The organism is Anaerococcus porci (assembly GCF_009696575.1).
Lineage (GTDB): Bacteria > Bacillota > Clostridia > Tissierellales > Peptoniphilaceae > Anaerococcus > Anaerococcus porci.
This window is the reverse complement of sequence record NZ_VULQ01000004.1, coordinates 115,344-172,010: the sequence shown is the minus strand read 5'-3', so window position 1 is coordinate 172,010 and position 56,667 is coordinate 115,344. Positions and strand designations below refer to the sequence as shown.

Here is a 56,667-nt window from a genome sequence, read left to right as displayed (position 1 = left end):
AGTGAAGGTAAACATCATCTAGTTGCTACAAATGCTGTTGCTAGAAAACTTTGTCATACTATTTACGCTGTTTTAACTAAAAACGAAGATTATCAAGTTCAAGCTTAATTTCAATACTTATTTTTAGCCTGAGTCTTTAGGTTTGTTTCTCATGCCTATTTTTAGTTTTTATTATGTTATTTTTATTCAATATCTTTTTCTAATTTTTTTCATTTTTACTCTTGACTTTTAATGGTTAGTCTTTTTTATTATTTTTCATTAACTTAGACTAGCACTTTAATGAAATCATCACTTTTTATTAAACCTCCCCTCAAAACCTTGGCAAATATCCCCTCCTTCGGCATTATACAGTATCCTGTCATCTTCTTAATTTCACAGCCATCATGGCATTTTTTACCTATTTGGGTAATCTCAAGTAGACACTCTCCGATTTCAAATTTTGTTCCTAATGGAAAATCATAAAGTTTAATTCCTTCTGTCGTTAAATTTTCTGCAAAATCTCCAGGCTTAAACTTAATATTTTCATTTTCCATCTTATTTATTGACTCTATAGCTAAAAGAGAGACCTGCCTGTGCCAATTTCCAGCATGAGCATCATCTTTAAGTCCAAAATTTTCTATAAAAACTCCTTTATCTTGGGGGATTTTTTTAACTCCCTTAGTCTTTGATATATTTATCGATATAATCTTTCCATCAGTCATGATCTGTAAAATCTCCTTTCAAAATATCAAGTCCGTGACCTAAAAATGGTCTTATGGCATCAATGGCTTCACTCACAGCCTTCGGAGAGCCTGGAAGATTAATAATTAAAGAATTCTTAGCTATTCCAGAAACCGCCCTTGAAAGAGCCCACATTGGTGTAATTTCCTTAGAATAAAACCTTATAGCTTCAGAAATTCCCGGAGTATTTTTCTCTATCAACTCTTTTGTGGCCTCTGGTGTATTATCTCTTTTTGAAAAACCAGTTCCTCCTGATGTAAGAATTAGGGGAATATTTTTGTCTACTAATTTTTTTAATTCATCTAATATTTTTTCTTTATCATCAGGAATAATATTAAAGTACTCCATTTTATAATCCTTATCCATTGAATCAAGAAGAGCATCTTTGCACTTATCCTTTTTTTCTCCACCACTTCTTGAGTCGGATAGAACAATAAAAGCATACTTATAAACCTTCTCTTTTGTAGTCACCAGACTTTCCTCCCTTTTTTGAAACTAAATATATATCCTCAATAACCATTGACTTATCAAGTGCCTTACACATATCATATACTGTCAAAAGTCCAGCAGAAACCCCTGTTAAAGCTTCCATCTCAACACCAGTTTTACCCTGACATTTAACTAAAACTTCACAGAATAAATTCTCACCTTCAAAGTAAAAGTCTACATTTATCCCATTTAATAACAGTGGATGAGCCATAGGTATTATTGAAGAAGTATTTTTTACAGCTTGGATTGCTGCTACTTGGGCAATAGCAAGAACATCTCCCTTTTTTATCTTTTCATCCTTTATAGCCTTTATAGTCTCATATTTTAATTTTATTGAACCTTTGGCAAGAGCTTCCCTTTGGCTGATTTCTTTTTGTGAAATATCAACCATTTGACCTCTTCCAGACTTATCTAGGTGTGTAAACATCTATCCTCCTATCCTATTCATTGATTCACTTATACTTCCTTCTTCCAAGTAATGTCTTAAAGGCTTTTTGTATAAGCTTATATCAATAAGCTCACTCAATTTCTCCCTATCATCTAGACCTTCTTTTAAATCTATTTTCACATCTGAATGAAGACATGGTCTTATAAATCCATCTGACGTTATTCTTAACCTGTTACATGTTGAACAGAACCTATGAGAAAGCGGATCTATAAAGCCTATCTTAAAGTCAGAGTCCTTCATTTTATACAAGCTTGTTGGAGAGTTTTTATCAGGATTTTCAATCCTTTTTAATTCATATTTTTTTACTATATCATCACTTGATAGAAAATTATCCCTAGCAAAATCTTGAGTTTTGCCTATAGGCATAAGTTCTATAAATCTTAATCCTAAGTCATTTTTCTTAGAAAACTCTATAAAATCTAAAACTTCATCCTCATTTATTCCCTTTATAAGAACGCAATTTATCTTAACTCCCATACCAAGTGACTTAGCTTTATATATTCCTCTGAGAACTTTTTTTAAGTCTCCATTTTTGCTAATCTTTTTATACTTTTCAAATTCAAGACTATCAAGAGATATATTAAACCTATCTAATCCATTATCCTTTAAAACTTGAACCTTTTCTTCTAAAAAAAAGCCATTACTGGTCATTGATAAGTCTTTAATTTCTTCAAATGAAGAAAGGTACTTTACCAAAGTTTCTATATTTTTACGAACTAGTGGTTCTCCACCTGTAAGCCTTACCTTTCTTATCCCCTTCTCTACAAACACTTCCACTATATTTCTTATATCCTCAAAAGATAAAATATCGCTGTGGTCTTTTTTATTTATTCCATCAGGCATACAATAAGCACACCTTAGGTTACATCTATCAGTAACAGATATCCTAAGATAATCTATTCTCCTATTAAACTTATCTAACAATTAATCACTACTTTCTTTTGTATATAATATATTACTATACCAAGTATAACATTTTTTTAAAAATTAAAAAAACATTTTCACAAAATAAAATAGACATTACAAACCAATCCTTCTAAAGTAGATAAATAATTAAATTAAAGTTTTTCCACCAAGATGCATTAATCTAAATTAGATTAAAATAATGCCTTGACCTTCAATCTTTTATCTTAATATTACTTATATATTGAAAACATCTACTGCTATAAAAGATTGTTTTAGTTTTTTAGATTCATACTATACACTAAATTCTGTTACATTTTAGTTAATCTTATTTTCTTCCTAGTTTTACAACTTTCTACTTCTCTTGGTTTGTGTATTTATTGTTAAGCTTTTCTTTTTAAAAATTTTTGTACTTATGTGCTTTTTATATATTCAATGGTATCAATATTTTCTTTAGCTTGTATTTTATATTATATTACCTATTAGCATATATCTTATGGCTTTACTTGCTCATGTTTATTAAGAAGGTATTCTTATCTTATGCTTTAAGATAAAAATAATCATCCCAATTTTAAGTAGTAACTACAAATTGTTATGGAATACAACCCTAATTTTTGCAATATTTTCAAATAATTTAATGTCCTTATCCTAAACAAAGTATTTACATTTTTTATATAGTTAGGCTCTTTTTTTCAAAAAAACACCTCCACTTAGTTAGCTAATTTTAGACTATCTACTTTGGAGGTATTATACTTCATTCTCATATTAAATTTTATCTATAAGCTTCATACCAAAATTCAGCAAGTCCGCGTCTTACAACATATCCTTCTCTTATCTCTTGAGATTCATATTGACCTTTTATTTTACCTGAAAGTAAGTCTTTACATAAGGACAAATAATCCTTAATTATAGATTTATCTTTAAATGGGCCATCATGTCCCATACAGATTTTATCAATATCATCATAGTAATTCATAAGATTTTCTAATGAGCTTCTCATAGTTTCGATTTCTTTTTTAGTTGATCCTTGCTCTTTTGATTTACAAGGTATTATTATCCCTTGATTAAGGGCATCTCCTGCATAAAGATACTTTGTAGAGCTACTTAAATATCCAACAGAGCCTTTAGTATGACCTGGTATTTCAATTGTAGTTAGTACTGTTGTCCCTAATTCAAACTTATCACCTTCACTCACATTTTTATATTTTAATTTATCAGGCATATTCTCATTAACATAAGATTTTAATTCTTCGATATCTCCTTTGGGAAATCTTACAGGCCCTCTTGTTTCAATAAACCATTTGATCATATCTGGATTACCAAAATGTTCATCTAAGAGTTCATCATCCCTTTCATTCATGTAAATATCATCAAAGTAATAGGCGTTTCCTGCATGATCTAGGTGACCATGGGTTAATAGCACTAATATATCTTTGTCAGTTATCTCTCTAATCTCTAATCTAGGATCACCAATTCCTGAGCCTGTATCAATTAAAGCTGATTTTTTATCTCCAACAATCAAATAATAATTGTCTAAGTTATAATCCCTGATACAGTATTCATTGTCTGCTAACTTAATTATCTCTTTCTTTAATTGAGTCATTTTATTTATCTTCTAACTCCTCTTCAAGTTCTTCTTCTCTAATTTTTGCCTTGTGTCCTACTTCTATACTTATTTTTTCCATATCTTTATCACTTAAATTATAAATTAGTGTAAATATTAAAAATATAAGTACACATCCAATTGCTGGTAAAATAGCTGAAAGATGTCTAATATTTTCTGCAACACCTGGTGCTTGCATAGCCTGTAAAAGAGGCTGAAATCCTACTGATGATAAAAGCAGTGTAATAAATGTAGTAGATAAACTAGCCACTAAAAATACTACAAATGTTACAATTGAATAAACCATTCCATCATTTCTTTCACCTGTTAGCCATACGTGATAGTCTACACCATCTGCTATAAGTGACCAAATTAGCAATGAATAAAACCCAGTAAAAAATGAAGCTATTCCTTGTATAATAACCCAAGCCATAGGACTTACTTTCACAAATGCGAGAAGACCATATAAAACAGCCCCAATTATCATCGGCCATGTTATTAAATTCTTTTTACCGAATTTTTTAAGTAAAGGTTTTAGTAAGGGCATACACATTATCATAGGAATCATTTGAGCAATTCCTGCATAAGCTAAGGTTTTAGTTTCACCAAAATAAACTTGAAACACATATTGATTTGTAATTCCTGTAGTTTGTATGAAAAATTTTACTATAATATAAGCTAAAATTATTGATATCATTGGTCTATTTTTTAAAAATGACAAGAATAATTTTTTATAGTTAACAGCTTGCTTTTTCTCACTAGATGTTGTTATAACAATTCTTTCTCTCGCCCATCTTGTTGTGAAAAATAAGCATATTATAGAAAAAACACCACCTATTATTGATAATATTAAGAATCCTTGTGCAGTAGCTTCATTCAAGTTGTTAAAAATTAATAAAGGGGCTACTGTTTGAACAATAACATTTGCACCAAGCGACCCTATAGATCTAAAGTTAGATAATTCTGCTCTTTGCTCTTGATTTTGAGATATAGAATTTAGCATAGTTCCATAAGGAATATTCCAAAACGAGGATATAACTCCCCACAAAAAATAAATTATCAAGCACCAAGCCACTTTGAGTCCATAAGGAAATCCTGAAACGTCTATAAATAACATTACTGTCATTATTGCCATTGGCACAGATACTTTTCTTATTATATTATTATATTTCCCATATTTTGTTCCAGCAGCTTTATCTGTAAACCTACCTATAAAAGGATCATTAAGTGAATCTAATGCCTTACAGACTGCTACTATTACTGCAAAGTGACCTGCTCTTATCCCTACAATCGATGTCATAAATAATAACAAATATGTATTAACTATTACTTGTAAAGTATTTCCACCTAAATCACCAAACATATATCCAAGTTTATCTCTTATAGAAAAACTTGAGGCGCTCTCGACATAATCAATATATTCTTTGTCTTTACTAATATTTTTCTCTTGCATACGTTCTCCTTGAAATTATTACGTAAACGATTACGTTAATTAATTTATACTATATATAAAAAAATAAGTCAAATATTTATCACATATTTGACTTAAAAATTATTCGGCATTCTATTTCTTTTTTAACCATTTGAAATTTTTCTTCATTTTTTTGATAACTGCTATTATTAATCAATGAGTTTATTGCTACTCTCACAGCTTCTTTACCTTCTAGTATTGGGTTATTATCAATAATACATTTACAAACCCCATCTTTAAGAAAACTTTCAGAAGCTTTATTTCTTCCAGCACAGATGAAAAATACCTTATCTTGATAATTTAGAAACTTAATAATATTTGCTAAGTAAATACTCGATCTAGCAGTGGTTGCAAAACAAGCATCTATGTTCACCGTTTTAAATATATCTCTTATTTTCTTTCCTAGCTTTTTCTCGAACTGGTCAAATCTATATAAATTGATATTTTTCTTATATGAACTTATATAATCAACAAATCCTTTACTGGTTTTATCTTCCCCAAAAAAAGTTTCATTCTTATTTTCAATCAGCAATATATTACTTATATTTTTATTGAAATAAGTCATCATTTCAACTGCAAGTCTTCCAATTTTTTCTGCCTGATCTGTAACAATTATATTTGCTTTAATATCATACTTTAACTTATGTAAAGCAATAATAGGGATATTCAAATCAAATAGATTATTAATATATGAAGATATTTTTTTATTCGAACCTACAATATAGATTATAGCAGCGTCTATTTTTACATCTTTTAGCTTTAACTCATTTAGTTTTTTAAGGTATTTTCTATCAACTTCCTCAAATGAAGAGCCACTATAATATAACTCATGAAAATTTATTTTAGCATCGTCAAATTCACTCTTGCCCTGTTGATATCCTTCCCACAATAAATCTGTATAATATTTTGAGTTTTTATCTTTAATTGGAAAAATAACTAATACATTAAATTCTTTTCTAATGGCTTTAGCATTAAAATTTACTTTATAATCAAGTTCATTTGCTAAAGCAATTACCCCTCTTCTTGTTTTTTCTCCTACACCTTCTTTATTATTTAAAGCTCTGGATACTGTTGCTGTACTGACATTTAATTTTTTTGCTATATCTGATATTCTTATATTTTTCATTTATAACCCCTACCCATCACATAACAATACCCAAAACCAAATAAATAATTTCACATATAATTACATGTTTGATAGGGTATTTTTTAACATTACTAGCAAAATCAATTGAAATTCTAATATTTATACTCCTATCCAAACTATACTTGATATTAGAATTATTGCTTCTATCTTAATTATTAGACACTTTAACAAATCTATTATTACAAATAGATTTTTATATATATATTATAATTAATATAGAAATCCTAAAAACATCTTCTCTTTGTGCTGAATTTATTGAAAAGAGATTATATCTTAGTTAATATTTTTTAGTTTTTACTTTCTACTTCTCTTAGTTTATATATTATTATTTATGAAATTTGATTTTTTTAAGCCTTTTGTACTTATATGATTTTTATATATCCTACGGTATCAATATTTCCTTTAGCTTGTATTTCTATATATATTATACCATCTATTAACATATCTCTTATGACTTAATTAGCTTATCCTAAACAAAGATTTGCAACTTTCACATGCCTAGGCTCTTTTTTCTAAAAAATCACCTCCAAGTATTTAGCTAATTTTAATTTGTTAGACTATCTACTTTTGAGATATTGTTAAATTATTATTGCTTAGTTTTAAAGCATTTCTAAAAATGCTTGGACTCTTGTATTTATTTGACCTATATCAGCTTGTGAAAAGTCTGTTTCTAAGGATATATATGGGATATTTTTTTCTTCTGTAATATATTTTCTAATGCTTGTTGTTTCTATTGCATAGGTATGGCATGATTGAAGTTCCATATCAAGAACTCCGTCAACCTTGTACTTATCTATTAGTTCACCCAAAAGCTTGTATCTATTTTCATTAGGGCTCATTACAGAACATCCTATATTAATATATCTTTTGGCAATTGCCTTTAATGGATTTCCTGTATTTTCTTCCACAAACCTGTCATAATTTTTCTCACCAGAACAATTTTCATAGCTTACAACAACTCCACCATTGTCTTCAACTGCTTTTATAACTTTTTCAGTTGCTCCACCTATTGGACAACCTGTAATAAGAATTCTTGGCTTTTTCTCACGAGTTTCATCATATTCTTCCATAACTTTATCAGCCAAACTCTCTAGCTCTTCTGGTAGGTTTTCCCTATCAAATCTAAATGTTGAGCCAAATAAAACCTTAAAATAATCATAACCTGACATAGGTGTTGGGTCATATGCCATTGTAGATGCAAGCTTTTTGAAAGCCTTTCTTATCCTGTTTTCAAGTTTTATTTGTTCTTCTAATCTTTCTTCTGTAATATTAGTTTCAAACTTTTCTTCTACAATATCTTTTACTCTGATAACTTCTTTTTCCCACAAGTCAAGAGAATCTTCTGATTGATTATGTGGAAGCTGCATAACATGAACTGCTTTAAACCTAGCCATCAATTCATACATCTTTTTCTTGCCATCACAGGTTGTCTCTCCTATTACTAAATCTGAAAAGTGAAAGAAGGGACATTTATCTGTTATAGCAAAACCATATGATGATTTTATAAGTGGACATAAGTTTTTAGGTAGTTCTTTTTCGGCTTCTGCTGTTGTTTCATCTGAGGTTGAACACAAGCTTACTGTAGCAGCACCTGCGGCTTGGGCGATTTCTCTTGGAAAATATGTACAATACATTCCCACAACTGGCTTTCCGTTGTCTTTTACTTTCTTAACAGCTAGGAAAGAATTTTTCCTCTGTTCTGCAAACTCTTCAAATACTTCTGGTAAATCTTTTACTAATTTCATCTTTTTTTCTTCTCCTTTGCAAGTAAACTTGCTCCAATAGCTCCTGCATAAATTCCATCTTCATGACCATAAACATTTTTTTCAGTCTTTTTTGAAAGAATTTCTATAAAATAATCAATCTTTGATAAGCCACCTGTAAGAATAATATCTTTTGGAAGCTCCATTTTTAGGCACATCTTGCTAACCTTATCTGCAACCGAATCTACAACTCCAGCCGCTATGTCTTCTTTTTTTCGACCTTCTCCTATGTAATTTATAATCTCTGATTCAGCAAATACTGTACATAAGGATGAGATTGGTAAGATTTTTCCATTTTTAGATAAGTTAAATAATTCATCTATAGATAGGCCAAGCCTATTTGCCATAATTTCTATAAATTTTCCAGTACCAGCAGAACACTTATCATTCATCAAAAAATCTTTAACCATACCTTTTTCTATAATTATTATTTTTGTATCTTGGCCTCCAACATCTATAAGACCTATATCATCTTGTTTAGAAAGAAATTTCCCACCTCTAGCATGACAGCTTATCTCCGTTACAGTAAAGTCAGCATAATCAACTGCAACTCTTCCATAACCTGTAGCAAGGACCCTTGTATCCTTACTTTTTAAGTCAATATTTTTTTTTAATAAATTTTTATATATAAGCTCACTAGTCTCCTTGCTAGACCAGCCTGTTGGTAAAGAAAATATAAAATTTTCATCTCCTTTTACACAAACCTTGGCAGCTGTTGAGCCTATATCTATACCTACGTAGTACAAGTACTAAACCTCCATAACTTTTATAATACTAAAAGAGAGTTCATTTTCTTCCATAATTTTTCTTATTTCTTCTTCATTATCAGTGAAGAACTTATAACAAAGACCACACCCTGCTCCAAGTTCATCAGGGATGGGTATAAGTTCTCCTTTTAAATCCTTCTCCTTGAAAAATTCTTCTGTTAAAATAGCTTCACTTGTAGTATCAAAACCTACAACAACATTCATAAATCCCCCTTTCATAAGTAAAGTATAACATATTACATTTTCCGTTTCAATAAAACGTTTTTCTTAACTTAATTTATCATATTATGTTATTATATATATTAAAGATGTAAAGAAGAGGGGATTATGAATAAAATTAAGACAGAATCAAAAATCGGAAAAATAAATAGGACTTTTATAAAGGATGAGGCTTATAATCTTCTTTCCCAAAAAATTATTAGGGGAGATTTAAGACCTTGTCAAAGACTTAGGGTAAAGGAACTTTCAGATGAACTTGGTATTTCAAGGACTCCTGTAAGAGAGGCTCTACTTCAACTTGAAAGTGAGGGGCTTGTTTTGACTAAGGCCAATAGGTGGACAATTGTCGCACCAATCAATCCAAAAGAAGCTTTAAATATATATCCTATAATATACAGCCTAGAAGAGCTAGCCTTAGAAGAAGCTTTTGATAAAATTGGCCCAAAAGAAATTAGTAAACTAAGGGAAATAAATGATAGAATAAAGTACTTACATGACAAAAGTGACCAATTAGGGATAATAAAGAAAGACAATGAGTTTCATAACTACATAACAAACTTATCAGGTAATGAAGAAATTGGTCCCATTTTACAAAAGTTAAAAAGAAGGGTAGAAAGAATGGAGCTTTACTTTTTTGAAAACTCTGAAAGTAACTTCACAACTTATATAGAACATCTTAAAATAATAGAATCCTTAGAAGAGGGTAAGCTAGAGAAGTCTAAAAAGGCCCTTGTTAGAAATTGGACTTCAACTATAGAAACTATAATTAATTTATCTAAAGAAATAAATATAGAAGATAATGAAATTTCAAACTGATTTTCTCATTTTAGTATATAAAATATTATAAATAAAAAGCTTTTGCAGGCTTAATTGAAACTTGCAAAAGCTTTACTTATTTTTATATTAGAAAATTTTATAAGATACTTTTTCTCAAAATCCTTTACAAAGAAACTAACAAAGCTTACAAAAGAGTCTATCTTTATAAAGATTATTCTGCTTGAGGCGATATTTTAAGATCTAAAAATAAATCGTTATATAAAATTGTGGTCTCTTTCCCCAAGTCTTTAAAGACTTCAAGCTTATTTATAATATCATCATCTGGATAAAGAGTCTTATTCTCACGAGCCTCAGGACTTATTAGTTCCATTGCCTTTTTGTTTGGAGTAGAATACCAAACATAATCAGCATTTTTAGCTGCAACATCAGGTCTTAAAAGATAATTTATTAGCTCATAGGCTCCCTTAGTATTTTTACTTGTTTTTGGAATAACTATATTGTCAAACCAAATATTTGACCCCTCCTTAGGTATGGTATAGGATAAGTTTTCATTTATTTCCTGTGCCATAGCAGCCTCACCTGAGAATGTTATTCCTATATCCGCCTCTTCTTGAGCCATATACATCCTTATCTCATCTGCAAGTAGGGCTTTTACATTTTTCATAAAGGGTACTAGGTCATTTTTAGTCTCTCTTAATATCTTTTCATCTTTTTCATTTAAACTTCTCCCCTTTGCCAAAAGTCCAATTCCAAGGGTTTCTCTTGCCCCGTCAAAGGATAAAATTTCTCCCTCATATTTTTTATCCCATAGCTTTTTCCATGAGTCAAAGTCACTTTCATCATATTTTTTGTTGTTGTAAATTACACCAAAAGAACCCCAAAAATATGGAATAGAATACTTATTGTTAGGGTCATAAGAAAGATTTAAAAATCTTTGGTCTATGTTTGAAAGACCCTTAATTTTAGAATGATCAAGTTTTTTGAGCATACCCTTATCTCTCATCATCTCAACTGTATATTCTGATGGGAAGGCAAGATCATAAGAGGTTTTACCCTGTTCAATCTTTGCCATCATGGCCTCATTTGAATCAAAAGTTTCATATATTATATGATATCCTGTTTCCTTCTCAAAATCCCTTAAAATCTCAGGGTCGATATAATCTCCCCAATTATAAAAGTAGATATTTTTCGAACTTATCCCATCATTATTTGCATTTAATCTATTTTGTCCAAGAATAAGTAGGCTAAGTAAAAGGATGATTCCAATAATAAATTTATATACCTTATTCATAGCTTAGCCTCTTTTCTTTTCTTTGTATTAAATAATATCCAATAACCATAAGTAGGGATATAAGGAATATCAAGGATGATAAAGCATTTATCTCAAGAGAAATACCTGTTCTTACTCTTGAATAAATTTCAACTGAAAGAGTTGAAAAACCTGATCCTGTAACGAAAAATGTTACTGCAAAATCATCAAGAGAATATGTTAGGGCCATAAAAAAACCCGAAAAAATTCCACTTGCTATGTTAGGCAAAATTATCCTATTTAAAATTGTCATATCACTTGCCCCTAAGTCCTCAGCAGCTTTCATCATATCACGATTTAGGGCATATAATCTTGGAAGAACCATAAGGACGACTATAGGTATTGAAAAAGCAATATGTGATAGTAGTACAGAGAAAAACCCCATAGGAATCTTTAAAAGAAAGCTAAATAATATTAGAAATGATGCCCCCATCATTACATCAGGAAGAACCATAAGGACACTATTTAAGCTCAAGACTTTCTTTCTCAATTTGTTCCTTCTCATATAATATATGGAAATCGCCCCAAGAGTACCTATAATAGTTGCTATAAGAGAGGATAAAAGAGCGAGAATTGCAGTATTAAAAACTATATTTATAAGTCTTTTATCTTCAAATACACTTATATAATGGTCAAAGGTAAAGCCTTCAAAGCTTGTCATATTTCCACCACTATTAAAGGAGTAGAAAATCAGATAGACTAAGGGAAGATACATTATTATAAAGACAAATACAAGATATATATTTGAAAACTTAGTTTTTTTATTTCTCATTTTCCACCCCTCTCCTATTTAAGATAGAAATCACTACAAACATCATAAATATTAAGACAAGCCCTATGGTTGAACCCATGCCCCAATTTTGGGTTACAAGATAGTGTTGTTCTACTGCTGTTCCCAAGGTTATAATCTTATTTCCTCCGATTATTCTTGTGATAAGAAAAAGCGATAAAGACGGAATAAAAACCGCCTGAACTCCTGCAACTATCCCATCCATAGAAAGTGGCAAGATTACTTTCCTAAAGGTTTGAATCTTATTTGCGCCTAAGTCTTCGCTAGCTATAATATATTCATTAGGTATAGAATCAATAGACCTAAAGATAGGAAGAATCATAAATGGAAGTTCAACATATGATGCAACCAATATAAAGGCAGGATTTGTAAACAAGATTCCTTCACTAGCAAGACCCAAAAAACCTGCTATGCTACCATTTTTATTAAAAAGTCCTATAAAGGCATAAGCCTTTAAAACAAGATTTATCCAAGTAGGAAGTATTACCAAAAGTAGAATCAAATCTTTGTGCTTGGCCTTTGTCAAAAAATATGAAAAAGGATAGGCCCATAAAAGCGTAAAAGCCGTAATCAAAAAGGCTGTCAAAAATGAATTGAGGGTCATAATTATATAGTTTTTGTTTGAAAAATATGCCCTATAATTATCAAGAGTTAAATTTCCATATATATCATAAAATGATTGGTATAGAAGAAGAAGTATCGGTGCTACTATAAATATCAAAATCCATATATAATAAATAAACGATAATCTTTGGTATTTTTTAGCCATCACTTTCTCCTTGTGCATACTTCTCAATTCTCTTGTCAAAGTCATCTTCACTTTCGTTATAACGCATAACATGTATATTATCTGCCTCTATAGAAATTCCTATATCATCACCTTCTTCAAAAACCTCAGTTGTATGAATCTTCCACCTAAAATCAGATGAATCAAAACAAATAAGCTCATTAAAAACGCCACGAAATAAGATATTATCAATATTTACAACTATGTCAGCATCATTTACAGAAACTATTTTTATATCTTCAGGTCTTATAACAACCTCTACTCTTTCATCTTTTGCAATACCTGCGTCAGAACAGTCAAAAACTTTTCCAGAAAATTCTACCTTGTAATCATCAACCATCCTAGCTTTTAGGATATTACTTTCTCCAATAAACTCTGCTACATAGCGATTTATTGGCTCATCATAGATATCTGTAGGAGGGCCTTGTTGGACAATCTTTCCCTTATCCATTACAAAAATCCAATCACTCATAGCAAGAGCTTCTTCTTGGTCATGAGTTACAAAAACAAAAGTTATTCCAAGCTCCCATTGAAGGTCACGAAGTAGAACTTGCATTGACTTTCTAAGTTTCATATCCAGTGCTGAAAGTGGTTCATCTAGAAGAAGCACATCAGGCTTATTTACTATAGCACGAGCTATAGCAACTCTTTGCATTTGTCCTCCCGACATCTGGGATACCTCACGCTTTTCAAAACCGGATAGGTTTACCATATCTAGAGCTTTTTTTACCTCTTCTCTTATGATTTTTTTGTCGGTCTTTTTTACCTCAAGACCAAATGCCACATTGTCATATACATTCATATGGGGAAATAGAGAATAATTTTGAAAAACAGTATTTACAGTTCTCTTATTGGCAGGAACATTACCTACATTTTTCCCATTAATATAAACTTCTCCCTTATTAGGTTCCAAGAAACCTGCTATCAAGTTAAGGATAGTGGTCTTACCACATCCTGAAGGTCCTAAAAGGGTATAAAATTTTCCCTTTTCCAACTCCAAATCAATAGACTTAAGGATTTCATCATCATCATAAAACTTTGAAACTCCCTTAAGCACAACTGAGTACTTATCAAAATTTTCACTCATATAATCACCCCTTTTTTCATAATAAAAAGTATACCATAAATAAATCGAATATATTACACATAAACATCTTTTATTAAAAATATATAAATAATCTTATAAAAGTTAAATAATAGCTTATATGCTTTTGAAATTTCCTAAAGATGCACTAATAGATGAATATAGGATTGAGGACAGGTAGCTTGAAAGCTTATTTTTGCTTAAAATCTCATCATTGGAGAAATAGTCAATAATTATACTTGCTATAGCTCCAGCATACATTTTAGAAAGAAAATTTTTATAATCATCTGGACAATTATAACCTAACTTTTTTTCGATATTTTCTATCAATATAGAAGTTACTTCAAAAAAATCATCATAGAAAAACTTCTTAAGACCCTCACTTCCAATAGAATCATAGGCACAATTTAAGATAACTTGATTATTTTCAAGATAATCCATTACAAAAAATATGGCTTTCTTGTAATCCTTACTTAAGTCAAACTCCTTAACTACATGTACTGCCTCATCTTCCAACATCCACTTAAATAAGTCTTCTATACTTTCAAAATGGTAATAAAAAGTTTTTCTATTTACATCACAAACTCTTACTATCTCTGATATAGATATCTTACTTAGACTTTTTTCTTTCATAAGTTTTTTAAGTCCCTTAGCAAATTTCTTTTTTGTATTATAAGATATTTCTTCATTTTTCATATTATCACCTTTATTTATTATACAATTATCCCAAATCTTTTCTAAAATAATTTATGGTCAATTTTTATAATCTTGTCCTATATCACTCACTTGTATATAAATTGACCATTTTAAATTAGATTTAAAATCCTATAATACAAATGTATAAATAGAAAAGGAGTAGTTTAATTTAATGAAAAAAATATTTAAAGAAATTATAAAACATCCAAGGGCTGTTATCCTATCTTTTTTTCTCATGATAGGCATATCTGTCTTTTTTTACCCCAGGATTTCGGTAAACTACAATATTAATGATTACCTGCCAGAAGATAGTGACTCAACTCTTGCCCTTGATAAGATGAATAGTGAATATGATGAGCCAATTCCTAATGCTAGGATTATGATTAAAAATGTTAGCATTAATGAGACTTTAGCCTATATAGATAAAATAGAAAATATAAAAGGGGTAGATAGTATAAATTGGCTTGATGATATAGTTGATCTTAAAAAGCCTTTAGATACTTATGATAAAAACTTAATTGATAACTACTATAAAAATAAAAACGCCCTTATAAATGTAAGTATAGATGAAGAAAAAACAATCTCTGCTACAAAAGAGATTAGAAAAATCATCGGCGAAAATAATAATATGACAGGTTCTGCTGTTAATACCGCAGTAGCTACCGAATCTACAGTAAGTGAAATAAGAATTATTACTATTGTTGGAGTTATGTTTATGATATTTGCCTTAATACTTACTACAGAATCTTTTATAGAACCTCTTATTGTAGTAATAGGACTTTTTTCTGCAGTTATTATAAATGCAGGAACTAATATTATTTTTGGAGAAATATCTTTTGTAACTAATGCTGCAGGAAATGTACTCCAACTTGCAGTATCTCTTGATTATTCGGTATTTATCCTACACAGATACAAGGAAGAGAAGAAAAAATACAAGCAACATTTAAAGGCGATGGATGAGGCCTTAAACAACTCTTTTTCTTCTATAATTTCATCAGCATCGACTACTATAATAGGATTTTTGGCCTTATGTTTCATGCGTTTTGGTATAGGACGTGACCTAGGACTTGCCCTTGCGAAGGGTATTACAATCTCCCTTGTAACAGTTTTTACCCTAACGCCAGTTTTAATCCTTTATATGGATAAACTAATAGAAAAAACCGAGCACAGATCATTTGTTCCTTCATTTGAAAGGTTTGGAAAACTTGTAACCAGACATATGTATGTATTTGTTGCGATTTTTGTCATCCTTGTAATTCCATCCTATCTTGCATCAAATTCCAACTCGTATTTTTATGGCTCAAGTAGGATTTTTAATGAAGAAACAAAACTTGGACAAGATACTAAAGAAATAGATGATGTCTTTGGAAAAAATGATAATTATGTTTTGCTACTTCCTAAAGGAGAGCTTGAAAAAGAAAAAGAACTTAGCAAGGAATTAAAAAAAATAAGTGAAATTGATACGATTCTTTCTTATGTTGATACAGTTGGAGAAACCATCCCATCTGAGTTTTTAGATAAGGATATAGAAGAGAAATTCAACTCTAAAGACTACACAAGAATGATTATATCTGTTAAAGCAGACTTTGAAGGTGAAAAAACAACAAAACTTATAGAAAAGATCCAAAGTAAAATAAGTAAATATTACAAAAATGACTACCACCTAGTTGGAGAAGGAATCTCTACTGATGATTTGAGAAAAACTATAACAGAAGATATGAAAGTGGTTAATATAATAGCAATAGTGGCAGTATTTATAGTCCTACTTTTGACAGAAAAAAGTATATCTATACCAGTTATATTGGTTCTTGCTATAGAAACAGCTATATTTATAAACCTATCTATCCCATATTTCATGTCATCTACAGTGTTTTATATCTCTTATCTTATAATATCTACAATACAACTTGGGGCGACTGTTGACTATGCTATATTGTTTACTGAAAGATATTGTGAAACTAGAAAAATTTATAATAAAAAAGAAGCTATAATAGAAACTATTAAATCTTCCACAGTATCAATTCTTACATCAGCATCAACCCTTACAGTTGTAGGCTTCTTACTTGGAAAGTTATCAAGTCATGGAATTTTATCCCAATTAGGATATTTTCTAGGTTTTGGTACTTCAATTTCTCTAATAATAGTTTTATTTGTCTTACCAGGACTTTTATCCATATTTGATAAAATAATACAAAAAACATCAAAAGATTTAGACTTTAAGGAGGTCGTATGAATAAAAAATTAACATCCCTTGTTCTAGCTATCGCCATAGTAGGCACAAGCATAAGTCCAGCTATTGCAAGTGAGGAAAACAAAAAAGAAGAAGTTGTCTACATTAACACTAAAGAGAATGGAGATGTAGATAAAATGAATGTTGTAAATATATTTTCTAAAGGAAATGTAGTCGATTATGGAGATTATGATGAGGTTAAACTTCTAAATTCCAACAAAAAAATAGAAAATAATAAAGGAGAGATAAAGTTCGAAGCTGATAAAGAAAGAACCTACTACCAAGGTGAACTTAAAAACAATCAATCTCCTTGGGATATAGTTATAAAATACTATTTAAATGATAAAGAAATAGATGCAAAAGATATAAAAGGTAAAAATGGTAAAATTAAAATCAGAATAAAAATCAGTAAAAATACAAGTGTAAAAAATGACTATTTTGATAATTACGCCCTTCAAGTAAATACAAAGCTTGATACAGAAAAAATAGAAAATATAAATGCAGAAGGAGCAACACTTGCAAATGAAGGCTCGAATAAATTAATAACATATACTGCTCTTGCTGGTAAGGGGCTTGATAAGGAGATTACATTTGATGCTAAAGATTTTTCCTATCCTGGTTTTTCAATAAATGCTGTTAAACTTTCACTTGATGTAGATATAGATAAGGGTGATATAGATAGTAAAATCAACGAACTAATTGATGCTACAAAACAGCTAAATGATGGATCTAATGACTTAGATAACAAATCAGACGACTTAAAATCAGCTTCATCAGCCCTAAACGATGGTATGGAAAATCTTTCTAGGGGAAATTCCGACTTTTCAAAAGGAGTAGATACACTATATAAATCTATAAGTACGGTTCAAAATGGGCTAACAAGCCTTAATAATAAGTCTGAATCTTTAGTAAATGGATCAAATGAAGTTCAAAATGCCCTAAATGAAATCGAAAAGTCTTTAAATAATATACCAACAGACTCAGATAGGACAGGGGAATTATCAAAAGCCTCAAGCGATATAAGGGATGGAATAAAAACACTTGATGAATCTCTATCATTGGCAATTGATGCAACAAATCCTAAAAGCTATCAAAACACTTTAAAAAGTAAGGGACTTGACCAAGAAAAACTAAGGGCTTCAAACGATCAAGCAATTGGAGAGATAGATGAAACTATAAAATTATTAAAACAACAATTAGCCTTAGCTGAACTTAATAATACTTCTGAAAACAAAGAGAATAATCAAAACAAGGAAAATAATCAAAATAAGGAAAATAACACCAAAAATATTCCAAGTGAAAATCCTAATTCAGGTAATAATAAAGAACAAAGTCCTCAAAAAGATGAAAATAAAGATACAGATAAAGAAAAGGAAAAAACACCAGGCGAAAATGATGACAATATAAAAAGTAATGATGATAATAAAGAAAGTGAAAATATAAAAACCAAGGCCATAACTGCTATTAAAACTTCAAATCAAAATGCTGATATGATAAGGCAACAAATATATATGCTTGAAAATACTAAAAAACTTCTACAAGCAAATAACGCCAATATAGATGGTACAAATGTCTATCTTAAAGGAGTAAACGATTCATTTTCTCAAATAAAAAATGGAGCAAACATATTAAATACAAACTATGAAAAATTTGATAAAGAAATCCAAAATATTTCATCAAGATTAACTGAACTTAAAATCCAAAGTCAAAGATTAAGTGATGCTATAAGAAAGCTTAATGCTAACTATAAGCTCTTAAATCAAGGAATCATATCCTACACATCTTCCCTTGCTAAGATAGAAAGAGGAAATATGCAAATCTTAAAAGGAGTTGAAGACCTATCTACTGCAAATTCAAAACTTGTTAAAGGATCTAATGACTTAAAAGATGGTACAAATAAGCTAAATGAAGGTATAAACCAGTATACCGATGGTGTTGGTAAGCTTAATAATGGAATAAATGAATTCTATAATGAAACTTCTGGTATGGACAAAGATCTAAATAAAAAAATTGATGAGATAAAAAAATCCTTAGGAGATAAAAACACTCCAACCAAATCATTCTCATCAGACAAAAATGGTGAAATAAAAAGTTTACAATTTGTAATCCAAACAGAAAAAATCGAAAAAGAAGAAGAAAAAACTGAAAGTATTAAAGAAAAGAAAGAAGATAAAAACTTTATAGAAAAATTTAAAGACCTATTTAAATAGAAACAAAACAGGGACTTTTGCAGAATAAATTAATTGTTTAAAAATTATTACAAATTTCTCCACAACAATTTGGACTCCATGAGCCGGCAGGCTATTCTCAAATTGTCTATGAGTAACTTGTAATTATTAAACGTTAGAAATTCATAATTTTGCAACATTTCCTTTTTTTATTTGACCACTTATCCTAATATTTTTGCCACTTGTCCAAAATATGATGAAAATTAAATTATAGGTCTTATAATAATATCAAGATATATATATCAAATATTTTAAGGAGGTTAGTTTGAAAGTTGAGATAATCATAGATAAGTCACTAGATGATACCTTGGTAAAAATATATACACCTTCCTATTCCAAAGATATAGAAAGTATTCAAAAGTCACTTGAAAATTTAAATAAAAATGTCCTAGTGGGTTTTAAAGATGGTGAGGTCTATATACTTGATTATAAGGACATAGTAAGATTTACTACAAATGATAAGAAAATATATATAGAAACTTTAGATAATAGATTTATGACAAGGCTTAGACTTTATGAAATAGCAGAGAGGGTAGATAATAAGTATTTTTTAAAGATATCTAGGTATGAAATTATAAATATAGAATATGTAAAAAGACTAGACCTATCCTTTAAAGGAACTATAGCAATAGAATTTAAAAATGGAGAAGTTTCATATGTGTCTAGAAGGTATTTGAAAGAATTTAAAAAAATGTTAGGATTTTAGGAGGATATTATGAAAAAATTTTTTAAATATATTATTTCTTTTGTAATCGGAGTTGGTATAGGTAATTTGATTGAACTATTTATATCAATGCTACTAGGAAAGCTTATGGTAGGTGTACCAGAATTTGTAAATAGTCAAAGTTCACTTCTTAATGCAAAAATAATTGAAACAATCCTATATGGTGGTTTTGGAATAGTGGCAAATTTTCTCGGAGGAAAAATCACCTATGAAAATTTAAGTAAAAATACCATAATTCATTTTCTAGGAATGGTTATTTACTTTTCTATAACAGGCTTATATCTAAAATGGTTTGCTTCAATATCAAGTCTTATAATACCATTAGTAAGCTTCACTCTTATATATGCACTTATATGGTATATAATCTATAGGACGGAGAAAATGGAGGTTCAAAAGATTAATAAAAAATTAAATGAAATTAACAAAGAATAAACAACAAAATAGTGAGAGTATATGAAAAGTTTGGTGTATCAACCTAAATCCTTATAAGAAGGTAAGGGTTGATACATTTTTATGTATCAATATTTATCCATTCCCATGAAATAGAACTTAACTTAATTTTACTTAAGCTAATAAGCCGTCAAAATTTATGAAAATTTGCAGATATTTTATATACTTTCTACTTTTTTCTAGGATATAATTATTTGAAAATATTGTTTTGCTTCTGCTTTTTTGGAATATTAAAATGGGGCTATTGCAGAATGAATTAATTGTTCTAAAATCATTACAACGAAAATTTTCTCAATGAACTCAGCCTATTTTCAAATTATCTATGGCTTACTTGTAATGATAGAGTGTTAGAAATTCACAATTTTACAACAGTCCCATTTTTTATCTATAAACTATTTTACAATTTTTAGCTTGTTTAACTAATTATCAAATTTTTCAATAAATAGATTTACTATATTGTCTATATTAAATCCTAACTCTTTAGTAACTTCCTCACCTTTGCCTGAAATTCCAAAGTCATTTATAGAAACATTTATTCCTTTGTCACCTGTAAATTCACTCCAACCAAATGATGAAGCCATTTCTATACTTATCCTATTTTTAATATTTGATGGCAAGATTTTTTCCTTATATTCTTTATCTTGTTTTCTAAATAATTCCATTGAAGGCATACTTACTACTCTTACATATTTGCCTTTTTCTTTTAATTTTTCTTGTGCTTTTAGAGCAAGATCTACTTCTGAACCCGTTGCTATAAGTATTCCATCAACTTTTTCACTGTCTTTTATTATATAGGCTCCCTTTTCGATTGTTTCAATTTCCTCTGTTTCTTTTAGATTCTTTAAATTTTGGCGTGATAGAACTATCACTACTGGACTTTCTTTGCTCTCTAGAGCTATTTTCCATGATAGCCTTACTTCATTCGCATCTGCAGGCCTTAATACTATAATGTTTGGAATAGATCTTAACATAGCTAATTGCTCTACTGCTTCATGCGTAGGACCATCTTCTCCAACTGCTATAGAATCATGGGTAAATACATATGTTAGTGGTAGTTTTGAAAGGGCTGACAATCTGATTGCAGCTTTTAGATAATCTGCAAATACAAAAAATGTAGATACATGATGGAAGCTACCCCCATGAGCTATTATTCCATTACCAATCGCTGCCATTGCAAATTCTCTTACTCCATACCAAATATTTCTACCTTTTGGATCATCTTTAAAAGATTTTGATTTCTTTATATCTGTTTTATTAGATGAAAATAGATCGGCACTTCCACCCCAAAAGTTTATTTCATTTTTGGCTATATCCTGAATTATTTGTCCACTTGATGCCCTACTTGCTAGAGCATCCATTTTTGAGTCATATTTCTTTACATTTCTAAATAGATTTTCATCAATTTTTCTTTCAATTCCATTTATTAGTGATTTGTAGTTGTCTGGAAAGTAAATTTCATATTGGCTTAAAAGTTCATTCCATTTTTTGTTTTTTTCTTTTCCCCTTTTTATTATTTCTTCTTCAAACTTTTTATATACTTCTTCTGGTATTTTGAAGTCTTCATATTCCCACTTATAAGATTTTTTTGCAAAGTCAAAGTCTTCTTTTCCTATAGGTGCCCCATGAACTTTATTTGTACCTTGATTTTGAGAACCATAGCCAATTATTGTTTTTATCTCTATTAGGCTTGGCTTATTTTCTTTTTTAGCATCTTCTATTGCCTTGTATATATCCTCTAGATTTTCTCCATCTTCAACTTTGATGTAATTCCAGTTAATAGATTCCATTCTTTTTTCTATGTCTTCTGAGAAAGATGTTGATAGATTTCCATCTAGGCATATATTATTAGAATCATATAATACTATCAGCTTATCAAGTTTTAAATGCCCTGCAAGGCTCATAGATTCATAGGATATTCCTTCCATCAAGTCACCATCTCCACATAAAGCGTAAGTATAGTGATCAATTATTGGAAATTCTGGCTTATTATATAAGGAAGCCATATGTTTTTCAGCAATTGCCATTCCTACAGCATTAGCAATTCCTTGTCCTAGAGGACCAGTTGTGACTTCTACTCCATCTGTATGCATCCTTTCTGGATGACCTGGAGTTTTTGATCCTATTTGTCTAAAATTTTTTAAGTCGTCTATGCTTAAGTCATATCCTGAAAGGTGAAGTAGTGAATATAGCAAGGCAGAGCCATGGCCTGCTGATAAAACAAATCTATCTCTATTAAACCATGAAGAGTTTTTTGGGTTTACATTTAAGATTTTGTTCCATAGAACATAGGCCATTGGTCCTGCTCCCATTACTATGCCTGGATGACCACTATTGGCTTTTTCTATTTGTGCTATTGATAGGCTTCTTACTGCAGAGACAGCTAAAGCATCGTTTTTATCAAACATATCTTTCTCCTACTTTTCTCTTTTAACAAAGTTATCCCAGTCTTTTTTGAAATTTTCTATTCCTTGACTTGTTAGTGGGTGGGTCCACATTTTCTCAAATAATGTTCCTGGTATTGTTGCTATATCACTTCCTGCTAAGGCTGCTTCTTCTAGATGTTTGTTTGTTCTTATTGATGCTGCTATTATTTCACTTTCAAGTCCATAGTTTTCTAGAACTTGTTTTAATTTATAGATTAGTTCTACTCCATCTTCTCCCATATCGTCTATTCTTCCTATAAATGGTGATATATAGCTTGCTCCTGCTTTTGCTGCCATTAGTCCTTGGCTTACTGAGAATATTAGGGTACAGTTTGTCTTTATCCCTTCTTTTGAAAGGGTGTTTATTGCTTTTAGACCTTCTTCTGTCATTGGTATCTTTACTACTATATTTTCTGCCCATTTTGCTATTTCTCTTGCTTGTTTTACCATCTCATCATATGTGTAGCTTGTAACTTCTGCTGATATTGGGCCATCTACTATTGATGCTATTTCTGTTACTACTTCTTTGAAGTCTCTTCCTTCTTTGTTTATTAGTGAGGGATTGGTTGTTACTCCATCACATAGACCTAGGTCATTTATTCGTTTTATTTGTTCGACATTTGCTGTGTCTAGAAAAAATTTCATTTTTTACTCCTTTTATTTTTCTAATAATATTTTACTTAATACCTTTATTAAATATAAGTTAAAATAAAACATTTTATGGAATATTAAGCGATAATCTCTATAATATCGTTTTCTTTAAATGTAGGGAAGCTATTATCTTTAACATGAATAGAGCCTGGTAGTACACTTTCATTCGATCCAATATGAACTGCAACATGTCCTAATTTATTGAAATTATCATTTGCAACTTCCCCAACTTTTTCAATCTCATATTCAATATTATTTATAATAAGCATACCACCAACCTTAAAATATTCTTTAATTTCATCTCTTTTAAAATCAATTATTACACTAAAATCTTTTAATTCAGGTGGAGCTTCTACACCAAAAAGAATAAATATCTTATCGTCTTTGAATTCATTAACTAATTGCCCAACTTCAATTATTTTAATTTTCATTATAAAACTCTCCTTTTTTAATCACATTTATAAACAAATCACTTCATATATAATTACAAACCTACTTAATTTTGTTAAATTTATTTTATTATATCATACAATTAATAACTAGATTTTCAAATGTAAAATATGTTATAATATTACCGAATATATTCAAAAGAGGAGTAATTATGAAACAAAGATTAGATTTGCTAGTAGATGTAGCATCAATGTTTTACGAGAATGATATAACTCAAACAGAAATATCAAAAAAGTTAAAGATTTCCAGACCAACAGTTGCTGCACTTTTACAAGAAGCAAAAAAACAAGGAATTGTTAGAATATCTATTGTAAATCAAAATACCAATTCAGTTAAGATTCAAGAAGAAATAAAACTTAAATATAATGTAAAAGAAGTTATAGTATCTAGCAGTAATTCTATGAATCCTAAATTAGATGTAGGCATTCTGTGTGCAGAATATATAGAAAATAGAAGTAATGAAAACTTAAAAATTGGTATAGGCTTTGGTACAACTGTAAATAGCTTTATAAAAAGTGCAAACTATATTAAAACTAACTTTAAAAGCATTGTACCTATTATGGGCGGAGTTGAATTAGAAAACGAAGCATTACATTCAAATTTGTTATGTTTTACTTTATCTCAAAAATATAGGTGTAAAAGAAGTTTCTTTTATGCTCCAGTAAAAGCTGAAAATCAATCTCAAAAACAAATGTTAATGGATTCAAAATTTGTAAACAAAGCAATTGATAATGCCAAAAGTGTTGACATAGCAATAGTGGGTGTTGGAAATCCTTTAAAAAGTTCAACTTACTTGAAACTAGATTATATTAAAAAGAAAGATCTCAATATACTCAATAAAAATTCAGCAGTTGGAGATATAGTAACTACATTTTTCGATTCTAATACAAAACCAATAAAAACACCTTTAACTGATAATTTTATAGGACTAAATATAAATGATTTAAAAGAAATTCCTGAGGTTGTTGTTTTAGCCAGCGGAATAGAAAAGCTAGACGCTATAAAAGCATTAATTATGAATGATGTTGCTGACACATTTATAATTGATTATGACATAGCAAAAAATTTATTATAAATTTATTCATTCTATTAATATTTCTTTATTAAATAAATATATATTACAGAAAATCCAAACCTCTCCTCATTGCTTCTAATGAGGAGTAGCCCTATTAATCTAGTAATCGAATATTTGCTTGAAAGTATTCTTATTATTTTATCATATCTTCTATTTCATCATTTATTTTTAATGTTATTTGTTATTCTAAGTTTGAAATAAGCCTCATCCTTATTTTTAAACGTTTAAGATTTTGCTATTTCATAAATCTATTATTCTCTTTTTACTTCTATATTATTCCCATTACTATATAAAACTTTTGATAATACTGTGTTTTTATTACTTTTGAAACTTTTATAGTTTAAAATTTTTAGATATAAATTCTAACATTGTATTAAAGAGTGCTTTTTCATTTAATTATTTTTTCTAAACTATATTCCTGTTTTTTATATATCATAGTATCTGTTTTTTGTTATATAATTATATTTTTAGCATTCATTTTCTATGCTTTTCTATCAATTTGTAAGCAGTATTTTTTAGATATAATTACTCCTCTTCCTCCATAATTTCTTTAAAAACTCAGAACAAAGTAGTTTTTAATAACCTTATTATAAACAGAATCATTAATTAAATTTAATAAAATTTTATTATTAATTATAAAATATAATTGATAATTTTATACACATGCTATTTATTAAAAATATTTATCAATCAAGGCTTCAATTGACCTTTATTTTACACAATTATATTGATTTCATCTAAATAGTATTTATATTTAACAACTAAACTATAATATATTAATCGCCTATTATTACAATTTTGCACTTTCTAATTCTCGATCTTGTTTTATCAAAATCAACAAAATATATATATCCCGTTTTCCCGATTGAAAGTTCATTATTTTCAACAGCGAATGTTTCAGATGATCCTATAATGGTCGATTTAATATGAGCATCACCATTCCATAAAGCAGTCTTATCACCATTAGGCAAGTATTCTGATGCATTTGGCCATGACTCAACTGCTTCATAATGAGCTTTTCCAGGATAATTATATCGCTCTGAATCATCATGATCTGGTACTATTTTTTTTAAAGAAGAATTTAAATCATACTGTAAATATTCCGTACCATCTTCAAATTTATCATGTGAATATTCTTCAAAATAAACAGAACACGTAGTATGAGGACTTATTACAACACATATTCCATCTTTTATCTTGCTTTCTTTAATTGCATCTTTTACCATATTAGTAATGTCTGCAAATTTAACCCTTTTCCCTTTCAAATTTAATTCGATTGTTTTTATCTTAACCATATCTAATTCCTATCTTTAACTGCTTTAACAAGAGATTCAACCATATCTTTTAACATTTTTTTAGGATTATCAGCTTTTACAATTCCACTGGTACATCCTGTTCCATCTGCTCCCATGAGTATTGTTCTATATACATCTTTAGCTGAACTTATACCTGCAGCCTGCATAATCAATACATCTTTATTGGCTTTTCTAATAATAGAATTTGTTTTATTAATGTATGACTCATCGCTTACTTTTCCAGTTCCTATTAATTCTGTTGGTTCACATAAAATAATATCCGGATTAAATGTTGCAATGGATCTAGCCTCATCAATACTATCAGCACAGACTATAGTAATAATCCCTAATTGCTTTGCTCTTTTAACTGATCTGGATAAATCTGATATAGATTGTTGATGCTCTGCATGATTTAAAAAAGTAGCCTCTACACCAATATCTTTTAAAGTCTCAGGTACTACTCTACCCATTCCTCGACCTAGCTCTATTTGATCAATGTGTTGAGCTGAAACTTTAATATATTTAAAACAATCTACTAATTCTTTAAGATATATATTAGGACTTGTTACATAAATATCTATTATATCTTTATATTTATTAGCAAGATCATTAGCAACTTTTGATAATTCAAGTGTTTCTTTTCTTAAAAGATAAGATTTCGGATTAAATATAAAAAAAGGTTTCTTTTTTATCATAAATATCTCCTTATTTAAACATAATTGTGTCAAATACATGATAATAATGCTTTAATACATTAATAAAACTAGACTCTGCGACTTGATTCATTTCTGCATAATTATTGGTTTTACTATTTAAAATATCTTTGTGTGCAGCAGTTATAAAGTCGGTATAAATATTTATTTTACTTATACCATTTTTTACACATTTATTTAAATTCTTATCACCAGTCGATGAGCCACCATGAAGAACTAATGGAATATCCACGCTATTACTTATCTCTTTTAGTCTTTCGAAATTTAATTTAGGAATACCTTTATATAACCCATGTGCTGTACCTATAGATACAGCTAATGAATCAACTTTTGTACTAGACACAAATTCAATAACATCTTCAACCTCTGTATAAATAGATTCATTAATTTCATTAGATTCGCTTGTATCATTTGCTCCAACATGCCCCAATTCAGATTCGACAGTAACATTGTATTTATGAGCATAATCAACAACTTTTTTTGTTATTAATATATTCTCTCTAAATGCTTTATTTGATGCATCTATCATTACTGATGTAAATCCTAAATCTATAGCTTTAAAAACAGTCTCTATATCTTCACCATGATCTAAATGCAAAACAATTGGTACTTTTGATTTTTCAGCGTAGAATTTACCTATAATTGCAGCTTCTTCTAATGAAATTAAATTCTTATGTGATTGTGCATATGCAACTATTAATGGCAATTTATAATCTTCTGCAGCTCTAATATAAGCTCTTATACTATTCAAATCTATAAAGTTGGCTGATGGAATTGCAATCTTTAAATCTCTACATTTGTTAAGAATTTCTCTTGAATTTATTAACATATTAGTCTCCTTTCTAATTATCTTATAAATTAATAGGAGCTAAAGTATAACTCCTATTAATAATTATCCTATAAACTCATCTTGAAGTTTTCTTAATTTATACACTGATGTGTTTGTATCGATTTCTGTATTTTCGAAAGTTAGATAAGAATCAGCTGGTATATCTTCTTTTGCTATAGTATCTCCGGTTATTAAACCAATTGGAATATGTTTGTTGTTCATACAATCTTCATGTTTCTCGATAACTCCTCTTACACAATAACCACCAATACCATCGATTATTTCACCTTTTTTAATATCTTTTTTGGTATATGCAACTGTATCAGAAACAGGAATTCCTAAAGGTACTATAGAATGGTCATTATTTAAAACAGCTTTAGCTATAGATATTGGTGTTTCTAATGATGCCAAATGGAAAGGTCTATATAATATATGTCTATCTTTCTCACCTTTTTTCATTAAATAATTTAACTCTTCTTTTACTCCATCATTTTGGCCTTTTACAATAACAAATACTCCTGGGGCTAAACCATCTACATATTCTACAACACCATAGTTATCAAGTACTCCTCCTTCAGATTTTAATTTTAATTGGTCAACAGTTCCATCTAAATCACCAGATATACCATGCATTCCTACTATATCAGGTTTAAATCCTATAGCGTTAGAAAGAAGATTCATTTCAGCCATAGTTTTTGTACCATCTTGAAAAGCGGTTAACATATGTGGATTCATATTCTTTCTATCTGCTTCTTCTCTTGATGTATCCGGATTTGCATGAACTTTTAATTTATTATTTTTACCTTTCCCTGCAACTAATACTTCCATACCCATTGCCTTAGCAAATTCATAAAGTTTGACAACTTCTGCAGGTTCATCACCGTTTGATCCTGTATATACTAATCCAGCAGAATCAAATAATTTTTTCATTATAGATCCAATAGTAATATCTATCTCTACATTTAAAAGAACAAGATTTTTTTTAGCTAAAAGTGATTCTAAACAAACCTTTGCGCCGACTTCAGTGACACCTGTTGCTTCTACAACAACTTCTACTTCATCATTATTAATAACATCTCTGTAATCAGTTGAGGTTAGTATGTCTACTTTATTATCAAGATTTTTATTAAAAGCATCTCTAGCTTTATTTGCCGCTTCCAAGTTTAAATCTGAAATACCAGTGACAATCATTCCTGGAATTGTGGAGATTTGTGCAATCATACCTCTTCCCATTTGTCCTGCACCAATTACTCCTACTTTAATAGGATTTTTTTCTTCTTCTCTTTTTTTTAGTTGATCATATAATGTCATTTTTTACTCCTTTAAATAAAATTATCATATTGTAACTTTTCTATATATAGTATAAAAGCTTTTTTTACATTTGTCAACTTTATTTACAAAAGCAAATTATAATTTTATTTTATATCTCTTATTTGATCATATGCACTGTCAATTGCAATTTTATATTTTTCATATTCTTTTTTTGATTTAATATCAGAAAGATTACAACCTTTAATACTATCTAATTCTTTAAATTTTGAAAATATGCTAATACCTTTTAAAACTTGAGCTTCTAAAATATTTTCATATTTATCAATTATTAATACAAATATTGTTTTATTGAAAAATTTTCTTTTATCTATTCCTATTCCGAAATATCCTGAATTATATTTTTTATATAATGTTTTGATTTTTGTATTATAATATTTCAAATATTTGTATCTAGCAAAAGTTTGTAGTATTGATATAATTATTAAAGCAATTATTATTTTATTCATTCAATTTATTTAAGATACTCCTTACCAATATATTTGGAGAATTTTTAAAATTATCTAAAGTTGAACCTGCAATATGACTAGTAATTGTTATATTATCCAATTTTGTAAATGGATGATCTTTAGGCAATGGTTCTATATCAAATACATCTATTGAGGCAGATGCTATTTTTTTATTAATCAAGGCATCTAAGAGTGCCTTTTCTCTGATCAATCCACTTCTAGCTGTATTTATTATAATTGCAGAATTTTTCATTTTATCGAAATCTTCATAATCTATCATATTTTTTGTTTCTTTTGTCAATCTAGTATGTATAGAAATTATATCCGACCTTTTTAACAACTCATCTTTGCTTACTTTTTCAAATTTCTCTACATTTTCAATATAGTCATCATTAACTATTATCTTAGGTCCAAATGATGACAACAGTTTTGCCACTTCTTTCCCTATTGACCCATAACCTATTAAACCAATAGTTGAAGATTTAATTGATAAAGGTAATGTTCCATTAGGAAATTTTTTCCTCCATTCCCCATTTTTTAAACTGTAATTTGATCTAGCTATATTTCTTGATTCTGATATCATTAAACCTACTGTAAATTCTGATACTGAAATATTAGACCTACCCATAGTATTAAATACTGTGATACCCTTAGATTCAGCGTATTCTTTACATATGTTTTCAGTTCCTCCTCTTAATACTCCTAGTATTTTTAAATTTTTAGCTTTATTAATGATATCTTTTCCTATTGGTGCAAACTGAGTAATTATTATTTCATAATCTTCTAAATTTTTTTTGAAAGATTCTGGCAACTCAATAGCTTCGCTTCCTTCATGTTCGAGCAAAATATTATCATCTTGTAGTGCTTCTAAGCTATCATGATACCAGTTTCTAATATCAATTTGATATCCAATATCCTCTAAAGGTTTAAATCCATCTCTCATCATTTGCTCATTGATAAATAAATCAGCAAATATTAAACATTTTTTCATTTATTTCTCCTCATTTAGAATTAATGATACTCTGAAACTATCTTTTGTTGCGGCTTTTTTGAATGCATCATCAATATCACTGAACTTATATTTTGCTTCTATTAAAGGTTTTACATTTATAGAGTTATTTGATAATAAATCAGCAGCTCTATTAAAATCATATAGCTTTGATCCATATGCCCCATACATATTTAATCTTCTATAATGAATCATATTAGAGTCAACTTTTAATTCTGGTTTTGGGTAACCGGCAGCGTAAAATAAAATTTGTGCATCATAATTCTTAGTCAAATCTAAAGATTGTTGATTTGCCGAACTAGAACCAGCTGCAACTATTGCTATATCGGCTAATTTTTTGTTGAATTTTTCTTTTATCAAATCTTTATATGAGCAATCTTTAGGATTAATAGTATCTAGACTTAATCTATTTGCAACTTTATTTTTCTTTTCATTTGTTCCTAAGATAATTACATTTGCACCTAAGCTTTTTGCATATAATGCATTTAGTATTCCCATAGTTCCTGATCCGATAACAATTACATTGCTTTCGGAATTTATCGTTAATTTATCTATTCCTGCTATTACTGAAGAAAGAGGTTCTACAAAAGCTCCTTCAGAAAAATCTAATTTTTTGGATAGCTTTACAAAAGATTTAGCTTTTCTTTTAAAATAGTCTGCAAAACCAAAGATACCATAAAATTCGCTTGAATAATTTTTTCCAAATTGATCTATATTTTCACAATTTGTAATATAACCTTTTTTACAAGATTCACACACCCCGCAATAATCATATACAATTGCTACATGATCTCCTATTCCAAAAGAATCTCCAACATTTTTCCCTTTAGCTACCACTATACCTGCACACTCATGACCTCCAGCCATAGGGTATCCTTGATGTTCTCTTTTTCCTTGCCATTGTTGATAATCAGTTGTACAGATATTACAAGCCATCTGTTTAACTAAAATCTCATCATCTTCTATAGCACTCATATCTCTAGAAAATAATTCTATTTTATTTTTTTTTGTTAATGCATAAAAATTAAATTTCATCTTTATATACTCCTGTCTAATTTATAAATATCATAAATGTAACAAATTACATTCCAAGAGATAATAAAAATCCTATTAATACCCCTAGTGGAGAAGTTATAACTCTTGAAAATAATACTGCTGGTGTAGCAACAGAAATAGTCTTAGGATCTGCATCACCCAAGGTTAATCCAACTGGTATAAAATCACATCCAACCTGACCATTTATAGCAAATAATGCTGGTAAAGCATATGATGGAGGAATTGCACCTGTTCCGATTTGTTGGCCTATAAGAGTACCAACAATTGCTGCCATAACTGCACCTGGTGCTAACAGTGGAGATAAAAATGGTAAGCCTACTATAACTCCTACAAGAATTAATCCTATTAAATTACCAGATAAAGGTACCAATGCTTTAGCTATAATATTTCCTATTCCTGTATAATTGATTATCCCAATAATTGTTGCTATGAAAGCCATAAATGGTAATATATTAGTCACTACATTTTCAATTGTTTCTCTACCTGATTGATAAAAAATAGTTGTAAACTTACTTGCCCCTCTTGCAATCTTATCTATGAAACCTTTAGATTCTTCCTTATTTTTTTGATCATCTTTTATTTTTTTATATTTTGTATCAAAATCTTCATCTTTTTCATTATGAATTAAGTTATCATCATTCTCAGAGTTTGATCCATCTGAAATATATATATCATCTACTGTTACTCCAGAAACAAATATATCTTCTGTTATAAATTTAGCCAATGGACCAGCTGGACCCTGCATTTTTATATCTACAGTTGGTATTCCTAACCTTGGATAAGTTCCAACTCTTGAATTTCCTCCACAATCAATTACAGCCACAAATGTTTCCGATTTATCTACTGGGTTCTTAAATTGATCTACCGCAATAGCTCCTGACAAATCCGCAATTTTCTGAGCCACAGGGTCTATTCCTCCACCTGTTACGGAAATTACATATTTTTTTTCTTCTGTTGGAGTTAATTCTAAAGGACCACCAAATCCACCTTTTCCCTTTATAATTTTAATTGTTTTAAATTCACTCATTTATTTCACCTCATCTAATGCATCTAAATCAACATTTTGTTTATTAGCCATTATTTCTGTAAGCTTTTGAGTTACAATACCTCTAATTAAAATAACGATTATTCCAGCAATAAAATATCTAACCGCTAGACTGGCTTGAGATATATTAAGTTGCCTAAATCCTTCCGCTATACCTAAATATACAAATAATTCACCTCCATTTGCATGAGGAAATAGTCCCGTAATCGGATGAACAAAAGACACCATAGCATCATAAACTGCTGGCTTATACTTTTCTTTTACAAATCTAATAAATGTATAACACATTGGATTTGCTAATACGAATACAGCTATTACAGGAAATACTGTATATCTAAGTACTAAATTACTAGTTATTTTTTGCATAAATTTATCTACTTTTTCTTCACCAGCTATTTTTATTAATGCAGTAACAAATGTCATTAAACATATTATTAAAGGTATTATTCCTGTAACAAAACCCATGAAAGATTCTCCACCTGCTTTAAAAATACCAATAAACCCTTCTGCTAATTTAGTTAAAAAATCCATAACCCCTCCTAATTAACGTTTTCCTAATTTTTAACAATAAATTTCCTATATGAGCTTAATTAATTCATAAATTACCTCCTTTAATTTAATCATTTTCTCTGCTTCATTTTTTATAATTATAATTATAATTTTTACATTTGTCAAGCTTTTTTATTTATGTCAAAAAATAGTTCGAATAATTCTAATTTAATATTTAATTAATAATGTAATATAAGACAGAATCCATATAAATTTGTAAAAATAAAAGGTAATTTAAATACCTTAATTCCTACAATGATTTAACAAAAAAACAAAACAATTTTTCCAAATTCCCATTGTCCAAAAAATCCTATACTTTGCTATGGTAGATGCATCAAGCAATGGAGATATAAGATTAAAGGATAGGAGCATATATTATCTCATTTATTAATATTATTAAAGGAAAATTAGAATCATATATAAAATATCTATAAATTTTTATGAAACTTTGAAACTTTATTAATTCATATGAGAGTAAAACAAGCTCTATTTATATAGAAATGATAACAACTGATATATAAAAAATGTATCAACCATTACCCTTTTATTGATATGTGCCATCCTTACTGGTCTGTCCAGTAATAAGGGTACATATCATGTCAGAATTTAGGCTGATACACAAACCTTTTAAGGAAGAAAAAATCTTATAATATTAATCTATATATATTATGTATTAGTTATTTTCTTTTATCAGAAAATAAACTGATATATACTTATTAATTTCCCTTAAAATTTAAATTATTCTCTTTTTATTAAATATTATTTAATATTAGAATCACCTATATCTTTTAAATAAATTTTAGTTTTTCTAAATTTCTGAAATAAGACTTTTAAAGCCAACTTTATATATTTGCGAAAAGCCCTGAGTTAAAATCTCTTAATTTTATATAAATAGCTGGAAAATAATGATTAAAAATGTAGCAGTTATCCCTATTGGGTATAGTCCTGAACCAAAAGACATTCCTATAATTGATGTGGTCCATATGCCTGCCGCTGTAGTAAGTCCTGTTACCCCATTATTTTTTACAAATATTACTCCTGCTCCTAAAAAGCCTATACCTGATACAATTTGGGCTGCAATTCTTGCAGCATCAAAATTTTGAGAATCATAAAAACCATATTTCGATACAATCATGGCCACACATGATCCTAAGGCAACTATTGTATGAGTTCTCACTCCAGCAAATTTCCTCTTAGTTTCTCTTTCTGACCCAATTATAAATCCACAAATACAAGATATAATGATTCTTGCAAAAAAATCTAAATATGTTGTAATTGAGTAATAAAACATCAAATACCTCTTGTTTATCTATTTTCCCTATACTTGTCTAAAGCAAATGCCCAATCAGTTTGGATTATATCACAACCCCAATCTAATAATTTCCCCCATCCCTTATCCGGATGATTTGTTAGAGAAATGTCATCATCAATTCCAGCATAAAGGTCAGTATTTTTGTCAAGTTTGATAGCATTTATTTGAATAAGAACATTGAATTTTTCCTTTAGCTTTTCAATGAATTCTCTACCAAAGGTTTCACTTTCTTTATCTTCTGCTATAACCTCTATACCTATAAGATTTATATTTGAATATTTCTCTAAAATCTTAATTTCGTCTACTTTTCTAAGTATAGGCATTATCATAAATTTATATTGATATTTTTCAAATATATCTAGGTTTCTATCATTGATTGAACATTTTATCATAATTCTCTTTAAATAATCTGTACTAAGCTCATCACATAATAAGTCCAAAATCTCTGGAAAATATCTTTCCGCTCTATCAACTTGAAATATAATATCCTTATTAGCATTTCTAATTATTTCTATAAATTCTTCTACATTTGAATTAGACTCTTCAAATAATTGATTTAATATTTTATATTTATTAATTTCATCGCTTTTCATCTTTTCAAAATCCTTATAAACACCTATAATTGTCTTTTCTTTATTGGTGTGAAAGGCAAAGAATTTATTATCGAGACTTTTTCCTACATCTATTTCTACAATATCCGTCCCAAATTTGTAAGCAAGATTTGTAGAATTTAGAGTATTTTGTGCTATATTTCCACCCCACACTCCCCTGTGAGCTGCAATTAAAAATCCCTTTTCTTTTATTTTTTTTATCAAAACCTCATTGTTTTCTTTATAAATTTCTTTTGATATATTCATATTCCCTCATTTTATTAAATTAAGATTTCTTTTTTATAAATTTGCTTTTAATTGTGTTTAATCCATCATAATATACTATCCAAACTACAAGCATGGATATTGCTATTAATATAGTTGAATAAACTAAGTTTATAGCTTTAGCATCAATAGCTGCTGTAGCATCTGCATTAGACCTTATAACTATTCCCAAAGTTGGCCTTAGTGGATGAAATAAAAAAGCAGATATTTCATATTCACTGAGTTTTCCATTGAAATTCAAGGCAAACATCGCTAAAACTGTTGGCATTATAACTGGAAGTACTATTTTAAAGAATGTATAAAATTTACTTGCACCTAAATTTTTAGCTGCTTCTTCTAATTCTTCATTAACTCCAAAATATGATGCTCTTACAAACCTATAAGTATTTGGTAATAATACTACTATATAAGCTATAAGCATAATCACCAAAGTTCCTGTTAAGACATTGTTTCCAACCCAAAATTGTGGGGTTCCATATAAGATGATTAAACCTAAAGCAAATAATATACCTGGTAGAATCCAAGGTGTATAAATTAAAAGCTCCAATATTTTTGTAAAAATATTATCTCTTTTTTGTGAAAGTCTGCCTACTCCTATGCAAATTATAGCTACTACTAGGGCTGCAAGTAAGGCATATACTACTGATGTTACAAAAGGTTCATATGCTGATGGGTCAGTCAAAACTGTTTTATAATTTTCTAAAGTAAATGATGAAAGGCTTATTCTTCCACTACCAATTGTTTGATAATCTGTAAATGAAAAAACTAATACACAAACAAAAGGTATTAGGTTTAAAAGGGCAAGTAAATAAGCTACTATATGAAATAAAGCATTGACCATAGGCTTTTTAATCTTTTGTTTTTTAAGATTTGCCTTAGTCTTTGATATAGACATGTAGTTTTTACCTTTTTCCATTCTTTGAACTACAAATAATACCCCTATCTGAAATACTCCTTGAAGTAAAGCAAGTATTGCTGCTATATCTCTTGAAGCCGGCCTGTTTGCAAGCGTTAGTATCAAAGGCATAATTGTCTGATAATCTCTTCCACCCAATATAAGCGGTGCTGCAAAAGCTGTTAAACCTTGTTGGAATAAAAGAACTACACAAGTAATAATCATTGGTCTAACTTGAGGAAAAACTACTTTACTCAATATTGTCCATTGACTTGCTCCAAGATTTTTAGCAGCTTCCACAGTATGATAATCAATACCTGAGAGTGAATTTCTAAAAAACAACATATAATTTGTTGTACAACCGAAAGTCATAGCAATAAGTGCTGCACGGTAACCTAAAAACCAATACCTATCAATACCCGGATTAATATTTGCTACTAAATTTGTAAATATACCATTTGGTCCATACGCAAAAATATATCCATTATTTATTAACAATCCTCCAAACACTAATGGTATAAGATAAGTTAGAGTTAAAAACTTACTTCCCTTAATATCAAAATAATCTATCAACAGTACCTGTATTATACCTACGATAGATACTGTTATAGGTAGAGTAACAGCCATTAAAAATGAATTTTTCAAGGCGTCTAATGCCCTTGTAGACTTAAATATTTTATTAATTGCTGTAAAAGTTAATTTTCCATCCTTTACAAAAGAAGTTTTTAAAACTGCTATATTTGGAAGAAGTACAAAGGAAATCAAGAAATAAAGTATTGTTACGACCCCTATAAGAACAATTAGATTAAATATTTTTCTATTAGACTTATTTTTATTTAACTCCATATCTAACACCCCTTAAACAAATGAATTTTTTCTATATCAAACCTAACTTTTACTTCTTCTCCCTTTTTAAATCGATTATTTTCTGACCTATATTCTTTTGTAGAAATTTTTATCTTGCTCTCTTTATCTATTAAATGATAAATATAATGAGTTCCATAATAATCTTCACTTTCAAATTCAAATATCATTTCATTTTCATTAAGGATACCATCATTAACACTAGTACTTATATGTTCTGGTCTTATATAAAAGCTATCATATTCACTTATATTTTTATTAGGTGCAATTTTTGAAACTAATGATTTACTAAGCTTATTACTATCTCCTATAAAAGTACATACAAATTCTGTAAGCGGATTCTCATATATTTCTTTTGGTGTTCCAACTTGTTCTAAATGTCCATTTGAAAATACCGCTATCCTATTTGATAAAGTTAAGGCTTCTTCCTGATCATGGGTTACGTATAGAGTTGTTACATTTAATTCTCTTTGAATCTTTTTTAGCTCTCCCCTTAACGATTTTCTAAGTTTTGCATCAAGATTACTTAAAGGCTCATCCATAGCCAAAATTTCTGGTTTTTTTGCCATAGCACGAGTTATAGCAACTCTTTGTTGTTGACCACCTGATAAATCAGATATATTTTTTTCTAATTGATCATCTGTTAAATCTACAACTTTTGCAAGTTCTCTAACCCTTTTATCAATAAATTCTTTATCTTTTTTTTCGACTTTTAGGCCAAAAGCAATATTATCATATACACTCATAGATGGAAAAAGTGCATATGATTGAAATACCATTCCTATTCCTCTATCCTCAATTTCTAAATCATTTATAACTTTATCATGAATTTTTATATCTCCTTTAGATGGCTTTAAGAATCCCGCTATCGCCCTTAGCATAGTAGATTTACCTGAACCAGAAGGACCCAAGAAGGTGAAAAATTCACCTTCTTTTACTTCAAAGTTTATTTCATCCATAGCTATAAAATCTCCATATTTAATTTGGACATTTTCTACATTAATCATAAATCCTCCTACTTGTAGATAAGCTCTTATTTTAGATATTATTGATAACTATAGTATATTTAACTCTACATACTCAACCCATTGGTCTATATATTTACCAACAAAATCAAAATCTATTTCAGCTGGTGTAGTTTCTTCCATAACTCTTTTGAGTCCTTCTGGAGCACTTTCTTGAGCTTTCTTATTTACCGGCATTTGATTATATCCTTCTGCAAATCCAGCCATAACATCTGTTGAACCTATCCAATCTACAAATTCCTTCTCTTTTTTATTATCTTCTCCATCTTTTATTATTCCTATTTGTTCAACAGTTTGAATAACACCAGACTTAGGGTTAATGATTCCTATTTTTACTCCATATTCTTTTTCTATTTCACTTGGCTTTGCCATATATGTATAAGCATAGGGAACTTTTCCATCTACAAAATTTTGAATCCAATCTTCACCTTCAGGTGTTTGATATCCATTCTTAAACCATTTTGATAGCTTATCCCAAGCTTCTTCTTTGACACCCATATCTTTAGACTCATCCTTATAATTTATTAAATGAATATACATGGCTGCAGTATCTGTAGCACCACCAAGTCCATTTTGAACCTTATAAAGGCCCTTATATTTTTCATTATTGTAAAAATCTGACCAATCATTAGGTATATCCTCTTCTTTTACAAACTCTTTATTATAAATTGGAAATACCCTTGCCATATCCATTGGTGAATATAGGCCTTCCTCATTAATATTTATGCCGTCCATAACTTGATCTAACCAATTCGGTTTATATGGTTCAAACATATCTTCCTTAGCTAATTTTTTAAAATTCATCTCGTTAAGACCAAACACAATATCTGCTACTGGCGCATTTTTTTCTGCTAACAAACGATTGACTAGATCTGTTCCTCCCAAATCTACCATTTCAACATCAAATCCTGCTTCTTTTGCTTTTTCTTTAAAATAATCTCCTCGACCATCACTTACTGCATTTGAATATACAATTATTGTATCTTTGCCAACATTTTTCAAATTTTGACTATCTTCATTTTTGGTATTACTAGCTTTATTTGCTGTATCATTATTTGATGAACATCCAACAAATACAAGTGATAGGACTAAAATTCCCATGCCAACAATTTTTTTTAGTTTCATTTTCTTCTCCTTTTTTTGTTTTTACTAATTTTCTATTCTAGTGTAGAACTATTTTATTAAGTTCAAGTAAAATGCTAGTATATTTTTAGTAAATTTATTATATTTCGTCTTAATTTTACTAAATTATTTTATCTGTGTCAATCGTTTTCTTATTACGGTAAATAGTTCTTTTTATATGTCCTATATGAATATCTCTATAATATCATTATTTAATCTAATACTTTATTAAAAGTTAATAGTTAGATTTTTAGTAAAAATATATTACTATTATTATTTCTTAATTAATGGTAAAATACTATTATTAGTATGAAAGTAGGTAATTATGGCTAGGTTAAAAGATATAGCTAAGTTGGCTAATGTTTCAATAGCTACAGTTTCAAGAGTTTTATCTAATGATGATAAATTTAAGGTAAAGAATGAAACTAGAGATTTAATTTTTAAAATAGCTAAAGAAAATAACTACAAGGTAAAAAACAAAAAAGATAGTAATATAATTAAGAATTCAAATAAAAAAGTTGCTCTCATTACTGGTGTCTCAAATAAAAACCAGTTTTCAAATCCATATTTTATTGAACTATGGAATGAAGTTCAATCATCCTGTACTAAGAGAGGATATTTTGTAGAATATTGTCATTTAAATTTTGTAGATATTAGTAAAATTAAAAATTCATTCGACTATTTTTTAGTAATGGGGCATATTAATAACAAGCAAATAAAAGATATATTGGACTATACTAATAAGGTTATTTTTATAGGTTCATCGCCACCACCTGTTGAATATGACTCTATAAGACCTAATTTTCAAGATGGTATGAATAAGATATTTGAACACATTTTTACACTTAATCTCGATAGTTTAGGCTTTATAGGGGCAGATGTAAAAATATCATCAAATAATGAAAGCTATGGAAAGATTATTCCTAATGAAAGACTAATATTATTTAAATCAAAGGCTCAAGAGGCTGATTTATTTGATAAGAGATATGTTATGAATGGTGAATATGTTATGGCTAGTGGTTATGAAATGATGGAAAATCAAATTAAAACTAGCAATTTAGCAAAGGCTTATATTGTTGCTAACGACTTTTTAGCTATGGGTGTAGTAAAGGCATTGGTTGATTATAATATAAAAGTTCCAGATGATGTAAAGATTATATCATTTGATAATTCAAATCTTGCTACATACTCTTCAATCTCATTAACAAGTCTTGATTTAAATATAAAATCTATGGCAGAATCTATATTCTTATTAATAGAGTCAAGAAACAATGGCAGAGATTTTCCAATTGAAATTTCTGTCCCTACTAAACTTATAATACGAAAATCAAGCCAAAAATAAAGACGGACATGATATAAAATCATAGTCCGCCTTCTTTTTTACTTTCCAACAAATCCTGCCGCTTCTTTTCCTGCTATTCTTCCAAATGTTATAATATCTGATACTGCGTTTCCACCGAGTCTATTTCCTCCGTGTACTCCTCCTGTCACTTCTCCTGCAGCGTATAGACCTTCTATAACTTGATTGTCTTTATCTAGAACTTGGGCCTTTGTGTCTATCATTACTCCTCCCATTGTGTGGTGGATTCCAGGTCCTATTGGTCCTACATAGTATGGGCCTTCTTTAAGGTTTGATTTTATTTTATCTAGGTTTTTTCTATTAAATTCTCCATCTTCCTTATTATCCACAGAATTTGACCATTTTTCAAGACTTTCTTTTACATTTTTTTCATCAGTTCCAATAAAGTCAGCTAAAGCTTTCACATCTTCAACTTTTGTAAGTAAATTTCTATCAGCATAGCCTTTTATTACATTTGATTCATCGTACATTTTTTGGTCTACTACAAGCCACGCAGTTTTGTCAGTTTGCTCATTTATAGCACTTGATACAGCATCTCTTGTTCCCATCTCATCAGTAAATCTAGTCCCTTCTTTGTTTAGAAGAATAGCACCATCTCCTCTTAGGGATTCTGAGATTAAAGAGCCATCTTTTTGAACTACTGTTGGGTGAGTTTGGATTTGATCCATGTCTACAAATCCTGCATTTAGTTTTTCTAAAAACTTTATAGCATCTCCTTCAATTGTTGGAGCATTTGTTGATACATAACCATCTAAGTCTGGCCTATATTTTTTAACCATATCGTTTGAACCACCAAAACCACCACTTGCAACTATAACCGCTTTTGAATCTACATTTAGTTCTTCTTGGTCAGTGCTTGCAGTTACACCTGCAATTTTACCATCTTCTTGCTTTATTTTTTCTACTCTTGCGTTATAAATTACTGGTACATTAAGTTCTTCACATTTTTTTAGTAATTTTTCTACTATGTATGGTCCAACTGAAAGTATCTTGCCATTTTCATCTACTGGTCTATGTTGACGTGGATTTTTGGCTCCGCCTGCAACTCCTACATCAGATAATCTTGCTCCAAGCTCATCTAACCAATTAATTGAATCTGAAGAGTTATCAACTAATACTCTAACAAGGTCAGGATTATTGATGTTATGTCCACCCTTCATTGTATCTTCAAAGAAATCTTCGTTTGAATCATTGATACCTGCTTCTTTTTGAAATTTTGTCTCAGATGCATTCATTCCGCCTGTCGCCCTATTTGTATTTCCACCAGCATTTGCCGCCTTTTCTACAACTATGACAGATTTTCCCTCTTGGGCAGCTGAGATTGCTGAAGTAAGCCCTGCTCCACCAGCACCTATTACAACTATATCCGCCTTTTGGTTAAGATCTATTTTTTCTTTTTTGGCTTCTTTTGCCTTTAAATCTTCTGGATTAATCCCTCCCTTTTTAAGGGCTTCGTTTACCGCCTTTAAAAAAGCTGTTGATGATATTGTAGCACCAGATACTGTTTCAATTTGAGTTGATTGGCGATCTACTATCTCTTTTGATAAACTTTCTATTGCTTTTTGACCAATAGTGTCTGTTTCTTTATCCGCATTAAAATCAACAGATTCTATTACTCCATCTGTAATTTTAACCTTTGCTGTAACATCTCCACCATATCCTTTTTCACTTGCTTCAAATACTCCTTCGCTAGTTGAAGTTGTAGCAGAGCCTTCTTTTTCTTTAACAGCAGTATCATTTGAACATGATGATGCAAGTAAAGAAAGTGAAAGTGCAAGTAAAAGTGATTTACCTATATTTTTAATCTTCATATTCCCTCCTTGTTTTATAAGACAAGTATAACATATTTGCAATTTTTTTCACAAAATATATTTGGAAATTTAAAAATATTTCTAAAATAATTGTTAATATAGTCTAGTAGTACAATATATCTTCTTTGTCTACATCCCAATAGACCTCTCTTATCTTTCTGTCATAAATTTTTAATATCTCAGGCATGGAATCGCTCATATTATCCATCTTCTTAAAGTCTTCATAGTCTATCCAAGAAAGTAGTCCCTCCCTATTTTCTTTTACTAGATTCCCTGAAAAATCAGGTGTTTCGTATAATAGTCCCACATCTTTTTGAAATTCCCCATCTTTATTTGTATAAGCCCAAGTAATTATTCCAACAAGTTCTGGATTTTTAATATCTAAATTTGTCTCCTCTTTGGCCTCTCTTATAACAGAGTCCTCAAAACTTTCTCTTTTTTCTACCTTTCCACCAGGAAAGGTAAGACCTTCCCGGCCTTCCTTTTTCTTTTTATCAAGGACTAGGACCTTCTTGGTATTTTTATCATAAATTTTCACCATATTCATGAGTCTAATTTTCATATTATCTCCTTAAAATAAAAAGGAAGCAAGAATCCTTGCTCCCCCAATCTATTATTTTCTTTCAAGTTCAATCTTTGCCTTTTTATCATTTAACTCAAATTCTTCGCTTGATAATTCTTTAGCTTGCATTGAATCAGCTAAAGTTTCTTTTTTGATTTCTTTTTCATATTCTTTAAGAGCTTTTGTTAAGTCTTCATCCGTCTCAAAGAATATTTCTATCCTATCTGTAACTTCATAGCCACTATCTTTTCTTAAGTTTTGGATTTTAGATACAAATTCTCTTGCATATCCTTCTTTTTTAAGATTTTCTGTAATTTCTGTATCAAGTACTACAAAGACATTTCCATCCATCTCAACATCGAATCCCTCCTTTGCTTGGATTCTTACGTCGAGGTATTCTTTGTCTACAATATATTTTTCTCCATTTATCTCAACTTCTTGTGGGTTTTCTTCAACTTTCCTTACAAAATCTTTGGCATCAACATCTTGAAGGTATTTCCCAAAAGCTCCTACATTTTTACCAAATATTTTTCCTACTTTTCTAAAGTTTGGCTTTAGGTAAAAGTCCATAAATTCTGATAAATCTTTGGCAAATTCTACTTTCTTAATATTAAGTTCTTCTTTGATTAGCCCTGTTAAATTAGATATTACTTCTTCATATGATCCATCTACCACTATTTTTTCAAGTGGTTGACGTACTTTTATGCTCTCTTTTTCTCTTGAGGCACGACCTAGAGTAACTATCTTTCTTACAAGGTCCATTTTCTCTTCAAGTTTTTCATCTATAAGTGACTCATTGACCTTATCAAGTATTTCAACGTGTACTGACATCTTTTCTGTTAAGTTCCTGAAAATTTCTTCAGCTATAAATGGAGCTATAGGTGCTGTCATTTTAGCTATAAGAATTAGAGCGTCATAGCAAGTTTTGTATACAGCCTTTTTAGATTCTGTTAAATCTTGGTTCCAAAATCTCTTTCTGTTTCTTCTTATATACCAATTTGATAAGTCTTCTACAACAAAGTCATTTACTAAGTGTACTACCTTATTGTAGTCAAACTCATCCATTGACTTATAGTAGTTTTTAAGAAGGGAATTAAGCCTTGAGTATAGCCATTTATCTATCTCTTCAAGTTTTACATTTTCAAATGACTTTATATCATCAAGATCTATATGGTCAGTATTGGCATATAAAACAAAGAAGTTATATACATTTTCTATCGTCCTAAAGAAGTTGTTTTTAACCTCTATAAGACCTTTTTCGTCAAATTTAGTAGGTACCCAAGCAGGTGATACATATAAAGAATAAAATCTTACTGCATCTGCCCCATACTTATCGAAAAGTTCAAATGGATTTAAGGTATTTCCCTTTGATTTTGACATCTTTTGACCATTTTTATCAACTACAAGGTCATTAACAAGTACATTTTTATAAGGTGCCTTTCCTGTTATGATTGTTGATATAGCCATAAGTGAGTAGAACCAACCCCTTGTTTGATCTATTCCTTCACAAATAAAGTCTGCAGGATAAAGTTCATCAAAGTTATCCTTGTTTTCAAATGGAAAGTGTACTTGAGCAAATGGCATGGCTCCAGAGTCAAACCAAACATCTATAACGTCTGGAACCCTGTGCATTGTTTTTCCACATTTAGGACAAGTAAGAGTTACATCATCAACATATGGTCTGTGAAGTTCTATATCCTCACTTATATTTTCATTTGCCTTCTCAACTAATTCTTTTCTTGAACCTATTGATTCTATGTGACTACAATCATCGCATCTCCAAAGGTTAAGTGGAGTTCCCCAATATCTTGACCTTGAAATTGCCCAGTCTTTTACATTTTCTAACCAGTTTCCAAATCTCTTATCACCTATAGTTTGTGGAAACCAATTTACACCATTATTATTTTCTACCATTTTTTCAGAAAGTTTACTCATTTCTATATACCAAGATGGCTTAGCATAATAAACAAGTGGTGTTTTACATCTCCAGCAGTGAGGGTAGTTGTGTTCAATTATTTGTTTTTTGAATACTTTTCCTTCATCTCTAAGGTGTAAAAATATTTCTTCATTTGTATCGAAGATAAATCTTCCTTTCCAAGGAGTTTCAGTAAAACATCCCTCAAGATCTACTGGTTGGACAAATGGTAGCTTATACTTTCTGCCTAATTGGTAGTCATCTTCACCAAAGGCTGGTGCTGTATGAACTATTCCTGTACCATCTTCTGCTGATACATAGTTAGCACAAGTTAAGTAAAATGCCTTACCTTCAACCTTTACATATGGAAGTAATTGTTCATATTCTACATATTCTAAATCCTTTCCTTTCATATGTTCTACTATTTCATACTCATGATCTCCCATAACTTTTTCAACTAGAGATTTTGCAAGATAATAGTAAGCACCATCTGTCTTATCATCTACTTTTACATAGTCAAGTTCTGGATGAACAGTGAGGGCAACATTTGATGGAAGTGTCCATGGTGTTGTTGTCCATGCTAGGAAATATTCATTCTCCCTATCTTTTCTCTTAAACTTACAGATAAGTGTTATTGCCTTATCCATTTGGTAGCCTTGGGCAACTTCGTGACTTGCAAGACCAGTACCACATCTTGGACAGTATGGCATAACCTTAGCCCCCTCATAGATAAGTCCTTTTTTGAAAGCTTGATTTAATAGCCACCATTCAGTTTCTATATAGTCATTGTCTAAAGTTATATATGGGTTATCCATGTCATATAAGAAAGCCATCCTATCTGACATATCTCTCCACATATCAGAATATTTAAATACGGAGTCCTTACATTTTTGATTAAATTTCTCAACCCCATATTCTTCTATTTGATCTTTTTCTGTAAAGCCCAATTCTTTTTCCACTTCTATTTCTACAGGAAGTCCATGTGTATCCCATCCTGCTTTTTTAAGTACCTTATAGCCTTGCATGTTTTTATATCTTGAAGTCATATCCTTCAAGGTCCTAGCTATAACATGATGGATACCTGGCTTGCCATTGGCTGTTGGAGGTCCATCATATATTATATATTCATCAGCATCTTCTCTTGTTGTAAAAGTCTTATCTAATAAGTCTATATCAGACCAATACTTAGATAAATCTAGTTCTCTTTGTTTTATATTTTTTGTATCTAGTGATTTAAAACTTGTCATATTACTCCTTCTATAAAATAATAAAAAAACGCCCCCAAAAGGGACGGTCCACCCAAAAATTGAGCATGAAGCTAACGCCTATCTTACGTAATAAACTACTTTTTTCATCTATTAGGCATAAAAGATGATCTTCATAGAAAACTAAACTGACCACTCTCACCTTGCTGGTCTTCTCTGTAAGTTATCCTATTCTACTACTCTTCTTTTAATAGCCTTATTATCTATTGATTAATTTACTAGATTTTAGAGATTTTGTCAAACGAATCTTTAAGCTTATATTTTTTCTATATTTAGAATTTATTGTAAAATTTATTAGTATTTAAACCAAAAATTTTATTTGCCTTTTTAATTGGATATTTCTATGACTTATAATAATATAAATCTATATAACCATAATCAAAGTTCCTGCACCTATAAGTATACACCCTATAAGAGATTTTATAGTAAAGTCCTCTCCCAAAAATACGAAGGCAAGGATTAAGGTCAAAACCACACTCATCTTATCTATAGGAACAACTTTTGATGCATCCCCATATTTTAGCGCTGCATAATAGCAAAGCCAACTTGCTCCTGTTGCAAGACCTGAAAGTATTAAAAATATCCAAGATTTTCTTCCTATATTGTGTATTCCTGAAAATGAATTTGTTATAAAAACCATACCCCAACTCATTAATAAGACTACAAAAGTCCTAATGGCAGTTGCAAGGTTTGAATTTACTCCATCTATACCAATTTTTGCAAGAATTGATGTAAGAGCTGCAAAAACTGCCGACATTATAGCTAAAATTATATACATATTATCCCCTTTCTACTTATATATCAATTATAAAGTTTATATTGATTAAAGTCCAAAAAGAAGCCCACTAAAAGTGGAGCTTCTAAAACTAAAATAAAAACACAAGAATTCTTGCTAAGCTCGTAAATCCTATACAGATTAAAATCCCAAATACTGTTGGCAAAATAAAAGATAGGACTGTCCATTTAATTGATTTTGTTTCTTTGTAAATTGTCAAAACTGTTGTGCCACATGGCCAGTGCATAAGACAAAAAATAATCATATTAATAGCAGTAATAAGAGTCCATCCATTATCAATTAATAGTCCCCTTAGTATCTCAGGATCTGATATGTCAAGAAGAGCCCCCTTTGCCATATAGGTCATTATCATAATTGGTACAACTATTTCATTTGCAGGAAATCCTAGAATAAAGGCTGCAAGGATAACTCCATCAAGTCCCATCAAAAATCCCAAAGGATTTAAAAATCCTACAAAATGATTTAAAATACTATCTCCAAATATGGAAATATTTGCAAAAACCCAAATTATTATTCCTGCAGGTGCTGCAATAATTATAGCTCTTCCCAAGACAAAAAGCGTCCTATCAAAGATTGATCTTACTATTACAGTTCCTATTTGTGGCATCCTATATGGTGGAAGTTCAAGGGTAAAGGATGAGGGAACTCCCTTTAAGACAGTTTTAGATAAAAGTTTAGATGACACAAAGGTCATAAACACTCCCAAAGTAATAACAAAGGCAAGAATCGCAGCCGATAAAAAGCTTCTTGTAAACTTATTTCCTACTCCAATTACAAGAAACATTGATATAGTTGATATAATAGTAGGGAATCTACCATTACATGGTACAAAGTTATTTGTAATAATAGCTATTAACCTTTCTCTTGGTGAATCTATTATCTTACATCCGGTAACCCCCGCAGCATTACATCCAAAGCCCATACACATTGTAAGAGCTTGTTTACCACAGGCATTACATTTTTGAAAAGACTTATCCAAATTAAAGGCAACTCTTGGAAGGTAGCCAAAGTCTTCTAAAAGAGTAAATAATGGGAAAAATATTGCCATAGGTGGTAACATTACTGATATAACCCATGCAACAACCCTATATATACCAAATATTAAAGGTGAGTAGATAGCTTCAGATACTCCTATCGCCTTCACAAAATCTAAAATTTTATCTTCAAAACCAAACAATAGCTCATTTAGCATATCACTTGGTACATTTGATCCTACAATAGTAATCCAAAATACTCCCAAAAGGAGTAAAAACATTATTAACATTCCCGTATACTTACTTGTAAATATCCTATCTAAAATCCTATCTCTTTTTTCATAATTAGGATTTTTATAAAGTACAGCCTTCGAACATATATACTGACTTTTAGCTACAAAACTTATAGAAATAATATCTTCAATTCTTTTTTTATCGATATCATTTGCTTCTAGTTTTTTTCTTGATTCATATAATTGTTCTTTAATTTCTTTTTTATCTAAAGGATTTTCTCCAAAATACTTCTTGCTAGATGAAAGTATGGAAGGATTATCTTCAAGTAGCCTTATAGCATACCATCTGCTATTAATCTTATCCTTATAATACTTATCCAATACTTTAGCTATCTTTTTTATCTCATCTTCCATAAGTCTAGGATAGGTAATTTGTATTGGATTATAAGGATTAGATTCAAGACTATCTAAGGCTTTTTCTATATTGGAAAGACCTTTCCCACTTCTTGCTGCTGTTCCTATTACAGGTATGGATAGCATTTTTGATAGGGACTCTAAGTTTACTTCTATATTTTTCTTCTTAGCTTCATCTAAAAGATTTACACATAAAATAACCTTTTTTCCAGTTTCTATTATTTGAAGAAGTAAATTCAAATTTCTTTCCAAAACAGTACCATCGCATACAACTACAACTGCATCTGGATTTTCAAAGCAGATAAAATCCCTTGCAATCTCTTCTTCCTCCGAGTGAGCCAAAAGAGAGTAGCAACCTGGTAAATCAACCAATTGAATGTCCTTATCCTTAAACTTAACCCTCCCCTTAGCACACTCAACAGTTTTGCCAGGCCAATTCCCCGTATGTTGTTTAAGTCCTGTTAGGGCATTAAAAACTGTCGACTTTCCAACGTTAGGATTTCCAGCAAGAGCTATTGTTTTTTTCATAGCTTATCCTCTTTTTTTATTAAAACTCCCCTAGCATCTTTATTTCTAATAGCTATAATTGTTTTCATAATAAGATAGGCCTTTGGGTCTTTCATAGGAGACTTAAAAAGACATTTTATATCAATTCCCCTAACAAATCCCAAATCTTGTAACCTTCTTTTCATAGAAAAATCATCTGAAAAGCCTAGAATTCTTGCACTTTCTCCAGGTTCTAATTGATTTAAGTTCATATTGACTCCTTTTAGTATTTTAAATTTAAATTATTTTTTAAGTATTTAGTCAATATAATTATAAATTAAAGGATAATAATAATCAATATCTTTAGATAAGAAAAGAACTATTGTAAATGAATTAATAATTTCAAAGTTATTAAAAGCTCCTCCACGACAATTAGCCTCCATAAGCCTAGGATATCCTCAAATTGTCTATTGGTAACTTGTAATGATAAAAAGTTAGAAATTCATAATTTTACAACAGTTCCTTAATATTTAATATTTACTTGTGGATATTTACCTTAAACTTATCTATAGAAAAATTGTCCCAGCTATCTACATTGGCCTTCTTAATAGCTTCCTTTAGCATATCTAAGTCAGAATCAAAATCTTTTCTAAAAACATAATGATTTTTATCCATGAAATTTATCATTACCCCATCATAATCATTAAAGTCTTCTATAAAGGGTAATTTTTCAACATCATAGAACTCATATATAGTAATATCAAGATTTTTAATATTGTTTTTTGTTATTGGATTAAAACTTAGGTCAAAAAAACCTGCATTTATAGATTCGTATACTATATCAAGTCCCATATTTTCTTTGCTAGGAAAAATAGAGCCAGATATCCCCTTTAACCTTCCCCCATTTTCAATTTTAACTACAATTCCATTAGACATATTTTTAAAATAATCATTAAATTCTCTTAAATAGGTCTTATTTTCTAGATAATTTTTAATCGCATTAAGACTAAGTTTTACATAATCATCCATTACAATAAACTTTCTATATCTTTTTTTAATTTTTCGGGCTTAGTATTTGGAGAAAACCTATCTACAACATTTCCATTCCTGTCTACCAAGAATTTAGTAAAATTCCACTTAATCTTATCAGATAAAATTCCACCTTCTTCTTTTTTAAGAAAAGTATAAAGTGGAGATTCATTTTCTCCATTTACATCAATTTTTTGAAATCTATCAAAGCTTGTACCGAAGTTTAAGCTACAAAAATTATCAATTCCCTCATCATCTTCTGGTGCTTGGTGGCCAAATTGGTTACATGGGAAATCTAGAATTTCAAAGCCTTGTTCCTTATATTCTTCATAAAGATCTTCAAGCCCTTGATATTGTGGAGTGAAGCCACATTTTGTAGCAGTATTTACTATTAAAAGAACCTTTCCCTTGTATTTTTCAAGTTTTACGTCTTTTCCCTTGTTATCTTTAACTGTTATATCGTAAATCATAAATCCTCCTATTTTAAATCTTTATAATTAATTGTATATTTTTGAAATTCTTAGAGAACTTTAAAATATCCTTGTTTTATTATTTACCCAATTTCTGATAAAATTATATATAGAAAGATTTTGGGTAAAATAATAACAAAAGATTTTATTGTAATTATAAAGGAGATTTTATGTACGATTATTTGATTGTAGGAAATGGTATAGCGGGACTAAAAGCAGCTGAGGCAATTAGAAAAAAAGATAATGAAACCTCAATTGTAATAATCTCTGAGGCAAGTCAACATACTTATTGGAGAACCAGATTATCTGAACTTATCTGTAAAGATTTTAATGAAGAAGATATATATGTTAAAAAATGTGATTGGTATGATAAAAATCATATAAAAGAAATATTTAATACAAGGGTAGAAAAACTTGATCTTGAAAATAAGAAGGCCATACTTGAAGATGGAAAAGAATTAGGATATGGCAAGGCTCTTATTGCTACTGGAAGCCATCCCTTTATTCCAGCCATTAAAAATGTCGACATAAATGGAGTGTTTGCAATAAGAAGTATAGAAGATCTTAATAAATTTAGAAACCATATAGAGAAAAATAAAAGAGTCGTAGTTATAGGTGGTGGACTTTTAGGTCTTGAAGCAGCTTACTCTATCAAAAAGGCAGAATGTGAGGTTCTTGTAGTAGAAAGCTTTGACCATATACTTGCAAAGCAGCTTGATAATGAATTATCCGAAAAACTCGAAGCAGAACTTAATAAGGCTGGAATCGCTACAAAAACAGGTAAAAATACTATTGAAATCTTAGAAGATAATGGAAAACTTTGTGGAATTAAACTTGATGATGGAGAAGAAATAAAAGCAAATACTGTAATAATACAAGCAGGCGTTAGAAATAATCTTGATCTTGCAAAAGAAAGCGACCTTGAAGTTGAACGTGGGATAAAGGTAGATGCAACTCTTAAAACAAGTAATGAGAATGTATATGCAGCAGGAGATTGTGTTCAATTAGCGGATACAACAATTGGTCTTTGGACTGCTTCTATGGAGATGGGACAAATAGCAGGAGCTAATATGGCAGGCGATAGCAAAACATATGAAACTCCAAAGCCATTTTCTCAACTTATGATAGGAAATATTAAAGTATTTTCAGCAGGCTTTAATAAGGGTGAAGGAATAGAAGAGATTAAAAAAGAAAATGGAGAAAATATCTACAAGTTATTTAAAAAAGATGGTGACTTTGTGGGTGCAATTTTGTGGAAAGACACCAAATATCAGATGGATGTCAAAAAAATAGTCTTTGACAAGCTAGACCCAAAAGAAACCAAACTCGGTAAGGAGATTTTTGGTCTATAATAATTTAAGAAATCTATAATGCAAAAGAGTCAAAGTCCTAAAATAAAAAAGATAAGTATTTAATCTGACCCCAAAAATAAATATTTGTAAAATTTTATGTGCGAAAACCTCCTGATTAGGGAAAAAACTAATCAGGAGGAATTTCTATGCCAAGAAAAATGCTAGAATAATATTAAACAAAGTATCTAAAATTGTAATCGGAGAGTAGCAAGCAGAAATAATACAAAACTTACAAAAAACTCTAAAAATCTTTTAATAGATTAATGAACTAGAGAATATTTAACTTATAAATATGGTGAAAAAACACTATCTTAAACGCAAAAATCAATCAATCAAATATTAACTATTGGTATTAAATCCACTACACCTAATTAATTAAATATTATGTCCAGTTTTATCGGTACACATCATGTCAAAGCTTAAATTGATGCACAAAACTATTTACAGACCCTACTAAGCTATCTATTTTTTTCTACTAAAGCACCTTCTTTCATATAAAAATGGACATCAACCAAACTACTTATAAAATCGTGTTCGTGGCTAGCTAGCAAAATTAGTTTGCCTTTTTTCTTCTCCTTGCTTATAATCTCCTTTAAAACCTTAATACCTTCTTCATCAATTGCAATTGTTGGTTCATCAAAAATTAGAATTTTAGGATCTTCCATGATTACATTTGCAATAGCTAATCTTTGTTTCATACCTAAGGAGTAGGCTTCGTATTTTTTATCCTTTGCCTCTGTAAGTCCCACCTTATCTAATACTTGCAAAATCCTTTCTACATTAGCAATTTTGCGGATGGAGGCAATTATTTCTAAATTTTGCAAACCTGTTAAACCTTTAAGAAAACTAGGATTTTCTAACAAAAGCCCTATGTCTTGTGGGATAATATTTCCATCTATTTTTTCACCTTGGATATAAATTTCTCCATCATCAATTACAATCAGACCACATATGGCACGAAATAACATTGTTTTTCCAGAACCATTTCTTCTTTATCCTCCATTCACATACATATAAGCCGCACCAGGATTCATTTCTATATAATATAATAACGTTTTCTATTTGTTAATATATATTTAATTTATTTTAAAAAAACATATTAATTGTGTGTTGTCAACTTAATATAAATTAATACATTAAACAATTGTATAGAAAGTCAAAATATTGTGACATAAGTGGTTAGGTCTCTTACATATTTTTGGGAATTTTTTCGATGGTTTTATGGATTGACTAAAATCCCAAGAAATATATGCTATTCTAAACTACTTTTTCGAAATATTCTTCAACGACTTCATTTGGATTTTTGAAGTTAAGTGCCTTGCGCTAAGCGATCTCTCCCTTGCTTAAATTGAGTTCTGACACTTTTTATAGTTTTTCTTCAATAGAGAATCATTTCTCTCTTAGAACTTTTCTTGATTTCTCTATTAATTATTTTTCCAAGATCTGTATATTGGCGTAATTTGACAGCTTATTTCTGAATTATCCAAAGCTTTTTTAAAAGTTTGATCTTTTATTTTTCAGAATTTCACCATTACAAAATTCTCTTATTTTTTTATTATATTTTATTCTTTTTCCTATATTCACTAGGACTTCGTCCTGTGAAAGCTTTAAAAGCTCTAGTAAAATTTGAAGTATTAGTAAAAGATACTTCAAGAGAAATCTCTGTGATTGACTTATCTGTATTTATAAGCAAATCCTCTGCCCTTATTAGCCTAAGCTTAGATAGGTATTTCATAGGTGTATATTGATATTTTCCCATAAACTTATGGGTTAGGCTTGATTTTGATATTTTGAATTTCTCACAAATATAGTCAAGACTTATATTTTTTTCTAAATTTTCTCTCATATAGGCTTCAATTTTTTCTATATAGAAAAAGGAATCAGATTGGTAATATGTATCCTTAAAAGAATTTGAATTAAGGAGTGATATCCTATAAATTAACTCTAGGCTCTTTAAACTAATAAGATTAAAATCACAAGACTCTAATACTTGTACAAGCTCTTTTGCTAAGGATACTAATGTCTTATCATCAATTACCCTTCCTATATCCTTAATATTTTTAATGCTATCTAAGAATGATTTTATAAATGGATAGGAAAAATCTTTCTTTTCTATTTTTTTATCTACTATGATTATATTAAAGGCCCTAGTATTGTGACTTGATGTATAGGACATCTTAGATTTTGGAATTGCCTTTCCTAAAAAAATTTCGTTTGTGGTAATTAGGATTTTGGCATAATTAATATAAGTAAAGTAGTTTCCTTCAGCACAAAATCCTATCCTAAAACCAGTATTTCCTGGAGAGTTCGATGCTTTTGCCTGATATTTTTTCTTAAGATTGATATACATTATAAAGACACCAGGAAAGATTTCATAGCTTGTCATTTTATTTTCTTTATTTTCTAGCCCTTCATAATTAATTATCTTAGGATTATCAGTTTTAACTTCCCTAAATCCCCAAGATTTTAGCCTATTATATGTCATTTACAAACTCCAATATATTTTCATTTGCCATAGAGATAAATTCGTAGTCGTGGCTTACTATTATTACAGTTTTGCCATCTTTTTTCATTTTTTTTATGATTTTTACAAGTTTTTCCATAGAAGGATAGCAAAGTCCACTTGTTGGCTCATCCATTATTACTATTTTTTTAGAACTTACAAAAGCTAAGCCTAAGGCAAGTCTTTGCTTTTCTCCCCCTGATAAACTTTGTGGATGGGAATTCTTTTTATCAAAAAGTTCAACCATTTTTAATATTCTATCAATTTTTCTCTCATCGACTTCTACAATTTGCATTTCACTTAGAACTGATTCTGTAAAAAGTTGGTAATTTACATCTTGCATAATAAGACTTATATAAGCTGGAGGAAAAGATATCTTATCATCATTTATAAAGAAATCTCCTTTTTGTTTTTTGTTAAGATTGCAAACATTTCTAATAAATGAGCTTTTACCTACACCATTTTCTCCTATAATAAAATATATGCCTTGATCTAGGGAGAGGTTAAAGTTAAATATAGTTCTTTTCTTATACCTACATTTAAAGTTTAAAAATTTAAGACTTTTATTTTTGTCATAAGTCTTATCAAAAAGATTTTTAACTTCATAACTTTTATGTCTTAAATTATTTTTTTCTATAAGATTAATAGATCTAAGTTTGTTTTCTTTTATTATATCATCATTAATTTTTAAGGCATCAAAGCCAATAACTTTTTTATTTTTTATTATATAAAGCTTATCTAAGATATCTTTTAAGTAGTAAAGTCTGTGTTCGGCTATTATTATGATTTTTCCAAGATTTTTAAGCTGATTGATAGCTGATTTAAGCCTTATTATAGATTCCTTATCAAGGGATGCGCTCGGTTCATCAAATATATAAATCTCATTGTCCATTACAGATACAGAAGTAATTGCTACGAGTTGTTTTTCTCCTCCTGATAATTTCATAAGATCCCTATCAAGAAGATTTTCTGTTTGAAGAAGTTTAGTAAAATGGTTTATTTTTTTATATATTCCATCTTTAGAAATATTTCTATTTTCTAGTCCAAAAGCTATCTCATCCAAGGAGTTTACCGCATAAAATTGATTTTTAGGATTTTGAAAAACTGTTGATATAAAAAGACTTCTATCGCTTATATTTTTATCTAAAAGACTATTTCCTTCAAACAGTATATCCCCACTTATATTGGCCTTGTTAATTTCAGGAATTATTCCATTAATTAAACTTATAAGTGTAGACTTACCTGAGCCTGACTTTCCTGTTATGACATTTATAGTTCCCTTTTTAAAGGCTAGGTTTATCCTATCTAAGATTTTTATTTCTTTTTCATCTTGGTCCTTAAAATAAAGGGAAAAATCTTTAAATTCCAACATATTTTACTCCTATATATAAGGCTAAAAGAAAAATACCAAAGCTTATTAGAAAAAAATCTTCTAACTTTATCCTTGTTTTTGAAATAGATGTTCTAGGATAACCTATTTTCATACCTCTAGTCATTGCAGAAATTGCTACATTATCTGCAGTTTGTGATGTTATCATAAGAAGTGGTACAAACTTATATTCGAGAAATTTCCCTGGATCTTTAAAGAAATTTCTCATAGTAATCCCATGCATATACATAGCCTCTTTTATAGTTTTCTTATCTTCTCTAATAGAATAAAAAAACCTAAACATTACAGAAATAGGGATAATTATAGGATCTGGAACCTTCATTTTTTGTAGGCTTTTTACTAAATCGCTCATTTTAGTTGTAGTAATTGAATAATAAGTCATCATAACAATTGGCATAATCTTAATTCCTATCATTACATAAATTCCTATCAAAACTATTAATATATTGTCTTTAAAATTTCTTAAAAGTATAGGATAAATCGCAACAAGACTATAAAAAATCACTCCCCTTATAAAAAAAGAATAATTTTTATCA

The 56,667-nt window shown here is 29.5% G+C and carries 50 protein-coding genes and 2 pseudogenes (1 of these 52 cut by a window edge); 8 read left to right on the top strand and 44 right to left on the bottom strand.

Translation table 11 applies throughout. From position 1 onward, the window contains the following. Nucleotides 1-263: 263 nt before the first annotated feature. The 10 genes from FYJ26_RS04960 to FYJ26_RS04915 form a co-directional block, all read right to left on the bottom strand. The gene (locus tag FYJ26_RS04960) at nt 264-701 is read right to left on the bottom strand and encodes an MOSC domain-containing protein (protein ID WP_154540241.1); all 438 of its coding nucleotides are present in this window, start codon (nt 699-701) and stop codon (nt 264-266) included. Continuing rightward, nucleotides 694-1,191 (bottom strand): MogA/MoaB family molybdenum cofactor biosynthesis protein, encoded by a 498-nt coding sequence (locus tag FYJ26_RS04955; RefSeq protein WP_176269763.1) that lies wholly within the window; start codon nt 1,189-1,191, stop codon nt 694-696. The genes FYJ26_RS04960 and FYJ26_RS04955 overlap by 8 nt, the downstream gene beginning before the upstream one ends. Then, nucleotides 1,166-1,636, bottom strand: coding sequence for a cyclic pyranopterin monophosphate synthase MoaC (gene moaC, locus FYJ26_RS04950; protein ID WP_154540237.1), 471 nt, complete (start codon nt 1,634-1,636; stop codon nt 1,166-1,168). Before moaC ends, FYJ26_RS04955 begins: the two co-directional genes overlap by 26 nt. After that, on the bottom strand, nt 1,637-2,581 hold the full coding sequence (moaA, locus tag FYJ26_RS04945; RefSeq protein WP_154540235.1) for a GTP 3',8-cyclase MoaA: 945 nt from the start codon (nt 2,579-2,581) through the stop codon (nt 1,637-1,639). A gap of 751 nt (nt 2,582-3,332) precedes the next feature. Next, nucleotides 3,333-4,163: an MBL fold metallo-hydrolase gene (locus tag FYJ26_RS04940; RefSeq protein ID WP_154540233.1), complete on the bottom strand. Its 831-nt coding sequence runs from the start codon at nt 4,161-4,163 to the stop codon at nt 3,333-3,335. Nucleotide 4,164: 1 nt separating this feature from the next. Continuing rightward, entirely contained in the window at nt 4,165-5,616 is a 1,452-nt protein-coding gene (locus FYJ26_RS04935) for an MFS transporter (RefSeq protein WP_154540231.1), read from the bottom strand. Between the two features lie 79 nt (nt 5,617-5,695). After that, complete coding sequence (locus FYJ26_RS04930) at nt 5,696-6,760, bottom strand: LacI family DNA-binding transcriptional regulator (RefSeq protein WP_154540229.1); 1,065 nt, start codon at nt 6,758-6,760, stop codon at nt 5,696-5,698. A gap of 620 nt (nt 6,761-7,380) precedes the next feature. After that, on the bottom strand, nt 7,381-8,526 hold the full coding sequence (locus FYJ26_RS04925; protein WP_154540227.1) for a double-cubane-cluster-containing anaerobic reductase: 1,146 nt from the start codon (nt 8,524-8,526) through the stop codon (nt 7,381-7,383). After that, nucleotides 8,523-9,290 carry an acyl-CoA dehydratase activase gene (locus FYJ26_RS04920; protein WP_154540225.1) on the bottom strand — a complete coding sequence of 256 codons (768 nt, stop codon included), beginning with the start codon at nt 9,288-9,290 and terminating at the stop codon, nt 8,523-8,525. Before FYJ26_RS04920 ends, FYJ26_RS04925 begins: the two co-directional genes overlap by 4 nt. Before the next feature lie 3 nt (nt 9,291-9,293). Beyond that, nucleotides 9,294-9,515, bottom strand: coding sequence for a DUF3343 domain-containing protein (locus FYJ26_RS04915; RefSeq protein WP_176269761.1), 222 nt, complete (start codon nt 9,513-9,515; stop codon nt 9,294-9,296). 123 nt (nt 9,516-9,638) lie between these two features. Here FYJ26_RS04915 and FYJ26_RS04910 point away from each other — a divergent pair, with 123 nt between their 5' ends. Then, complete coding sequence (locus FYJ26_RS04910; protein WP_154540221.1) at nt 9,639-10,346, top strand: GntR family transcriptional regulator; 708 nt, start codon at nt 9,639-9,641, stop codon at nt 10,344-10,346. 172 nt (nt 10,347-10,518) lie between these two features. Here the strand turns inward: FYJ26_RS04910 and FYJ26_RS04905 are convergent, their stop codons facing one another. From FYJ26_RS04905 to FYJ26_RS04885, 5 genes are all read right to left on the bottom strand, one after another. Next, nucleotides 10,519-11,598 (bottom strand): ABC transporter substrate-binding protein, encoded by a 1,080-nt coding sequence (locus FYJ26_RS04905; RefSeq protein WP_154540219.1) that lies wholly within the window; start codon nt 11,596-11,598, stop codon nt 10,519-10,521. Then, entirely contained in the window at nt 11,591-12,388 is a 798-nt protein-coding gene (locus FYJ26_RS04900) for an ABC transporter permease (protein ID WP_154540217.1), read from the bottom strand. Before FYJ26_RS04900 ends, FYJ26_RS04905 begins: the two co-directional genes overlap by 8 nt. Beyond that, on the bottom strand, nt 12,378-13,175 hold the full coding sequence (locus FYJ26_RS04895) for an ABC transporter permease (protein ID WP_154540215.1): 798 nt from the start codon (nt 13,173-13,175) through the stop codon (nt 12,378-12,380). The genes FYJ26_RS04900 and FYJ26_RS04895 overlap by 11 nt, the downstream gene beginning before the upstream one ends. After that, on the bottom strand, nt 13,168-14,280 hold the full coding sequence (locus FYJ26_RS04890; protein ID WP_154540213.1) for an ABC transporter ATP-binding protein: 1,113 nt from the start codon (nt 14,278-14,280) through the stop codon (nt 13,168-13,170). Before FYJ26_RS04890 ends, FYJ26_RS04895 begins: the two co-directional genes overlap by 8 nt. A 114-nt stretch (nt 14,281-14,394) precedes the next feature. Next, on the bottom strand, nt 14,395-14,973 hold the full coding sequence (locus tag FYJ26_RS04885; RefSeq protein ID WP_154540211.1) for a TetR/AcrR family transcriptional regulator C-terminal domain-containing protein: 579 nt from the start codon (nt 14,971-14,973) through the stop codon (nt 14,395-14,397). 172 nt (nt 14,974-15,145) lie between these two features. Here FYJ26_RS04885 and FYJ26_RS04880 point away from each other — a divergent pair, with 172 nt between their 5' ends. The 4 genes from FYJ26_RS04880 (at nt 15,146) to FYJ26_RS04865 (ending at nt 20,587) form a co-directional block, all read left to right on the top strand. Beyond that, nucleotides 15,146-17,206 carry an efflux RND transporter permease subunit gene (locus FYJ26_RS04880; RefSeq protein ID WP_154540209.1) on the top strand — a complete coding sequence of 687 codons (2,061 nt, stop codon included), beginning with the start codon at nt 15,146-15,148 and terminating at the stop codon, nt 17,204-17,206. Next, complete coding sequence (locus tag FYJ26_RS04875; protein WP_154540207.1) at nt 17,203-19,413, top strand: YhgE/Pip domain-containing protein; 2,211 nt, start codon at nt 17,203-17,205, stop codon at nt 19,411-19,413. The genes FYJ26_RS04880 and FYJ26_RS04875 overlap by 4 nt, the downstream gene beginning before the upstream one ends. 283 nt (nt 19,414-19,696) lie before the next feature. Next, complete coding sequence (locus FYJ26_RS04870; RefSeq protein WP_154540206.1) at nt 19,697-20,137, top strand: LytTR family DNA-binding domain-containing protein; 441 nt, start codon at nt 19,697-19,699, stop codon at nt 20,135-20,137. 9 nt (nt 20,138-20,146) lie between these two features. Then, a complete protein-coding gene (locus FYJ26_RS04865; protein WP_154540204.1) occupies nt 20,147-20,587 on the top strand; it encodes a DUF3021 domain-containing protein in 441 nt (146 codons plus the stop codon). Nucleotides 20,588-21,024: 437 nt separating this feature from the next. Here the strand turns inward: FYJ26_RS04865 and tkt are convergent, their stop codons facing one another. The 3 genes from tkt to FYJ26_RS04850 all read right to left on the bottom strand — a co-directional run bounded on the left by tkt (nt 21,025) and on the right by FYJ26_RS04850 (nt 24,110). Beyond that, a complete protein-coding gene (gene tkt / locus FYJ26_RS04860; protein WP_154540202.1) occupies nt 21,025-23,010 on the bottom strand; it encodes a transketolase in 1,986 nt (661 codons plus the stop codon). 9 nt (nt 23,011-23,019) lie between these two features. Continuing rightward, nucleotides 23,020-23,673 carry a fructose-6-phosphate aldolase gene (fsa, locus tag FYJ26_RS04855; protein WP_154540200.1) on the bottom strand — a complete coding sequence of 218 codons (654 nt, stop codon included), beginning with the start codon at nt 23,671-23,673 and terminating at the stop codon, nt 23,020-23,022. Nucleotides 23,674-23,756: 83 nt separating this feature from the next. Next, the gene (locus FYJ26_RS04850; protein WP_154540198.1) at nt 23,757-24,110 is read right to left on the bottom strand and encodes a PTS glucitol/sorbitol transporter subunit IIA; all 354 of its coding nucleotides are present in this window, start codon (nt 24,108-24,110) and stop codon (nt 23,757-23,759) included. A gap of 170 nt (nt 24,111-24,280) precedes the next feature. Between FYJ26_RS04850 and FYJ26_RS04845 the strand changes: the two genes are divergently transcribed. After that, on the top strand, nt 24,281-25,204 hold the full coding sequence (locus FYJ26_RS04845; protein ID WP_154540196.1) for a sugar-binding transcriptional regulator: 924 nt from the start codon (nt 24,281-24,283) through the stop codon (nt 25,202-25,204). Between the two features lie 776 nt (nt 25,205-25,980). Here FYJ26_RS04845 and FYJ26_RS04840 read toward each other — a convergent pair. The 14 genes and pseudogenes from FYJ26_RS04840 to FYJ26_RS04775 all read right to left on the bottom strand — a co-directional run bounded on the left by FYJ26_RS04840 (nt 25,981) and on the right by FYJ26_RS04775 (nt 39,574). Next, nucleotides 25,981-26,430, bottom strand: coding sequence for a YjbQ family protein (locus FYJ26_RS04840; protein ID WP_216629217.1), 450 nt, complete (start codon nt 26,428-26,430; stop codon nt 25,981-25,983). A gap of 71 nt (nt 26,431-26,501) precedes the next feature. Further along, nucleotides 26,502-27,194, bottom strand: a complete 693-nt coding sequence (locus tag FYJ26_RS04835; protein ID WP_154540192.1) for a triose-phosphate isomerase — start codon at nt 27,192-27,194, stop codon at nt 26,502-26,504. Nucleotides 27,195-27,204: 10 nt separating this feature from the next. Next, on the bottom strand, nt 27,205-28,041 hold the full coding sequence (locus tag FYJ26_RS04830) for a class II fructose-bisphosphate aldolase (RefSeq protein ID WP_154540190.1): 837 nt from the start codon (nt 28,039-28,041) through the stop codon (nt 27,205-27,207). 63 nt (nt 28,042-28,104) lie between these two features. After that, nucleotides 28,105-29,352 carry an NAD(P)H-dependent oxidoreductase gene (locus FYJ26_RS04825; RefSeq protein ID WP_154540188.1) on the bottom strand — a complete coding sequence of 416 codons (1,248 nt, stop codon included), beginning with the start codon at nt 29,350-29,352 and terminating at the stop codon, nt 28,105-28,107. Between the two features lie 104 nt (nt 29,353-29,456). Further along, on the bottom strand, nt 29,457-29,819 hold the full coding sequence (locus tag FYJ26_RS04820) for a transcriptional regulator GutM (RefSeq protein ID WP_154540186.1): 363 nt from the start codon (nt 29,817-29,819) through the stop codon (nt 29,457-29,459). Beyond that, on the bottom strand, nt 29,812-30,810 hold the full coding sequence (locus FYJ26_RS04815; RefSeq protein WP_154540184.1) for a 2-hydroxyacid dehydrogenase: 999 nt from the start codon (nt 30,808-30,810) through the stop codon (nt 29,812-29,814). The genes FYJ26_RS04820 and FYJ26_RS04815 overlap by 8 nt, the downstream gene beginning before the upstream one ends. Continuing rightward, nucleotides 30,811-31,863, bottom strand: a complete 1,053-nt coding sequence (locus FYJ26_RS04810; protein ID WP_154540182.1) for an alcohol dehydrogenase catalytic domain-containing protein — start codon at nt 31,861-31,863, stop codon at nt 30,811-30,813. It lies immediately after the preceding gene. A 46-nt stretch (nt 31,864-31,909) separates the two neighbouring features. Continuing rightward, nucleotides 31,910-32,911, bottom strand: coding sequence for a PTS glucitol/sorbitol transporter subunit IIB (gene srlE, locus FYJ26_RS04805; protein WP_154540180.1), 1,002 nt, complete (start codon nt 32,909-32,911; stop codon nt 31,910-31,912). After that, entirely contained in the window at nt 32,912-33,460 is a 549-nt protein-coding gene (gene srlA, locus FYJ26_RS04800) for a PTS glucitol/sorbitol transporter subunit IIC (protein WP_154540178.1), read from the bottom strand. A 904-nt stretch (nt 33,461-34,364) separates the two neighbouring features. Further along, a pseudogene (locus FYJ26_RS04795) lies at nt 34,365-34,769 on the bottom strand (MgtC/SapB family protein); the annotation flags it as partial. A 14-nt stretch (nt 34,770-34,783) separates the two neighbouring features. After that, nucleotides 34,784-35,647: a glycerophosphodiester phosphodiesterase family protein gene (locus FYJ26_RS04790; RefSeq protein WP_154540174.1), complete on the bottom strand. Its 864-nt coding sequence runs from the start codon at nt 35,645-35,647 to the stop codon at nt 34,784-34,786. 19 nt (nt 35,648-35,666) lie between these two features. Next, the gene (locus FYJ26_RS04785; RefSeq protein ID WP_154540172.1) at nt 35,667-37,406 is read right to left on the bottom strand and encodes an ABC transporter permease; all 1,740 of its coding nucleotides are present in this window, start codon (nt 37,404-37,406) and stop codon (nt 35,667-35,669) included. Nucleotides 37,407-37,408: 2 nt separating this feature from the next. Further along, entirely contained in the window at nt 37,409-38,431 is a 1,023-nt protein-coding gene (locus tag FYJ26_RS04780) for an ABC transporter ATP-binding protein (protein ID WP_154540170.1), read from the bottom strand. A gap of 48 nt (nt 38,432-38,479) precedes the next feature. Beyond that, complete coding sequence (locus FYJ26_RS04775; RefSeq protein ID WP_154540168.1) at nt 38,480-39,574, bottom strand: extracellular solute-binding protein; 1,095 nt, start codon at nt 39,572-39,574, stop codon at nt 38,480-38,482. A 322-nt stretch (nt 39,575-39,896) separates the two neighbouring features. On the opposite strand from FYJ26_RS04775, the gene FYJ26_RS04770 reads away from it, so the two are divergent. Beyond that, nucleotides 39,897-40,913, top strand: a complete 1,017-nt coding sequence (locus FYJ26_RS04770) for a LacI family DNA-binding transcriptional regulator (RefSeq protein WP_154540166.1) — start codon at nt 39,897-39,899, stop codon at nt 40,911-40,913. Nucleotides 40,914-40,951: 38 nt separating this feature from the next. On the opposite strand, the gene FYJ26_RS04765 is transcribed toward FYJ26_RS04770, so the two are convergent. From FYJ26_RS04765 to FYJ26_RS04730, 8 genes are all read right to left on the bottom strand, one after another. Then, nucleotides 40,952-42,742, bottom strand: coding sequence for a flavocytochrome c (locus FYJ26_RS04765; RefSeq protein ID WP_154540164.1), 1,791 nt, complete (start codon nt 42,740-42,742; stop codon nt 40,952-40,954). Between the two features lie 103 nt (nt 42,743-42,845). Then, nucleotides 42,846-43,304 (bottom strand): NUDIX domain-containing protein, encoded by a 459-nt coding sequence (locus FYJ26_RS04760; RefSeq protein WP_154540162.1) that lies wholly within the window; start codon nt 43,302-43,304, stop codon nt 42,846-42,848. Between the two features lie 51 nt (nt 43,305-43,355). Continuing rightward, nucleotides 43,356-46,466, bottom strand: a complete 3,111-nt coding sequence (ileS, locus tag FYJ26_RS04755) for an isoleucine--tRNA ligase (RefSeq protein ID WP_154540160.1) — start codon at nt 46,464-46,466, stop codon at nt 43,356-43,358. 382 nt (nt 46,467-46,848) lie between these two features. Then, nucleotides 46,849-47,262: an EamA family transporter gene (locus tag FYJ26_RS04750; RefSeq protein ID WP_154540158.1), complete on the bottom strand. Its 414-nt coding sequence runs from the start codon at nt 47,260-47,262 to the stop codon at nt 46,849-46,851. A gap of 88 nt (nt 47,263-47,350) precedes the next feature. Next, entirely contained in the window at nt 47,351-49,429 is a 2,079-nt protein-coding gene (gene feoB, locus FYJ26_RS04745; RefSeq protein WP_154540156.1) for a ferrous iron transport protein B, read from the bottom strand. Next, nucleotides 49,426-49,659 (bottom strand): FeoA family protein, encoded by a 234-nt coding sequence (locus FYJ26_RS04740; RefSeq protein WP_154540154.1) that lies wholly within the window; start codon nt 49,657-49,659, stop codon nt 49,426-49,428. The genes feoB and FYJ26_RS04740 overlap by 4 nt, the downstream gene beginning before the upstream one ends. Before the next feature lie 265 nt (nt 49,660-49,924). After that, nucleotides 49,925-50,416, bottom strand: a complete 492-nt coding sequence (locus FYJ26_RS04735) for an AMMECR1 domain-containing protein (RefSeq protein WP_154540152.1) — start codon at nt 50,414-50,416, stop codon at nt 49,925-49,927. Next, entirely contained in the window at nt 50,416-50,886 is a 471-nt protein-coding gene (locus tag FYJ26_RS04730; protein ID WP_154540150.1) for a glutathione peroxidase, read from the bottom strand. Before FYJ26_RS04730 ends, FYJ26_RS04735 begins: the two co-directional genes overlap by 1 nt. 170 nt (nt 50,887-51,056) lie before the next feature. Here FYJ26_RS04730 and FYJ26_RS04725 point away from each other — a divergent pair, with 170 nt between their 5' ends. After that, the gene (locus tag FYJ26_RS04725) at nt 51,057-52,238 is read left to right on the top strand and encodes an NAD(P)/FAD-dependent oxidoreductase (RefSeq protein WP_154540148.1); all 1,182 of its coding nucleotides are present in this window, start codon (nt 51,057-51,059) and stop codon (nt 52,236-52,238) included. Nucleotides 52,239-52,696: 458 nt separating this feature from the next. Here FYJ26_RS04725 and FYJ26_RS04720 read toward each other — a convergent pair. The 4 genes and pseudogenes from FYJ26_RS04720 to FYJ26_RS04705 all read right to left on the bottom strand — a co-directional run. Next, nucleotides 52,697-53,215, bottom strand: a pseudogene (locus FYJ26_RS04720) (ATP-binding cassette domain-containing protein); the annotation flags it as partial. A 578-nt stretch (nt 53,216-53,793) separates the two neighbouring features. After that, nucleotides 53,794-54,723, bottom strand: a complete 930-nt coding sequence (locus FYJ26_RS04715; RefSeq protein ID WP_154540144.1) for a helix-turn-helix domain-containing protein — start codon at nt 54,721-54,723, stop codon at nt 53,794-53,796. Beyond that, nucleotides 54,713-56,113, bottom strand: coding sequence for an ATP-binding cassette domain-containing protein (locus FYJ26_RS04710; RefSeq protein ID WP_154540142.1), 1,401 nt, complete (start codon nt 56,111-56,113; stop codon nt 54,713-54,715). The genes FYJ26_RS04715 and FYJ26_RS04710 overlap by 11 nt, the downstream gene beginning before the upstream one ends. Next, nucleotides 56,100-56,667: the 3' portion of an energy-coupling factor transporter transmembrane component T gene (locus tag FYJ26_RS04705; RefSeq protein ID WP_154540140.1), read on the bottom strand. 134 nt of this gene lie beyond the right edge of the window; the window shows 568 of its 702 coding nt (coding positions 135-702); its start codon lies beyond the right edge, outside the window; the stop codon is at nt 56,100-56,102. The genes FYJ26_RS04710 and FYJ26_RS04705 overlap by 14 nt, the downstream gene beginning before the upstream one ends.

Coding starts and splice junctions, on each gene's coding strand:
- FYJ26_RS04940 (WP_154540233.1), bottom strand. CDS start 4,163: ATGACTCAATTAAAGAAAGAGATAATTAAGTTAGCAGACAATGAATAC.
- FYJ26_RS04790 (WP_154540174.1), bottom strand. CDS start 35,647: ATGAATATATCAAAAGAAATTTATAAAGAAAACAATGAGGTTTTGATA.
- FYJ26_RS04900 (WP_154540217.1), bottom strand. CDS start 12,388: ATGAGAAATAAAAAAACTAAGTTTTCAAATATATATCTTGTATTTGTC.
- FYJ26_RS04725 (WP_154540148.1), top strand. CDS start 51,057: ATGTACGATTATTTGATTGTAGGAAATGGTATAGCGGGACTAAAAGCA.
- FYJ26_RS04780 (WP_154540170.1), bottom strand. CDS start 38,431: ATGATTAATGTAGAAAATGTCCAAATTAAATATGGAGATTTTATAGCT.
- tkt (WP_154540202.1), bottom strand. CDS start 23,010: ATGTTTGATAAAAACGATGCTTTAGCTGTCTCTGCAGTAAGAAGCCTA.
- FYJ26_RS04905 (WP_154540219.1), bottom strand. CDS start 11,598: ATGAATAAGGTATATAAATTTATTATTGGAATCATCCTTTTACTTAGC.
- FYJ26_RS04735 (WP_154540152.1), bottom strand. CDS start 50,416: ATGGATGATTATGTAAAACTTAGTCTTAATGCGATTAAAAATTATCTA.
- FYJ26_RS04775 (WP_154540168.1), bottom strand. CDS start 39,574: ATGAAACTAAAAAAAATTGTTGGCATGGGAATTTTAGTCCTATCACTT.
- FYJ26_RS04820 (WP_154540186.1), bottom strand. CDS start 29,819: ATGAATAAAATAATAATTGCTTTAATAATTATATCAATACTACAAACT.
- FYJ26_RS04850 (WP_154540198.1), bottom strand. CDS start 24,110: ATGAAAATTAAAATAATTGAAGTTGGGCAATTAGTTAATGAATTCAAA.
- fsa (WP_154540200.1), bottom strand. CDS start 23,673: ATGAAATTTTTTCTAGACACAGCAAATGTCGAACAAATAAAACGAATA.
- FYJ26_RS04770 (WP_154540166.1), top strand. CDS start 39,897: ATGGCTAGGTTAAAAGATATAGCTAAGTTGGCTAATGTTTCAATAGCT.
- FYJ26_RS04885 (WP_154540211.1), bottom strand. CDS start 14,973: ATGAAAAATGAAGAAATATCTTATAATACAAAAAAGAAATTTGCTAAG.
- FYJ26_RS04785 (WP_154540172.1), bottom strand. CDS start 37,406: ATGGAGTTAAATAAAAATAAGTCTAATAGAAAAATATTTAATCTAATT.
- FYJ26_RS04925 (WP_154540227.1), bottom strand. CDS start 8,526: ATGAAATTAGTAAAAGATTTACCAGAAGTATTTGAAGAGTTTGCAGAA.
- FYJ26_RS04880 (WP_154540209.1), top strand. CDS start 15,146: ATGAAAAAAATATTTAAAGAAATTATAAAACATCCAAGGGCTGTTATC.
- FYJ26_RS04825 (WP_154540188.1), bottom strand. CDS start 29,352: ATGACATTATATGATCAACTAAAAAAAAGAGAAGAAGAAAAAAATCCT.
- FYJ26_RS04710 (WP_154540142.1), bottom strand. CDS start 56,113: ATGTTGGAATTTAAAGATTTTTCCCTTTATTTTAAGGACCAAGATGAA.
- FYJ26_RS04740 (WP_154540154.1), bottom strand. CDS start 49,659: ATGAACTTAAATCAATTAGAACCTGGAGAAAGTGCAAGAATTCTAGGC.
- FYJ26_RS04835 (WP_154540192.1), bottom strand. CDS start 27,194: ATGATAAAAAAGAAACCTTTTTTTATATTTAATCCGAAATCTTATCTT.
- FYJ26_RS04865 (WP_154540204.1), top strand. CDS start 20,147: ATGAAAAAATTTTTTAAATATATTATTTCTTTTGTAATCGGAGTTGGT.
- moaC (WP_154540237.1), bottom strand. CDS start 1,636: ATGTTTACACACCTAGATAAGTCTGGAAGAGGTCAAATGGTTGATATT.
- srlA (WP_154540178.1), bottom strand. CDS start 33,460: ATGGATTTTTTAACTAAATTAGCAGAAGGGTTTATTGGTATTTTTAAA.
- FYJ26_RS04935 (WP_154540231.1), bottom strand. CDS start 5,616: ATGCAAGAGAAAAATATTAGTAAAGACAAAGAATATATTGATTATGTC.
- FYJ26_RS04845 (WP_154540196.1), top strand. CDS start 24,281: ATGAAACAAAGATTAGATTTGCTAGTAGATGTAGCATCAATGTTTTAC.
- FYJ26_RS04890 (WP_154540213.1), bottom strand. CDS start 14,280: ATGAGTGAAAATTTTGATAAGTACTCAGTTGTGCTTAAGGGAGTTTCA.
- ileS (WP_154540160.1), bottom strand. CDS start 46,466: ATGACAAGTTTTAAATCACTAGATACAAAAAATATAAAACAAAGAGAA.
- FYJ26_RS04910 (WP_154540221.1), top strand. CDS start 9,639: ATGAATAAAATTAAGACAGAATCAAAAATCGGAAAAATAAATAGGACT.
- FYJ26_RS04810 (WP_154540182.1), bottom strand. CDS start 31,863: ATGAAATTTAATTTTTATGCATTAACAAAAAAAAATAAAATAGAATTA.
- FYJ26_RS04815 (WP_154540184.1), bottom strand. CDS start 30,810: ATGAAAAAATGTTTAATATTTGCTGATTTATTTATCAATGAGCAAATG.
- FYJ26_RS04830 (WP_154540190.1), bottom strand. CDS start 28,041: ATGTTAATAAATTCAAGAGAAATTCTTAACAAATGTAGAGATTTAAAG.
- FYJ26_RS04960 (WP_154540241.1), bottom strand. CDS start 701: ATGACTGATGGAAAGATTATATCGATAAATATATCAAAGACTAAGGGA.
- feoB (WP_154540156.1), bottom strand. CDS start 49,429: ATGAAAAAAACAATAGCTCTTGCTGGAAATCCTAACGTTGGAAAGTCG.
- FYJ26_RS04915 (WP_176269761.1), bottom strand. CDS start 9,515: ATGAATGTTGTTGTAGGTTTTGATACTACAAGTGAAGCTATTTTAACA.
- FYJ26_RS04840 (WP_216629217.1), bottom strand. CDS start 26,430: ATGGTAAAAGATGCAATTAAAGAAAGCAAGATAAAAGATGGAATATGT.
- FYJ26_RS04765 (WP_154540164.1), bottom strand. CDS start 42,742: ATGAAGATTAAAAATATAGGTAAATCACTTTTACTTGCACTTTCACTT.
- FYJ26_RS04895 (WP_154540215.1), bottom strand. CDS start 13,175: ATGGCTAAAAAATACCAAAGATTATCGTTTATTTATTATATATGGATT.
- FYJ26_RS04930 (WP_154540229.1), bottom strand. CDS start 6,760: ATGAAAAATATAAGAATATCAGATATAGCAAAAAAATTAAATGTCAGT.
- FYJ26_RS04875 (WP_154540207.1), top strand. CDS start 17,203: ATGAATAAAAAATTAACATCCCTTGTTCTAGCTATCGCCATAGTAGGC.
- srlE (WP_154540180.1), bottom strand. CDS start 32,911: ATGAGTGAATTTAAAACAATTAAAATTATAAAGGGAAAAGGTGGATTT.
- FYJ26_RS04730 (WP_154540150.1), bottom strand. CDS start 50,886: ATGATTTACGATATAACAGTTAAAGATAACAAGGGAAAAGACGTAAAA.
- FYJ26_RS04760 (WP_154540162.1), bottom strand. CDS start 43,304: ATGAAAATTAGACTCATGAATATGGTGAAAATTTATGATAAAAATACC.
- FYJ26_RS04715 (WP_154540144.1), bottom strand. CDS start 54,723: ATGACATATAATAGGCTAAAATCTTGGGGATTTAGGGAAGTTAAAACT.
- FYJ26_RS04750 (WP_154540158.1), bottom strand. CDS start 47,262: ATGTATATAATTTTAGCTATAATGTCGGCAGTTTTTGCAGCTCTTACA.